The organism is Sphaerotilus uruguayifluvii, assembly GCF_013294065.1.
GTDB classification, from domain to species: Bacteria; Pseudomonadota; Gammaproteobacteria; order Burkholderiales; family Burkholderiaceae_C; genus Sphaerotilus; species Sphaerotilus uruguayifluvii.
This window is the reverse complement of the sequence record NZ_JABSNM010000003.1, coordinates 97,351-154,780: the sequence shown is the minus strand read 5'-3', so window position 1 is coordinate 154,780 and position 57,430 is coordinate 97,351. Positions and strand designations below refer to the sequence as shown.

Here is a 57,430-nt window from a genome sequence, read left to right as displayed (position 1 = left end):
CTTCGTCGGGTTCAGACCCTTCGGGCACACGTCCACGCAGTTCATGATCGTGTGGCAGCGGAACAGGCGGTACGGGTCTTCCAGGTTGTCCAGACGCCCGGCGGTTTCCTGGTCGCGGCTGTCGGCGATGAAGCGGTAGGCCTGCAGCAGGCCGGCCGGGCCGACGAACTTGTCCGGGTTCCACCAGAAGCTCGGGCAGCTGGTCGAGCAGCTCGCGCAGAGGATGCACTCATACAGGCCGTTGAGCTCGTCGCGCTCCTCGGGCGACTGCAGACGCTCCTTCTCGGGCGGCGGCGTGTCGTTGACCAGGTAGGGCTTGATCGAGTGGTACTGCTTGAAGAACTGCGTCATGTCCACGATCAGGTCGCGGATGACCGGCAGGCCCGGCAGGGGCTTCAGGACCACCACGCCCGGCAGGTCGCGCATGTTGGTCAGGCAGGCCAGGCCGTTCTTGCCGTTGATGTTCATCGCGTCCGAGCCGCACACGCCTTCGCGGCAGGAGCGGCGGAACGACAGCGTCGGGTCGACCTTCTTCAGCTTGACCAGGGCGTCGAGCAGCATGCGCTCGTTGCCGTCGAGCTCGACCTCGATGGTCTGCATGTACGGCTTGGCATCCTTGTCGGGGTCGTAGCGGTAGATCTGGAAAGTGCGCTTCTGAGCCATGTTGTTTCTCCTCGGGCGCTTCTTAGAAGGTACGGACCTTCGGCGGCACCGACTCGACGGTCAGCGGCTTCAGGTTGACGGACTTGTACGACAGCGAGTTGGTGGCACTGTCCCACAGGGTGTGCTTCATCCATTCCTTGTCGTTGCGGCCCAGCGGGAATTCCTTGTCGTCGGCACCGCGCTCGTAGTCCTTGACGGTGTGCGCGCCACGGCATTCCTTGCGGGCGGCGGCCGAGGTCATCGTGGCCTGGGCGGCTTCCATCAGGTTGTCGACTTCCAGCGCCTCGATGCGGGCGGTGTTGAAGACCTTCGACTTGTCCTTGAGCGTGATGTTGCGCACGCGCTCGCGGATCGCGTTGATCTTGACCACGCCCTCGTCCATCGTCTTCTGGGTGCGGAACACGCCGGCGTGCTGCTGCATCGCGGAGCGGATGTCGCCGGCGACGTCCTGGGCGTACTCGCCCGAGGTGCTGGCGTCCAGGCGGGCCAGGCGGGCCAGCGAGCGGTCGGCGGCGTCCTTCGGCAGGTCCTTGTGCGACTTCGGCGACTTGGCCAGCGACTCGATGATGTGGTTGCCGGCCGACTTGCCGAACACCAGCAGGTCGAGCAGCGAGTTGGTGCCCAGGCGGTTGGCGCCGTGCACCGACACGCAGGAGCATTCGCCCACCGCGTACAGGCCGTTCACGATGGTGTTGACGTTGTCCTTCGTCGTCACGACCTGGCCGGTGATGCCGGTCGGGATGCCACCCATCTGGTAGTGGATGGTCGGCACCACGGGGATCGGCTCCTTCGTGATGTCGACGTTGGCGAAGTTGTGGCCGATCTCGAACACAGAGGGCAGGCGCTTCAGGATGGTGTCGCCGCCCAGGTGGGTCATGTCGAGCACGACGTAGTCCTTGTTGGGACCGCAGCCGCGACCTTCCTTGATCTCCTGGTCCATGCAGCGCGAGACGAAGTCGCGCGGGGCCAGATCCTTCAGCGTCGGCGCATAGCGCTCCATGAAGCGCTCGCCGTTGACGTTGCGCAGGATCGCGCCTTCGCCGCGGCAGCCTTCGGTCAGCAGCACGCCCGCGCCGGCCACGCCGGTCGGGTGGAACTGCCAGAACTCCATGTCCTGCAGCGGGATGCCGGCGCGCGCGGCCATGCCCAGGCCGTCGCCGGTGTTGATGAAGGCGTTGGTCGATGCAGCGAAGATGCGGCCCGCGCCACCCGTGGCCAGCAGCACGCTCTTGGCCTCGAAGATGAACAGCTCGCCGGTCTCCATCTCGAGCGCGGTCACGCCGACCACGTCGCCTTCGGCGTCGCGGATCAGGTCCAGCGCCATCCATTCGACGAAGAACTGCGTGCGCGACTTGACGTTCTGCTGGTACAGCGTGTGCAGCATCGCGTGGCCGGTGCGGTCGGCGGCGGCGCAGGCGCGCTGGACGGGCTTCTCGCCGTAGTTGGCGGTGTGGCCGCCGAACGGACGCTGGTAGATGGTGCCGTCGGCATTGCGGTCGAACGGCATGCCGAAGTGCTCGAGCTCGTAGACGACCTTCGGCGCTTCACGGCACATGAACTCGATGGCGTCCTGGTCGCCCAGCCAGTCCGAGCCCTTGATGGTGTCGTAGAAGTGGTAGTGCCAGTTGTCTTCCGACATGTTGCCCAGCGAGGCGCCGACGCCACCCTGGGCGGCGACGGTGTGCGAGCGGGTCGGGAAGACCTTGGTCAGGACGGCGACGTTCAGGCCGGCGCGCGCGAGCTGCAGCGAGGCGCGCATGCCCGAGCCGCCTGCACCGACGATGACGACATCGAACTTGCGGCGCGGCAGGGAACCAGAATAGCTGGCGGAAGTAGCGATCGACGCCATCAGAGTCTCCAGAGAACTTGCACTGCCCAGCCGGCGCAGCCGACGAGCCAGACGACCGTGGCCACCTGCAGGGTCAGGCGCAGGCCGACCGACTTGGTGACGTAGTCCATGTAGATGTCGCGCACGCCGACCCAGGCGTGCCATGCGAAGGCGATGATGACGGTGAAGGTCAGCGTCTTCATCCATTGCTGGGCGAAGATGCCCGACCAGGTGTCATAGCCCAGCGGGCCGCCGAACAGCACCTGCACCAGCAGCACGATGGTGAACAGCGCCATCAGCACCGCGGTGACACGCTGCACGAGCCAGTCGCGCAGGCCGTAGTGCGCACCGGTGACGATGCGCTTGGAACCGTAGTTCTTGGACATGGGGGAAACCGTCTCTCGACGTCTCTAAAGGTCAGACAGGCTCAGAACAGGCCGAACAGCTTGGCGCCGAGGGCGACGGTCAGCAGCAGGCTGATCGCGAAGCTGACGACGGCCGAGGACTTGCCCTGCTCCTTGGTGACGCTGTGGGTGGCGTCCATCCACAGGTGGCGCACGCCGGCGCAGAAGTGGTGCAGGTAGGACCAGATCAGGCCCAGCACGACGATCTTGGCCAGCGGGCTGGCCAGCACCGCGGCGAACTCGCCGTAGGAGATCTCCGAGCTCACGCTCTTGTCGAACATCCAGATGATGAACGGCAGCAGCACGAACATGATGATGCCGCTGGCGCGGTGGAGGATCGACAGCTTCGCCGCGATGGGAAGCCGGTACTGGGTCGCGTCGATGAGACGCATCGGGCCTGGCCGCTGTTTGAGGGTGTCTGCCATGAGATGCCTTTGTAATTACGAAGAAACCGCGGAATTTTATTGCAACGCAGCAGGCAAAGCACCGTTGCCGGCACGCTGACCCGTCCTTTTCAGTTCAGCTCGTTGCGATAGTGATGCGTCGAGGTGTTGTAGAAGCCCCTGCGCAGTTCCACGGGCTTGTCACCATACGTGAACGACAGCCGCTCGACGCTGAGCAGGGGGCTTCCCGCGTCAACACCGAGCACGCCTGCCACCTCGCCGTCCGCCGCCACGGCCCGGATCTTCTCCTCCGCCCGGATCATCCTGACGCCGAACTCGGACTCGAACAGGCCGTACAGGGGCCCCTTGTAGTCACCCATGCGCTGCGCCGTCAGCCCCTTGAAGAGGCTGGCCGGCAGCCAGATGTCGTCCAGCACGATCGGGCGCCCGTTCTGCGACAGGGTGCGACGGACCTCCACCGTCATCTCGCCGGCCCGAAGCGCCAGCGCGCGGGCGACGTCGGCCGGCGCGGGAATGCGGCGGCAGTCCAGGAACTGGCGCTGCATCGGCACCGGCTCGCCGCCGCCTTCGGGCTGCAGCCGCAGGAATCGATACTGGATCTTCTGCTCGCTGTGGGTGGCGACGAAGGTGCCCTTGCCCTGGCGGCGAACCAGCAGATTCTCGGCTGCCAGTTCGTCGATAGCCTTACGCACGGTGCCCTGGCTGACGCGAAAGCGCGCGGCCAGCTCGAGTTCGCTGGGGATCGCCTCGCCCGGCTTCCACTCGCCGGCCTGCAGGCCGCGCATGATCAGCGCCTTGATCTGCTGGTAGAGCGGGCTGAAGGAGGGCGCGCCGCCGTCCCCCGCGGAGTCCGGCGGGGCATTCATCGGCATTGATGAAGAGGCGGATTGCGGCATGGCCGGCATTGCAGCACAAGCGAGTGTCGGGTTGCAACGCTGTTCTACAAGATGTCTTATATAAGACATAAGATCGTTGACAGGGTCCGGGTCGACACCTAGACTGCGCGGTGCTTTTCAAGTAGACCCCACCCCCCGGCAGCACTCTCGCCGCACCCCAATTCCAGGAGCCTCGCCCATGAGCAAGTCCCCCGTTCGCGTCGCCGTCACCGGCGCCGCCGGCCAGATCGGTTACTCCCTGCTGTTCCGCATCGCCTCGGGCGAGATGCTGGGCAAGGACCAGCCGGTCATCCTGCAGCTGCTGGACCTGCCGCAGGCCCAGAACGCCTGCAAGGGCGTGATGATGGAACTGGAGGACTGCGCCTTCCCGCTGCTGGCCGGCATGTTCGCCACCGATGATCCGAACGTGGCCTTCAAGGACGCCGACGTCTGCCTGCTGGTGGGCGCACGTCCCCGCTCGAAGGGCATGGAGCGTGCCGACCTGCTGACCGCCAACGGCGCGATCTTCACGGTCCAGGGCAAGGCCATCGCCGAGAACGCCAAGGAAGACGTCAAGGTGCTGGTCGTGGGCAACCCCTGCAACACCAACGCCTACATCGCCGCCGCCGCCGCCAAGAAGGTCGGCCGCACGAACCCGGCCAACTACCACGGCATGCTGCGCCTGGACCACAACCGCGCGCTGAGCCAGCTCGCTGCCAAGACCGGCCGCGACGTCGCCAGCCTGAAGCAGCTGGTCGTGTGGGGCAACCACTCGCCGACCATGTACGCCGACTACCGCTTCTGCACCTCCAACGGTGACAGCGTGAAGGCCCTGGTCAACGACGCCGTCTGGAACAACGACGTCTTCCTGCCGACGGTGGGCAAGCGCGGCGCCGCCATCATCGAGGCCCGCGGCCTGTCGTCGGCCGCCTCGGCCGCCAACGCCGCCATCGACCACGTCCGCGACTGGGTGCTGGGCTCGGACGAGTGGGTCACGATGGGTGTCCCGTCGGACGGCTCCTACGGCATCCCGGAAGGCATCGTCTTCGGCTTCCCGTGCGAGTGCAAGGACGGCGGCTACAAGATCATCCAGGGCCTGGAGATCGACGCCTACAGCCAGGAAAAGATCGCCATCACCCTGAAGGAACTGACCGACGAGGCCGACGCCGTCAAGGGCATGCTCTGACGCGCTGCCAGCGCAGGTGTCCGCCGCGTTCCTGACCGGAGCGCGGCACGGACCAGCCGATCCCGGCCGGTCCACAATGAAAGGCCGGCCGCCACAAGCGCCGGCCTTTTTCCGTTTCTGCCCGGTCTTCCCCTCCGACCTCCACGCCCCGGATTCCGATCATGAGCACGATGTCCACCGCCCCGCACTCCGTCCATCCGCGCGACGCGCTGTTCGATGCCGGCGAGCTGCTGCCGGCCGACCTGCCGGTCTGCGACCACTACGCCGGCGTCGAGGTGCGCATGCGCAAGAGCCTGGAGATGCAGGCCGAGCTCGGCCCCGTCTTCGACATCACGCTCGACGGCGAGGACGGCGCGCCGGTCGGCGGCGAGCTCGAGCACGCGCAGCTGATCGCCGAGATGATCGACTCGGGCGCCAACCGCTTCGACCGCGTCGGCGCGCGGGTGCAGACCGTCGACCATCCGGCCTTCGAGGCGATGGTCGACGCCATCGTCGCCCGTGCCGGCGCGCGCGTGGCCTACATCATGGTGCCCAAGCCGCGCGGCCTGGCCGATGTCGAGCGCGCGGTCGCCGCGATCGACGACGCCATCGCCCGCCACGGCGTCGGGCGGGCGATTCCGGTGCATGCGCTGGTCGAGACGCATGGCGCGCTGCGCGAGGTGCAGGCGCTGGCGGCGCATCCGCGCATCGAGTCGCTGTCCTTCGGCCTGATGGACTTCGTCTCCGACCACCGCGGCGCCATCCCGCAGAGCGGCATGTCGGTCAAGGGCCAGTTCGAGCATCCGCTGGTGATGCGCGCCAAGCTGGAGATTGCCGCCGCCTGCCACTGCTGGGGCAAGGTGCCCTCGCACTGCGTCGTCACCGAGTTCAAGCACCTCTCCGCGCTGGAGGAGGCCGCGACCAAGGCCTGCCGCCAGCTCGGCTACACCCGGATGTGGAGCATCCACCCGGACCAGATCCGCACCATCGTCGACGCCTTCTCGCCCACCAGCGCCGAGGTCGACCAGGCCGCTGAGATCCTGCTGGCCGCGCAGGCCGCCGGCTGGGGGCCGATCCGCCACCGCCACCACGGGCAGGACACGCTGCACGACCGCGCGAGCTACCGCTACTTCTGGCATGTGCTCGAGCGTGCGCACCGCACCGGCCCGCTGCCGGCCGAGATCCAGCGGCATTTCTTCGCGCAGGCCTGAGGACAGGCGCGCGACCTGTCACGATCGGTCGCGTTCCCGTCTGTAAAGCGGGGATCGGCCGGCAGGGGCTTGGGCACAATCGCGGCCTTCGTTCCTGTTTTCCGGAGTCTTCCGATGACCACCTCCGCCACCCGCACCCTGTCCCTGGCGCTGATCGCCGTCGCCTGCGCCCTGTCCGCCGTCCCGGCCTCGGCCGTCACGAAGAAGAAGGCCGCCGCGGCAGCCGAGGCCGCGCCGGCGCCGGCCGTGCTGGCCGACCTGAGCCCGGAGCAGATCGACAGCGCCGGCCGCGTGCTCGTCGGTGCGCAGCAGTGCGAGTTCGGCCAGAAGGTCGACCTGTCGCCGGCCGACAAGCCCGGCTATTTCCACCTGAACTTCAACAAGCGCCAGTACACGATGGCGCCGGAGCCGACCACCACCGGCGCGGTCCGCCTCGAGGACAAGCACACCGGCGTCGTCTGGATCCAGATCGCCAACAAGTCGATGCTGATGAACGCCAAGGCCGGCCAGCGCATGGTCGACGAGTGTGTCCATCCGGACCAGAAGAAGCCGCAGCAGTCGGCCGAAGCCGGCGCTCCGGCCTCGCGCTGATCCGGTCGGCGCGCCGGGATGTGACAGCGGCGGCTCCGGCCGCTGTACCTCGCGTGACACACCCGCCTCTTGGCAAGTCTTATATAAGACATAAAATACCGGACTAACCCCTGCCCAGGGCCGCCCGGCCCGCAAGCCGATCGGGGCACTGCCACACCGCACGGAGCTCTTCATGCTGCAAGCCTATCGTCAACACGTCGCCGAACGCGCCGCCCTCGGCATCCCGCCGCTCGCCCTCGATGCCAAGCAGGTCGCCGAACTGATCGAGCTGATCAAGAACCCGCCGGCTGGCGAGGAAGCGTTCCTGGTCGATCTGCTGACGCACCGCGTGCCGCCGGGCGTGGACGATGCCGCCAAGGTCAAGGCCAGCTTCCTGGCCGCCGTCGCGCACGGCGAGCTGTCGGTGGGCCTGGTCTCGAAGGCCAAGGCGACCGAGCTGCTGGGCACCATGGTCGGTGGCTACAACGTGCACCCGCTGATCGAGCTGCTCGACGACGCGGAAGTCGCCGGCATCGCCGCCGAAGGTCTGAAGAAGACCCTGCTGATGTTCGACTACTTCAACGACGTCGCCGCCAAGGCCAAGGCGGGCAACGCCAAGGCGCAGGAAGTGATGCAGTCGTGGGCCGACGCCGAGTGGTTCACCAGCCGTCCGGAAGTGCCGAAGTCGATCACCGTGACCGTGTTCAAGGTGCCCGGCGAGACCAACACCGACGACCTGTCGCCGGCCCCGGATGCCTGGAGCCGTCCGGACATCCCGATGCACTATCTGGCGATGCTGAAGAACACCCGTCCGGGCGCGGCCTTCGTGCCGGAGCAGGACGGCGTGCGCGGCCCGATGCAGTTCATCGACGACCTGAAGAAGAAGGGCAACCTGGTCGCCTACGTCGGCGACGTGGTCGGCACCGGCTCGTCGCGCAAGTCGGCGACCAACTCGGTCATCTGGGCCACCGGCGAAGACATTCCCTTCGTGCCGAACAAGCGCTTCGGCGGCGTGACCCTGGGCGGCAAGATCGCTCCGATCTTCTTCAACACGCAGGAAGACTCCGGCTCGCTGCCGATCGAAGTCGACGTTTCCAAGCTGGAAATGGGTGACGTCATCGACGTGCTGCCGTACGACGGCAAGATCACCAAGGGTGGCGAGACCGTCGCCGAGTTCTCGCTGAAGAGCGACGTGCTGCTGGACGAAGTGCGCGCCGGCGGCCGCATCAACCTGATCATCGGCCGCTCGCTGACCGCCAAGGCCCGCGAAGCGCTGGGTCTGCCCGCCTCGACGCTGTTCCGTCTGCCCAAGGCTCCGGCCGCCAGCACGGCCGGCTTCACGCTGGCGCAGAAGATGGTCGGCCGCGCCTGCGGCCTGCCGGAAGGCCAGGGCATCCGCCCGGGCACCTACTGCGAGCCGAAGATGACGACCGTGGGTTCGCAGGACACCACCGGCCCGATGACCCGCGACGAGCTGAAGGACCTGGCCTGCCTGGGCTTCTCGGCCGATCTGGTCATGCAGTCCTTCTGCCACACCGCCGCCTATCCGAAGCCGGTGGACGTGAAGATGCACCGCGAGCTGCCCAAGTTCATCGCCAACCGCGGTGGCGTGGCGCTGCGCCCGGGCGACGGCGTGATCCACTCTTGGCTGAACCGCCTGCTGCTGCCCGACACCGTCGGCACCGGCGGCGACTCGCACACCCGCTTCCCGATCGGCATCAGCTTCCCGGCAGGTTCGGGTCTGGTGGCCTTCGGCGCCGCGACCGGCGTGATGCCGCTCGACATGCCGGAATCGGTGCTGGTGCGCTTCAAGGGCGAGATGCAGCCCGGCATCACGCTGCGCGATCTGGTCCACGCGATCCCGCTGTACGCCATCAAGGCCGGTCTGCTGACCGTCGAGAAGAAGGGCAAGAAGAACGTCTTCTCGGGCCGCGTGCTCGAGATCGAAGGTCTGCCGAACCTGAAGGTCGAGCAGGCGTTCGAGCTGTCGGACGCCGCCGCCGAGCGTTCGGCCGCCGCCTGCACGGTGCAGCTGAACCCCGAGCCGATCGCCGAGTACCTGCGCTCGAACATCGTCCTGATGAAGAACATGATCGCCGACGGCTACGCCGACGCGAAGACGCTGGCGCGCCGCATCGAGAAGGTCGAAGCCTGGCTGGCTGATCCGCAGCTGCTCAAGGCCGATGCCGACGCCGAGTACGCCGCCGTCATCGAGATCGATCTGGCCGACATCAAGGAGCCGATCGTCTGCTGCCCGAACGACCCGGACGACGCTAAGTTCATGTCCGAAGTCACCGGCACCCAGATCGACGAAGTCTTCGTCGGTTCGTGCATGACCAACATCGGTCACTTCCGCGCCGCCGGCGAGATCCTGAAGGGCAAGAAGGACATCCCGGTGCGCCTGTGGGTGGCCCCGCCGACCAAGATGGATGCCTCCGAGCTGACCAAGGAAGGCTACTACGCCACCCTGGGCGGCGCCGGCGCCCGCATGGAAATGCCGGGCTGCTCGCTGTGCATGGGCAACCAGGCGCAGATCAAGGAAGGCTCGACCGCCATGTCGACCTCGACCCGCAACTTCCCGAACCGCCTGGGCAAGAACACCAACGTGTTCCTGGGCTCGGCCGAGCTGGCCGCGGTGTGCTCGAAGCTGGGCCGCATCCCGACCGTCGAGGAATACATGGCCGAGATCGGCGTCGTCACCAAGAATGCCGACAAGATCTACAAGTACATGAACTTCGACCAGATCGAGGAATATGTCGAGAACGCCAAGGGCGTGAACGCCTGAATCGGCAGCTAGCCGATTGATCTTGGCGGTGCGAATCGCCTAAACCTGAAAAAAGCCCGCCGGGGGAACCTTGGTGGGCTTTTTTAATGAGTTGTCATCAGCAACCGTGCGGTCATGAATGTGTATGCATTCATGATCAGACTAAATTCCAATGAACCTCAACGACTTCTGCAGTCTGGTGGATAACCTCCCTGCGTCGGAATCAGATGCCACACGAAGCATGGACGAGGAGGTTTATCTGGAAGAAATTAGAGGCTGTTTCACGCCAGTTGAAAGTGATCAGTCCCTGCGCACGGCGGTCGAGTTCCTTGAGGATCTCGGAATCAGGCATCTGTGCGATGGTATAGAGATTGAACGTAGCTGGCGCGTGGCGGCGTGCATCCAGCAGGCGCTTCGCCGGCGTGGTAACTCGCCTACGGCGCAGAGTGATTGGTCTCGCGCAGTCGGCTTGGCGGATAGGCTGGCTGCGTCGCATAAGAGCCACATGCCGATCGACCAGAGCATCTCCACCAATGCCCGAATCTCGACGCTTTCGCATGCGGTCAGGATCTTGCGCGACAAGGGGTACCGAATCGATCTCCCTGCGACGGGCGGTGCAGACATGCCCGATTCCGAGTTGTCGCGCCTTGTTGACGAAATTCATCGGCTTGCAAAGTCACTTGGACAGTCACTTGCCATCTCGGCAGCGGGCGCAATGCGACCACGTTGGAGTGATTTCACTGGTCGGTTCAATCTCGGTCGACCAGGGTATGTTGTGCAGATTGATGCTACTCCGCAACAGCCTCTGGCTTACCTGTACCAGCTGGGGATCCGCTACTTTTCCCTGGAGCCAACTGCGTCCGATCCGCAACGCGCATTGACGGATTTGTTGGCATTGTTGACCAACGCCACGGCAATGCTGGATTTGGTTCCGCGATCGTTTGACCTGATGTTTGCACGCGTAGCCGACGTCGTTCCCATCCTGCGGCAGTCGACTGTCTACGACTCAGTGTTCCTGGTCACACAGGCCAAGGTGTCTCACGTAAAGAGTTTTCTCGATTGGATGATGCGGCATCCGTCGTTCGCGTCGCTCAAGAGCAAATCCGGCACGTCGGCATCACAGGTTCACTCCCTCGCATCGATGCTGCTGCACGCCTGTGCGACAGCCAAGATGATCGATGAATTCACGGTGATTCGTCCTGTCGCCGCTGCCGTTGCGGTCAATGCTGACGTGGTTCCGGCCGTCGCGCTCTTGAGAGACATCTTCTGCCACAAGAATGGGGCCAACCAGAGTCTTACGTTTCCCCCAAAAGACGAGCATGTCGATGCGGCTTTTCGGCCACTTCTTGCTGTCGGGGATGCCTTGGTGATGCAACCGCCGTCGATTGGCGCGCGGGCAGTATTGAATGCGACGATGGATTGGTGTCGTCGAGCATGGCCCAAGGGCGGAAACTTCGATAGTGAAGCACTGGGATCGATGTTCGAGGAGTTCGTTCGCGACAAGCTGTCCGAGAAAGGGGTGACCGTTCTCTGTGGTGACTACGACCAAGCCGGCGACGACGGTGAGTGCGATGCCGTGATTGAGACAAACGAGGCAGTGATCTTCATCGAACTCAAGAGCAAGTTGCTCACGCGCAAGGCGAGGTCGGGTGATGATCTGGCAGCCTTGGTCGATCTTGCCCAAGCAATCGTTCGCCCCCAAGCGCAGGCCATGTCGCGACATGCGGCGCTGGCAAAAAGTGGCGTCCTTCGGTTGAAATCAAAGAGTGGTGAAGCTCCGGTCTTTCTGTCTGGTCGAGAGGTTCTCAAGGTATCGATCACCCGCGGTGATCTGGGTAGTCTTCACGACCGGCTATTCTTGGCGCAATTCCTCAAGGCGGGTTCAGTAGCAAACTTTGAAACCGTCGACCCCCAAAAGCAGGATCAGCTCGAAGAATTGGGGGGATGGTTCAAGAAGCTCAAGGTCGCTGCGCAGTCGGTCGGAGAGGATGACTATCTGAAGTCTCCATTGCCGTACTCACGTTGCTGGAGTCTTTCAGTGTTTCATCTTCTCCTTCTCTTGGAGAACACTGTCGACAACGAGACATTCTCCAGCGAGCTGCAGCGCACGAGGCGGTTAATCACCCCTTTAAGAGATTTCTATGAGGAGTACGCCTACGCACGGCATAACCTGCGACTATAAATTCAGTGCATGGTCAGATATGGATTCTGAATTGATGCCCGGTATGTTGTATTTCGGATTTGAGCCGGCCGTCGAAAACGCAAAGGGCATGAATGCCTGAGACCTGAATTTGGGGCTGGCATGAGTCATGAAGACATCAGCGCAGACCATCTGGCAATGACCTCGCCGCGGCTGCTGCCGCTGGGCGACGCCGCCTGGACGCTCGAGTTCGGCCGCCGCCTCGATCCGGCGCTGGCCGAGCAGGTGGCGCGGCTGGCGGCACGGGTGCGCGCGGCGCAGCTGCCCGGCGTGGTCGATCTGGTGCCGACGCTGCGCTCGCTGACGGTGCATTTCGAGCCCGAGGCGGTCGAGGCCGAGGCGCTGGGCGCGCAACTGCTGGCGCTGGCCGGTGCGCCCGGCGCCGATCTGCCGGCCGGGCGCCACTGGCGGCTGCCGCTGTGTGCCGAGCCGGCCTTCGCGCCCGACCTGGGCGAGCTGGCCGAGCGCCTGGGTCTGCCGCCCGAGGCGGTGATCGACGGCCTGTGCCGTGCGGTGCTGCGGGTCGGGCTGATCGGCTTCATGCCCGGATTTCCCTACCTGATCGGTCTGCCGCAGGCGCTGCACCTGCCGCGCCGCGCCACGCCGCGCACCCGGGTGCCGGCGGGCTCGGTCGCGCTGGCGGCCGGCCTGTGCGGCGTCTATCCCTGGGACAGCCCGGGCGGCTGGTGGCTGGTCGGGCATCTGCCGCTGCCGCTGTTCGAGGCCGATCACCCGCAGGCGCCGGCCTGGCTGGCGGCCGGCGACCGGCTGAGCTGGCAGCCGGTCGAAGCGGCTGCCCATGCGGCGCTGGCGGCCGACTGGGCCGCCGGGCGGCTGCGGCGCGAGGACTTCCTGATGCCGGAGAACGCATGAAACCGGACGCGCACGACGGCCGCCTCGAGGTGGTCCGCGGCGGCGCTGGCTGCACGGTGCAGGACGCCGGCCGCGTCGGGCATCGTCACGAGGGCGTGGCGCTGGCGGGCTGGCTGGACGGCTGGATGGCGGGCGCGGCCAATGCGCTGGTCGGCAACCCGCCGCAGGCGGCCTGCCTGGAATGGCGCGGCCCGGCGCTGCGGCTGCGGGTGGTGCAGGGGCCGGTGCGGGTGGCGGTGGCGGGCGGCGCGGCCGCCTGGGCGCCCGACGCGCAGGCGCAGGTGCAGCCGCTGCCGCCCTGGCAGAGCGTGCTGCTGGAGACGGGCGCGGTGCTGGATCTGGCGGCGCTGTCCGGGGGCTGCGCCTGGATGGCGGTCAGCGGCGGGGTGCAGGTCGCGCCGGTGCTGGGCAGCCGCTCGACCCATCTGCGCACCCGCATGGGCGGGCTGGACGGGCGCATGCTGCAGCCGGGCGATGCTTTCGGCTGCGGCGCGCTGGCGCCGCAGGACCGGCGGCTGTGGTGCGCAGCGGCCGCGCCGGACTGGCTGGAGGCCGGGCCGATCCGTGTGCTGCCCGGTCCGCAGCAGGATCATTTCTCTGCCGGGGCCTGGGCGCGGCTGCTGGCCAGTGCCTGGCAGGTCACGCCGGCGCTTGATCGCATGGGCCTGCGCCTGGCCGGTCCGGCGCTGGCGCATGTCGATGCGGCGGCGGCCGACATCGTCTCCGACGGCGTGGTGCCCGGCGCGATCCAGGTGCCGGCCGACGGCCAGCCGATCGTGCTGCTGGCCGATGCCCAGACCGTCGGCGGCTACCCGAAGATCGCCACCGTCATCCGCGCCGACCTGCCGCGGCTGGCGCAGGCGCGCCCGGGCGAGCGGCTGACCTTCGCCGCGGTCGACGGGGCCGGCGCCCGTGCGGCCCTGGCTCGGCTGCGTGTGCGCTGGCTGGCCTGGTGCGCGGCGCTGCGGCCAGCACGTCCGCCCGGCGGCATCGACGAGCAGGCGCTCTACCGCGACAACCTGATCTCCGGCATGCTGCGCGCCGAGCCCTGAACCTTCTCCTTCCTTGCCCCGACCGACCATGAGCCTGCCTGCCTGCGTGGACCTGAATGCCGACCTCGGCGAGAGCTTCGGCGCCTGGACGATGGGCGACGACGACGCGATGCTGGCGCGGGTCAGCAGCGCCAACATCGCCTGCGGCTTCCACGCGGGCGATCCGCTGGTGATGCGCCGCACGGTGCGCCGGGCGCTGGCCGGCGGCGTCGCGCTGGGCGCGCATCCGTCCTTCCCGGACCTGCAGGGCTTCGGCCGGCGCCGCATGGACCTGGCGCCGGACGAGCTGGAGGCGATGCTGATCTACCAGATCGGCGCGCTGCAGGCGCTGGCCGCGGCCGAGGGCGGCCGGGTGCGCCATGTGAAGCCGCACGGGGCCTTGAGCAATCTGGCCTGCGCGGACGAGGCGCTGGCCGACACGGTGGCCCGCGCGGTGCGCGCGCTCGACCGCGATCTGGTGCTGCTGGCGCCGGCCTGCTCGGCGCTGGCGCGCGCGGGCGAGCGCGCCGGGCTGGCGGTGGCGCACGAGATCTTTGCCGACCGCGCCTACCGGCCCGACGGCCAGCTGGTGCCGCGCCGCCAGCCCGGCGCGATGATCCACGGCGCCGAGGCCTGCCGAGCGCATGTGCTGTCGATGCTCGAGGCCGGCGCGCTCATCGCGATCGACGGCCAGCGGCTGCCGACGCCGATCGACAGCCTCTGCGTGCACGGCGACGGGCCGGACGCGGTGGCCGCGGCCGACGCGATCCGCGCCGGTCTGGCAGCCGCTGGCGTGGCGGTGCGCGCCTTCTAGCGCGCCGTCAACGGTCCGCTGTCGCCACCGCCATCGCCACCGCCACCGTCATCCTCGCGAAGGCGAGGACCCACGCACGCAGCAGCCACAACAGCCACAGCCGCGGCCCATCGTGGGTGCCCGCCTTCGCGGGCATGACGGGAGGTGTCTGGACTCAGCGCGCGCCCTGCAGCCGCAGCGTCTCGCCGTGCTTCAGCACGGTGAAGGCCTCGTCGGCCAGGCCGAGCTGGCGCCGCGCCGCGGCCAGGTCGCGCGGCGCCTGGTCCAGCGGCTCGTCGCACAGGCCCTCGAAGGTGCCCCAGTGCACGCCGACCGAGCGCCGGGCGCCCAGGTCGAGATGGATCTGCGCCGCGTCGGTCGGATTGACGTGCTGCGCGCGCATGAACTCGCGCGGCTCGTAGCAGCCCACCGGAATCAGCGCCAGGTCGAAGCTGCCGCGGTGGGCCAGATGCCGGCGGATGTCGGCGAAATCGCCGCTATAGCCGGTGTCTCCGGTGTAGATCAGCCGGAACTCCGGCGCCAGCACCGCGAATCCGCCCCAGAGCGTGCGCTGCCGGTCGAAGGGCGTGCGGCTGGACCAGTGCCGGGCGGGTGTCAGCATGAACTCGACGCCGCGCTCGACATGCGACTGCCACCAGTCCAGCTCGACCACCCGCAGCCCGGCCAGGTCCAGGTCGTCGAACCAGGCCTTGAGCTTCAGCGGCACGATGAACAGCGGCGCGCCGCCCGGCTGCGCCGCCAGCGCCCGCACCGAGGCCTCGTCGAGGTGGTCGTAGTGGTTGTGCGAGACCAGCACCACGTCGATGTGCGGCAGCTGCGCGGGGGTGAGCGGCAGCGCGCCGAGCCGCTTCGGCCCGGCCCAGGACACCGGCGAGGCACGCTCGGAGAACTGCGGGTCGGTCAGCACCGCCAGGCCGCCGAGCCGCGCCAGCACCGTCGAGTGGCCGATCCAGGTGATGTTGGGCTCGGGCGCCTGCAGGTCGGGCACGACCACCGGAAGCGGCGGCTGCGGGCGCGGCGGATCTTGGCGGCTCAGCTGCCAGCGCCAGACCTCCCACTGCGACTTGTCGATGGTGCTGCCGTCGCGGTTGCGAAATCCCTCGGCGGTGTGATGGGCGGGGGCGCCGGCCGATGGCGGAGCCTTGTCGCCGGAACAGCCCGGCAGCGGCACCAGCAGCAGGGTCAGCAGCGCGGCCGGAAGGCGCCGAAGTCGGGCGGGCAGGGCAGGTCGGGGCATGGATCGAGGTGCGGCGGGGCAGGGCGAGAGGACGCAGGCCGGCCCGTGACCGTCCTACAGGACCAGTATGCCCGCGCCTACGCCCGTCGCGCGGCGCAGGGCCTACCGTGGAGGCCCCGCACGCGGCGAGCCCCATGGCGCCGCCTCAGCCCGTCCGAACCTCGCAGGAGTTGCCCGCCATGTCCTCAGACCGCTCGTCCTCGCTCGATCGTCGACCCACCCGGCCTGCACCGGTCTCGCCTGGCGAGGAGGTGCTGCCGCTGCCGCACGAGCGTGACCAGGGCAGCACGCCCGTCACCGGTCCCGAGCCGCCCGACCGGGCGACGATGAAGCAGGCGCATCAGGATCTGGAGCGCGGTCTGGTCGACACCGACCTGCGTGCCACGCCGGGCCTGGATGCCGAACGTCGCCGCCAGCTGGTGCCCGGCTCGCGCTGAGGCGCCCCCACCGACGTTCATGCCCCGGAGAAGACCGATGAGCGAAAGCCCTCTGTACAACGGCGTCCCCGGCGACGCCTTCGAAGATGATCTGGCCGCGGACCTGCTGGGTCCGAGCGACTCGTCCGACAGCGGCAGCGATCTGCAGGGCGCACAGCCGCTGCTGCCCGACGCCGCCGACGGCGAGCTGCTGGCCGACCGGCTCTGGCCGGAGGTGGAGGCCGCCGGCAGCGATGCGGTGGGCACCGGCGAGCGCGCCACTGCGGACGGCAACGATCCGGTGTCCGGCCAGGACATCCTGCCCGACCGCATCATCGAGCCGGACGACTTCGGCGGCGTCGATCCGCTGGGGCCGCCGCCCGGCGAGCGCGACGACGGCGGGTTCTGACGCCGCCTGCCGCCGGGCTCAGAGCATGCGCGCGATCAGCGCACCTTCGCTCGGGCCGGCCAGCGGCACCCACACCCGCACCGGGCTGCCGGAGGCCACCTCGACCGGCGCGCCCTCCAGGCTGGTCATGCGCTCGAGCTTCACGCGCCGGTTGCCCGACGGGTGGATGACCTCGAGCGTGTCGCCGACCGCGAAGCGGTTCTTGGTCTCGACCTCGGCCCAGCCGTCCTCGCGCACGCTTCTCACCTCGCCGACGAACTGGCTGCGGTGCGCCACCGAGTGGCCGGTGATGTAGTTCTGGTAGTCCTGGCTCGGGCGGCGCTCGAGCAGGCCGCCGGTGTAGCCGCGGTTGGCCAGGCCTTCGAGCTCGAGCAGCAGCTCGGGATTGAAGGGCCGGCCGGCCACCGCGTCGTCGATCGCGCGGCGGTAGACCTGCGCGGTGCGGGCGACGTAGTAGAGGCTCTTGGTGCGGCCCTCGATCTTCAGCGAGTCCACGCCGATCTTCGCCAGCCGGGCCACATGCTCGACCGCACGCAGGTCCTTGCTGTTCATGATGTAGGTGCCGTGCTCGTCTTCCATGATCGGCATCAGCTGGCCCGGTCGCTCCTTTTCCTCGAGCAGGTAGACCCGGTCGGCCAGCGGGTGGCGCGGGCCGCTGCCGCAGGTCGAGGTGAAGGCGCTCTCGGCCTCCTGCTGGGCGGAGGCGAAGTCGAAGTCGCCCTCCAGCCTCATGGGCTGGGCGTCGCCGGCGTCGCTGGCCTGGTCGTCCGCGGCGTGGGTCTTGTAGTCCCAGCGGCAGGCGTTGGTGCAGGTGCCCTGGTTGGGGTCGCGGCGGTTGAAGTAGCCCGAGAGCAGGCAGCGGCCCGAGTAGGCGATGCACAGCGCGCCGTGCACGAAGACTTCCAGCTCCATGTCCGGGCAGTCTTGGCGGATCGATTCGATCTCGTCGAGGCTGAGCTCGCGCGACAGGATGATGCGGCTGATGCCGGCGCGCTGCCAGAACTTCACCGTCGCCGAGTTGGTGGTGTTGGCCTGCACCGAGAGGTGGATCGGCACCTCGGGCCACTTCTCGCGCACCTGCATGATCAGGCCGGGGTCGGCCATGATCAGCGCGTCGGGCTTGAGGTCGATGACCGGCTCGATGTCGCGCAGGTAGGTGCGCACCTTGTCGTTGTGCGCGATCAGGTTGCTGGTGACGAAGAACTTGCGGCCCCGGGCATGCGCCTCGGCGATGCCCTGGCCGATCTGTTCGAGCCGGAACTCGTTGTTGCGCGCTCGCAGGGAGTAGCGCGGCTGGCCGGCATAGACGGCGTCGGCGCCGAAGTCGTAGGCGGCGCGCATCTTGGCGAGCGAGCCGGCGGGGAGCAGCAGTTCGGGGGAGAAGGCGGGTTTCACCCCGCCATTGTCCACGCCGGAGGGTCGTCGCGTCGGCGAAGGCCCTCCTGGCGGACCGGCTGGCCGGCGGATCAGCAGGGCGTGATGCCGTGGCCGCCGCGGCGGCACGGCGGCACGACGATGACCGGCGGCGGCGGCTTCACCCGCGGCGGGCGCGGACCCGGCTGGACGCGGTCGCCGCGGCCGTGGTCGTGATGATCGTCATCCCAGCCGACACGGCGCAGGTCGCGGTGGTCGAAGCGGTTTTCCTGGACCGGCGGGGCCCAGATGGGGCGGCGCACGTCGCTGTGCTCGGCGCGGCTGCCGCCGTCGCGCAGTCCGCCAGGCGCGGCGTCGGCCGAGGGCGCCAGCAGCGCGGCCGCTGCGGCGAAGCCTGCCACCATCCACCAGCGCAGGCCCTGTCCGGGCATCAGCGCATGTCCTGATCCGATTTGCATGATTCCACTCCTGAAGTTGTATCGAAAGGTGCGCCGGACGCAGTGAAACGGCCCGGTGCCGTACCAATGTGCTTCAGGTAATGTGAAAAAATGCTTAACTTAAGTCGAGGTCAGGGAAAACTGCCTTGCATGGGGTTGCATCTTGGCCTGATGCGATGATGGCGGGCCTCAGACCGGGTCGAGGCGGCCATTGCCGGTCGTGCGCCGGCCGGCGTCGCCCGCCGGGGGCGTGTCCACCAGGCGGGCCCAGGTCGGACGCTCGTAGAGAAAGCCCAGGCCGAGCCGGCGGGCGATCTCGGCCATCAGCACCGCGCTGCCGATGCAGCCCACCAGCGCCAGCGTGCCCACCAGGCTGTGCTGGTCGCCGATCGACGAGGCGCGCAGCATCGGCACCAGGACGATCATCGGCAGGTAGAAGCCCAGGTAGACGGTGATCGAGGTGCGGCCGAGGAACTTCAGCGGCGCGGCCCAGCGCTGCTCGCAGACCAGCGCGCTGACGACCACGACCGCGCTGATGCCCAGGAAGCCCAGCACCGTGGTGGCCAGCGTGTTGTCGGTCAGCTGCAGCTTGATCAGCGTGCCGTTGAACAGCGCCCAGACGATCACGCCGACGGTGGCGGCCCGCCGGTGCGCCCGGGCCCAGTCGGCCAGCGCGAAGAAGCGCTCGGCGAAGATGTGGCCGGCATAGAAGAAACCGAAGTACACCCCGAAGCGGTCGACGTGGTAGATGCCGGTCTTCAGCGGGAAGAGCATCAGCAGCAGCGCGGCGGGCAGCACGATCCAGGCCGGCACCCGGCGCAGCAGCCGCGTCGCGACGAAGTAGACCGACAGCATCATCACGAACCACAGCATCTGGAACGGGTCGTACAGATGCCAGGCCAGGCTGCCCAGGCCCTCGCCCAGCGAAGCGGGCGTGTCGTGGCCGAGCAGCCAGGTCGCGGGCACGACGATCAGCGTCCACAGCACGAAGAAGTACAGGTAGTGGACGACCTTGGTGTCGAGGTAGTGGCGCCAGGGCCGGTCGATCACCCGCGACAGGAACAGCCCGGAGATCAGGAAGAAGTCCGGCATCCGGAAGGGCTTCGCGAAGACCGCGAAGTAGCCCATCCAGCCCGCCTGGCCCCGGCTGACGTAGCCCTGCATCTCGCCGACGATCCACATCGTCACCACGGCGACGATGCAGAAGCCCTTGGCGAAGTCGACCCATTCGTAACGGCTGCGCCCCTGCGCCCGATCCAGCCTGCCCATGCGCTTCTCCCGCTGTTGTCTTCCATGAAACCGGAATGCCGGTCTGGTGACCGGCTGAAACATCAGTCTAGGGCGCGGCGAGGGAATCCCCTAGTTCGGGGGAAGTGCGAAAAATTCCTTTGGTCGCACCTCAAGTGCTTGATTCACAAGGGCGTTTAATGCTTTTGTCAGCCCGGCTTCAGACCTGCTTCAGCAAGAGCCTGATTCGTACCTGCCGAGGTGAGCACAAATGCGCGAAATGCGATATGTGGAAAAGCCTCATCGTTTCATTTGCATGCATTTGTTTCACTGGGAACGGCGCGATCCCCCCGATCCTGTGGGTCGGGCCAGACGGTCGAGCCAGACCGCCATGCCCTGTGCATTGAGCTCGATGTCCAGCGCGAGCAGCTCGCGCGCCCGGTCGGCGCTCACCGGACAGCCGGCGGCCAGCGCGGAGTCGACCAGCGTCGAGGCGACCTGCTCCTTCAGCGCGGCCAGCCGGGCCGGCGCGTCGTCGGGCAGGCGCGCCAGCAGGGCCAGGCCGTCGGCCTCGAAGCGATCCAGCGTGGCGAGGAACTGCGCGGCCAGCCGCTCGACGCCGTCGACCCGGCCGAAGTGGGTCGGGTAGAGGCACCGCGGCTGCAGGGCCAGCATGCGCTGCACCGACGCGCGCAGCGCCTCGGGCTCGAACTGCACCGGCGTCGTGCTCGGGAAGATCCAGGCGCCGTCCGCGCCGTCGAACTCGCGGTAGCTGATGCCGAAGGTGTCGCCGGTGAACCAGCCGCGGCTGCGTTCGTCCCAGACGCAGTGGTGGTGGCGCGCATGTCCGGGCGTGTCGATCAGCAGCAGCTCGCGCGAGCCGAGCCGGATGCGCTGGCCGTCATGGCTCTCGACGACGCGCCCGGCCTCGATCGGCTCGATCACGCCGTAGGTCTGGCGCACCACCTCGACGCCGTAGACCGCCCGTGCGCCCTCGACCAGGGCCAGCGGATTGATCAGGTGGCGGGCGCCGCGCGGATGGATCAGCGCGCGGGCGCCGGGCAGATGGCGCATCAGCAGGCCGGCGCCGCCGGCGTGGTCCAGATGCACATGGGTCGGGATGACCCAGTCGACGGCCTCGCGCGGCAGGCCGAGCGCGTCGAGCGCCGCGAGCAGCCGCGGCACCGCGGCGTTGTGGCCGGTGTCGACGAAGGCGGCGCGGCCCTCGTCGACGATCAGGTAGGCAGCATCGAAATGATCGCGCTCGAAGCCGGTGTCGATCGCGAAGATGCCGTGGCCGAGGTCGTGGGTGTGGGGGGCAAGCGTCATGGCGGGGCGTGCGGGCGGGGTGGTGACGATTGAAACAGCATGCCACGCCCGCATCCGGCGGGCTGTCACCCGCGCTAAGCTGGGCGTTTTCGCATCATCCCGTCGTGCCGTGCCCTTCCTGCGTCCGATTCTGCTGTCCCTGCTGATCTCGCTGCCGCTGGCTGCGCTGGCCGCCCCGTCCGGCGATGTGCCGAACGCGGCGGAGGTGGGGGCCGACGGCGGCGTGCGCGACTGGCAGGGCACCTCGTTCCAGAGCGGCGGCGACGGTGCCGAGTCGCGCATGGTGCTCGACCGCCGGCTGCGCCAGTTCAACCTGCGCGTGCTGATGTCCGAGGGGCCGCGCTCGGCCTACGTGTCCGGCGCCTCGCTGCGCATCGTCGGGCCCGACGGGCGCGATCGGCTGAAGGCCGACGATGTCGGGCCGTATGTCGACGTCAAGCTGCCGGCCGGCCGCTACACGATGACGGCGGTCTTCGAGGGCCGCACCCGCGAGGCCGCGGTGCAGGTGCGCGCCGAGGGGCTGGCGCGGGTGCATCTGCACTGGGCCGACGAGCGCGCCGACCGCGACGGCGGCAGCCGGCCCTGATCCGGCGTCAGCGCGGCGCCGGCAGCGCGTCGAGCCGGAGCTCGATGTCGAGCTGGCTGGCGATCTCGCGGCCGCCCCGGCGTGCCGGCAGGAAGCGGGTCGCGGCGAACATGCGCTGCAGCGCCGGCAGCAGCGCCCGGTCGCCGTCGTCGATCTGCAGGGCCTCGAGCCTGTCGAGCTGCCCCGAGGCGTCGATCGTCAGCCGCAGCCGCATCGGCAGGCCGCTGGGCAGCAGCTCGGCCAGAGCCTGATCCTGCTCGAGCAGGCCGAGGTCCGGCGCCGAGACCGGTCGGGCGGCGATGTCGGGGCGTGCCTCGGTGGCGGTGGCGATGTCGGGGGTGTCGGGCGGCGGGCCGGGCCGCCCCCGGGCCGGGTCGGGCCGGGCGGCGGCTGCATGCGCTGGCCGGGCCGCGGTCGGCGGCATCGGCGCCCGGGCGGGCGGCACCAGGCGCACCTGCCAGGGCGCGGGGGCCGGCGGCGCGGTTGCGCGCACCGGCGGGGGCTGCAGCGCCTGCAGCAGCAGCGCGTGGGCGAGCAGCACGCCGGCGCCCAGCAGCAGGATCGGTGCCGGGGGCATCGCCGCCATCGGCTCAGTTGATCGTCGGCACTTCGCGCCAGTTCAGCCGGCGCAGCGTGCCGGCGCGGCCGAAGGTGCCGGGCTGGTTGCTCACGCCGCCGCCGCTGCGCCCGGCCACCAGCCGGACCTTGCCGCCGATGTTCTTGAAGGTGATGTCCGAGGCCAGCCCGTCGCTGGAGGCACTCAGCGCGACCGCGTTGCCGCTGCTGTCGGTGAGCATGCTCCTGCCGTCGGCGAAGCTGACCGCCAGCACCCGGCTGGTGCCCGAGGGCGTGCAGGCATCGCCTCCGGGCTGGTTCAGCGCCACGCCGACCAGACCCTGCGTGACGGTCGGCGCGATGGTCACGCGCTCGGCGACGCCGGTCGAGCCGCTGCCCAGGTCGAAGTACCAGCCCATCGGCTGCGTCGGCGCGCTGCCGATGCCGGAGAGCAGGTCGGTGTTGGCCGCCAGCTTCGCGCGTGTCACCGGAAAGCTCACGCCGCTGGGCAGCGTCGAGTCGGTGTACATCGTGCTCGCGGTGCCGTCGATGATCGCGTAGAGCGTCTGGGTCTGCGTGCTGGTGATGTCGCTGTCGGCGAGCAGCCGGCCGGTGCCGACCAGCAGGTAGCGCTTGCCGGAGTTCGGCTCGATCATCACCCGCACCGGCGTGGTCACCGGCTGGCCGGTGCCCGAGGCGTCGGTCAGCCGGGCGAACTTCAGCGCTGCGGGATAGCTGCCGTTGGCGCGGCTGACGTCGATGCGCCAGAGGTTGCCCTGCAGGTCGCCGGCATAGAGCGCGGTGGCGGTGTAGTCGGTCAGGTCGGGGATGAAGGCGGTGACATGCGCGACATCGTAGGGCGCGGCCAGCGTGCTGCCCGAGAGCGTGATCTTCTCGTAGAGCGCGCCGGTCTTCGGGTTGAGCAGGTGGATCGAGGCGCTGCCGTCGGGCGTGTTGTAGCCGGAGGCGATCACCACGGTCCAGCCGTACTTGGCGGTCTTGACGACGCGCGCGTCGCCGTAGCCGTGGCCCAGCGAGGCGTCGGTGTACTCCCACAGCACCTTGGAGGCGACGACGCTCTCGCTGGTCCAGCTGTCGGGCTGGGTCACGTCGATGGCGTAGTAGCCGCGCCCGCCGCGGCCCAGGCCGCCGATCAGGATCGTGCGCCAGTCCGAGGTGGACGCCGAGGGCGAAGCGCCGCCGACGCGGGCGAAGTCGACGTCGAAGGTCAGCGGCGTGGCGTCGACGTAGGGGCGGTGCTCGTAGGACGGGTTGCCCAGCGCGGCCAGGCCGCGGGTCGACGCGGTGGTGCTGTCGCCGTAGACGAAGCTGGGCACGTAGGCGAACAGCTCGGTGCCGGCGGTGGTGCCGCTCAGGCTGCCGTCGAAGGCATGCAGCATGCCGTCGTTGGCGCCGACGTAGACGACGGTGCGCCGGCTGGAGTAGCTGCGGCGGAAGGCGTTGTAGCCGGGATTGCTCGCGTCGTAGTAGGGCGAGGCCGGAGCGCCGGTCGCGGTGACCTTGGAGTTGACGATGTCGCCCAGCACCGCGTTGCGCGTGCGGTAGACGCCGCCGGCGGACTGCTCGCGCGTGCGGTCGCCGCGCAGGTAGTCGAGAAAGTTCGCCGCCGACTGCGCGGTGGTGTCGACCCCGGGGACCGCGGCGAAGGAGGCGTAGTAGGTGCGGCTCGACAGCGCGGCCGCGCCCAGGCTGGCGCTGCGGAAGGGCAGGGCGGCGCCGGTGGCGGTGCAGCAGGTGACGATCCTGCGGTTCGTCGGCAGCGTCGAGGCCAGCAGCGTGCGCGCGTTCCAGACCTCGCTGGAGGAGGGCGTGCCGTCGCTGGCATAGCTGACCGACAGGCCCAGAAGCGTGCCGGTCCAGTAGCGCGGGTCATAGCTGGCGGCGTAGCTGGCGTTGCCGCTGCTGGCCTCGTTCAGCGAGGTCGAGGCGAAGGCGGTCGAGGTCGAGGCCGAGGCCTCCTGCGCGATCTTCGCGAAGGCCTTGCCCAGGCCGGAGATCATCTGCGCGGCCAGGCCGCCGGTGTAGTAGTTGTCCGGGCGCGGGTTGGAGCCGACGGTGTCGGAGCTGGTGTACCAGGCGTTCTGCGCGATCGTCGAGGTCGAGTTGCTGCTGGCGTAGGGCTGGAAGCTGCCGGCCACCTCGAAGCCGCCGTATTTCGCGGCCAGCCAGTACTGGTTCTTCGCCAGGTAGTACTGGTTCTCGAGCACGTCGACCCAGTAGGTGCTGACCGTCTGCGAGCCGCCCAGGTCGCTGCGCAGGTCGACGGTGTGAGCGTGATAGGCCAGACCGGCCATGAAGTAGCTGTTGTTGCGCCCGGACGAGTAGCTGCCCAGGTTCGCCCAGCCCTCGAGCTGGCCGACCATGTCGGTCGCCTTCTTGACGTCGATCTCGGTGTCGGCGGCGACCTCGGAGGGCAGCGCCGGCTCGGCGCTGGTGCGGATGGTGCTGCCCTGCAGGTTGGCGTCGTTCCAGGTGTTGACGTCGCCGATGCCCAGGATGAAGTTCTTCTGGCAGCTGTAGAGGATCGGGTCGTCCCAGCTGGTGATGACGGGGAAGCCGTCGATCACGTTGTTGAGCGCCGTGGTCGTGGTGATGCCGCTCAGGCTGTTGTACGAGGCCACCGGGCCGAGCTTGCGGTAGTAGCGCAGCCCGGCGTAGTAGAGCTCGCTGACCGGGTCGTAGCCCTTGTAGACGCCGGTGGTCGAGCCGAACCGGTTGAGGTAGTTCATGACGCCGCTGTACTGCAGCGTCGGCGTTAGCCCGGTCTGCGCCTGCGCGAAGGCGATGGTGGCGCTGGTGTCGGCGGTGTCGGGATTGGCCAGCATGATGCCGGTGCTGCTGTCCCACTCGGCCCGGCTGTTGCCGATCGCGCTCGAGCCGGGCACCGGCTGGGTCGGGCCGATGTACTTCATGCGCGCGCGCATCACGCCGCCGTCGCGGTAGTAGCCGTCGTTCAGGTAGCCGAAGGCCGAGTAGCGCAGCTTCGAGGCGTACTGCTGCATCAGGCCCTCGGGCTTGTAGATCGGGCTGGCGGTGGTGCCGTACTTCGTGCAGTTGCTCTCCAGCCCGACCGTGGCGTCGCAGACCTTGGGCTGGATGTAGAGCTTGTAGGCCGTGCGGCTGGCGATCGTGCCGCCCAGGCCGGACTGGCTGACGTAGTCGGCGCCAGCCAGTGCGGCAGAGCAGCTCGAGCTGGTGGCGGCGCTCGACGAGTAAAGCAGCGGCGAGGCGGTCGAGCAGCTGGTGGCCGTGCTCTGCGTGTTGGTGCAGCTGTAGGTGTAGGAGACGCCGCCGTTGGTGGTGTTGCGGGTGCATGACAGGCTGTGCAGCGGCGTGCCGGCGCTGGCGCTGCAGGACGTGCCGGAGGCGCTCATCGAGCACGACAGCGTCGCTGCGTTGGTGCTGCACGAGATGGAGCTGGAGTAGTCGGTCTTCAGCGTGAACGTGCAGCTCAGCGGCGAATCGGTGCTGATCGTCATCGCCACGCCCAGCCCGTTGATCGCGGTGACGACCGCGGCCGAGGTGAAGGGCGTGGCGCCGGCGACGGCGGTGGTGCCCGCGGTGACCTTCTCGGGGAAATAGCCCAGGCCCGGGTGGCGGGTCTTCTGCAGGATGGTCTGGGCGGCGGTGTCGACCTTGCGCGTGCCGCCGGTCAGCGCCCAGCGGAAGGCGTCGAGCGTCTGCGTCGAGGCCCAGTTCAGCCAGTTGCCGCTCCACAGCGGCACCAGCGAGGTCGACACGCAGGTGCGGGTGGTCGTCAGGCTGTAGGGCGCGAAGTGGCTGTCGGCCGGCGTGGTCGAGTTGTAGACGTAGCGGTAGCACTTGCCCGGGTCGAAGTAGCCGACATAGGCGGTCGAGGCGCTGTAGGCGCTGGTGTTGAGGTAGGCCGGCGTGCTGGCGGTCGGGTATTCGACCGACAGCGCCAGCAGCAGGTTGCCCGGCACGCTGGCCGAGGAGAACAGCGGCGCGTCGGCCAGGTCGATGGCCGCGCGGGCCGGCCGCTGTGCCAGCAGCAGCGGCATCAGCAGCACCAGCAGCAGGATACGGAGCAGCTTCATGGGGAGCTTCATCACCGGGTGACGACGGACTGGAAGAAGGCCTGCGTGCCGCGCGGTCCGGTCGCGCGCACGCTGATGCGCATCACCGCCCGCACCTCCGACCTGACCAGGCGGTAGCGGTCGTCGGCGGCCGCTTCGCTCAGGCTGCTGTCGAGCGCGCAGGCGGTGCCGAGCACGTCGCCGGCGGCCAGGCACTGGCGGTCGATGACCCAGCGCACGGTCACGCCGCTGGCGCTGTCGACCAGGTCGGCGCCGCTCATGCCGGCGGCGGTGAAGGCCGCGTCGCTCAGCAGCACCAGCGGAATGCCCTGCGCATTGGTCGCGAGCCGGCTGGCCGAGTAGTTGGCCGAGCCGAGCGAGGCGTTGCGTGCGCTTTCGGTCGACAGCGCGCCGCTGGAGATCAGCGCGACCGCCTGCGCCATGCCGCGGTCGGCCTGGTTGGCCAGGTCGCGGCGGTAGCCGAGGTTGCCGGCCTGCAGCAGGCTGACGTCGAGCGCGCGGATCAGCGACAGCCCGGCCAGCAGCACCACGGTCAGCGCCACCAGCGTGAACAGCAGCACCATGCCGCGCTGCCGGCGCCGGGTCGGGAGGCGGGCCGGGGCGCTCATTTCAGGATCAGCAGGTTGCGCAGCGGCACGGTGGCCTCCAGCGTGCGGTAGCGGTAGAGCCGCTCCGCCTTCGTCAGCGTCAGCGTGCGCTTCAGGCTGCTGCCCAGATCGGAGAACAGCGTCAGCGTCTCGGGCGCGGGCGGGCGCGCCGGATCGGCCGACTCGTCCGGCCGGTTCGCGCGCAGCACCAGGCCGAGCCGGATCGCGACGATGGTGCGCAGCCGCGCGTTGGCTGCGGCCGAGCCGTCCATCAGCGCGCTGATCGCGTAGTCGCCGCTCGGCGCCTGCCAGCCGTCGACGACACGGTCGCCGTCGGTGTCGACGCCGTAGAGCGCCTGCATCACGAACACGCCGTCGGCCAGCGCCTGCAGCGCCGGGCTGGCGGCCTGCAGCAGGTCGTGCACGTACAGCGTGCCGGCGTCTCCGACGCCGATGGCCAGCAGCTGCGGCGCATTGCCGTTGCCGGGGTTGCCCAGCGCGCTGGCGGTGGCCGAGGGCGAGTAGTCGGTGAGCACCGCGCTGTCGATGCCGCCGCTGTAGTAGGTGCCGGCCAGCGGGACCGCGCCGCTGCCGCTGCTGGCGTCGAAGCTCGACGAGACCTGCGTGATCAGGCAGGGCGCGGTGCCGGTGCTCGCCGGCTGCTGGTCGCCGATCAGCAGCACCTCGCCGGCGCTCAGGCCGACGGTGCTGCCGAGCTGCAGCGCCGCGGCCTGCGCGTCGGTCGAGAAGGGCAGCGCGACCTCGCCCTGGCCGCTCTGCCCGCTCATCACCAGCAGCACGTCCGAGGTGCGGCCGCCGGCGGCCGATGGCGTGGTCTGGCCGGCGGCGATGACCGCTGGCGCGAGCCGGAAGACGCCGCTGCTGCCGGTCGTGACTGAGGCGAAGGGCGCCGGCAGCGTGCTGCCCGAGGGCAGCGGCAGGATCTGCGTGCCGCCGCGCGCGGCGTGCAGCCGGCAGCCGAACAGGTAGGAGGCCGAGCGGGCGTAGCCGGAGCCGGCGCTGCGCAGCATGCGGTCGAGCTGGGTCATCGCGTAGGCGCCGACCTGGCCCATGTCGCTGCCGGCCAGGGTCTGGCGCTTGCCGCTCTCGGCCACCGCCAGCACGCCGACGACCGCGATCGCCACGAAGGAGCCCACCAGCAGCGCCACCAGCAGCTCGACCAGCGTCATGCCGGCGGCCGCGAGCCGGCGGCCGTGCCGGGCCCGCAGGGTCGGGCGGGCGGATCGGCGATGCGGCCTCACGGGATCACCACCTTGGTGCGGTAGACGAGATCGCCGTCGCTGCTGGCGCGGGTGGGCGGGCGCCAGCGGATGGTCACGGTGACGACGCCGAGCGTGTCGGGCGTGCCGACGCTGCCGCTGGCGCCGGGCAGGCCGGCGCCGGCGCTGTCGGCGACCCGCGCCTGCCAGGCCGAGACGACCGCCGCGGGCAGGCTGGTCGTGCCGCGCAGCCACATCTCGCTGACGATCTGGTCGGCCAGCAGCGCGGCGCGGTTGCGGTCCTCGGCGTCGACCGCGCGCTGGATCGCGCGGCCCTGCAGCGCCGCCAGCCCGAGCACGCCGAAGGACAGCACCAGCAGCGCGATCAGCGCCTCGATCAGCGTGAAGCCGCGGGGGCGAGGGGGCAGGCGGGAGGGCGTCGTCATCGCGGACTTCCGTCGTTCAGCAGCCGTCGGCCTGGCCGGCGGCGGCCGAGCGCGCCGGATCGCAGGCGCGGATGCGCCCGCCGGCGAAGACCTGCACCTGCAGCGGCCGGTCCGAGCCCGCGGCGCTGAGCGCGTAGACGATCGGCGCGCCGATCGTCGCGGGGGCGGTGCAGCTCGCGCCCAGGCCGGTCGCGCCGTTGCTGACCGGCCGTCCGACGGTGTTGAAGCAGACGATGGCCGGGCCGGTGATGCCGACGCGCTCCTGGCGCGCCGCGGCCGAGCCGAGAATGTAGAAGCTGTCGTCGGCGCTCTCGCCGGCGAGCTGCGGCAAGGCCTGCGCGTACCAGGCCGAGGCATTGGCCGACGGCGTCGCGCCGAGGTCCGGGGTCGCGGCGGTCAGCACCAGCGCGGTCTGGCGGCTGCGCCGCAGCGCCTCCGACTGCGTCAGCCGCAGGTCGTTGCCCAGCCGCTCGGCCGCGCCGCGCACCCGCGCGTTGGCCGCCCAGGTCGCCAGCGGCGGCGTCGCGGCCATCATCACCAGCGCCAGCACGCCCAGCGTGACCAGCAGCTCCACCAGCGTGAAGCCGCGCACGCCGCCGTCGCCGGGTCGCCGGCCGGGCCGCATCAGCAGGACCTCCCGGGCTTGAGCACCCAGCACGAGGCCGGGGTCGTGCCCCAGTCGGCGGGCAGCGCGGTGCTGCGCTCGCGGCCGTGGTGGTCGATGGTGTAGACGAAGCCGGCGGTGACGCCGCTGCCGGTGGCGCTGATGGTGTAGGACGAGATCGTCGGCGCGGCGACGCACTTCACCGTGAAGCTCTCGACCGTCGTCGCGGTGTTGCACGGCCCGCCGACGTAGCTGCCGCCGTTCAGGTAGAACTGCTCCATCGCCGCGCGCGCGTCGGCCAGCGCGCGGGTGGCCGCCACCGCCTGGCTGCGCTGCACATGCTGGCGGTAGCTCGGGTAGGCGAAGGCGGCGATGATGCCGATCACCACGGTCACGATCATCATCTCGACGAGCGTGAAGCCGCGCCCGGCCAGGGGGCCGGGGGCGCGGGAAGTCGGTTCGGATCTCACGGGCGCAACCTTTCGGGCAGGGCATCGGACGCGGGGGCGTCGAACCTGTCTTAGCGGCTGCGCGCGCCGGAACCTGAGCGCGATCAACGGCGAGGTACGCCGGCTTATCGGGGCGGCGCGCCTCCGGAGCGGCCCTTAGCCTGCGCGGCGTGTCCTCCGTGATGTGGTCGTGTCGTCGATGAGTCCGAGCCTTTTCCGTGCGTTTCGCGGCCCGAGCCGGGGTGTGCCGTCCGTGCTGGCCGCGGTGCTGGCCTGCGGCAGCGGGCTGCTGCACGCGCAGCCGGCCGCGGCACCGGCGCCGCGGGTGCTGTCGAGCGGTGCCGCGGTGTCGGTCGCCGGCACGATGGGCGACCGGGTGGTGCTGATCGTCGACGGGCGCACCCGGGTGGCGGCCGCCGGCGAGGTGGTCGACGGCCGGGTGCTGCGCCGCAGCGCCGACCGCGGCTGGGTGCTGGAGGCCGGCAGCGGCCAGCCGGGCCAGCCGCTGGGCGAGCGGCCGGTGCGCGTGGGGGCTGCGGCGCGGCTGCCCGATCCGGGCGCGCGCCTGGTGCTGGAGGCCGGCAGCGACCGGCTCTTCCGCAGCGAGGGCGAGATCAACGGCCGCGCGGTCAGCGGTGTCGTCGACACCGGCGCGAGCGTGATGGTGCTGCCGGCGGCGCTGGCGCGCCGGCTCGGCATCGCCACCGGCGCGGGCAGCGAGGTCGACGTGCAGACCGCGGCCGGTCGGCGCAGCGGCCGCCAGGTCCGGCTCGAGCAGGTCCGGCTCGGGCCGCTGCAGGCCCGAGCGGTCGACGCGGTCATCGTCGAGGTCGATCTGCCCTACGTGCTGTTCGGCAACAGCTTCCTGCAGGACTTCCGGCTGCAGTGGGAGCAGGGGCGGCTGACGCTGTCGACGGCCGTGTCGCCGTCGACGCTGCCGCCCTGAGTGAGCCGCCCCGGGCCGGGCGGCGCCTCGTCAGCTGCCGATGCGCCCGCCGTCGTTCTTCGTGATGACGACGGTGGCCGAGCGCGGACGCGCGGTGCCGCCATCCGGCCAGTGGCTGCCGTACTTCGACGGATCGGCGATCGCGCTGGTGGCGGTCTCCTCGCCGGGATGCTGGATGTTGACGAACAGCGCCTTGCCGTCCGGCGTCTCGCAGATGCCGGTGATCTCGCACTGCGACGGGCCGACCAGGAAGCGCTTGAGCGTCGTGTCGCTGGGCTTGCGGCCCATCCAGGTGCTGACGGCCAGCGAGCTCGTCGTCGAGGTGGTGCCGCTGGTCACGGTCATCGTGTTGTTGACCGTGACCGGGCCGCCGTCGCCACGCGAACCGGCTACCGCCGCGAGCAGCATGCAGTTGGTGGTGTCGGTGTAGGCGCCGTCGTCGGTCTCGATCCAGGCCAGGCCGGTGCTCTTCGCGAAGCGCATGCCGTCCGGGCTCGAGAAGTCCTGGTCGTCCGTCAGGCCGGAGAGGTTGATGTTCGCGCCGGCATCGGCCTCGGCGCCGAACAGGAACACGTCCCACTTGAAGCTCGTGGCCGACGGGTCGCGGTTGTCCTCGGCGACACGGATGATGTGGCCGTTGACGTTGCCCTTCTGCTTGTTGCCGTCCGTGTCGTTGTAGGCGCGCGGGTTGGCGGCGTCGACCAGCGGGTAGCTGCTGCCGGTCAGCACGCGGTTGGTGTTGTTGGTCAGCGTGAAGTAGATGTCGTCGGTGGCCGGGTTGACGGTGCTCCACTCGGGGCGGTCCATCTTCGTGGCGCCCACCGCGTCGGCGGCCAGGCGGGCGTTGACCATCACGTCGGCCTGGTTGGCGAAGGCGTAGGTGGCGTAGTTCTTGATCGCGGCGACCGAGATGTCGAGCAGCAGCCACTGGCCGGTGCCGTCGGCGTTGAACTTGGCGACGTACAGCTTGCCGGCGTTCAGGTACTTGTCCCCGGTGGCCACGCGGTCGGCGGGCACGGCGTCGGCCGCCGACCAGGCGGCGTCCGAGACGAACTTGTAGATGTACTCGCCGCGCGAGTCGTCGCCCATGTAGAAGGCCAGCGGCTTGCCCGCCACCGGGGTCAGGTAGGCGGCGGCCTCGTGGGCGAAGCGGCCCATCGCGGTGCGCTTGCGCGGCGTGGAGGCCGGCGCGTACGGGTCGATCTCGACGATCCAGCCGAAGGTGTTGGTGATGTTGCGGTAGTCGTCCGTGCCGTCGGTCGAGGTGCCGATCAGGCTGGCGTTCCAGCGCGCGTAGAGGTCGGCCGTGCCGCCGGTCTCCCAGCCGTAGCGGCTGGCCGCGCCGGCCGACAGGCCGTAGCGCTTGAGCGAGACGACGCTGCGTGCGGTCGCGCCGCCGCGGGCGGTGTCGTCGGTGGCCGCGCGGGTGAAGTAGCCGATCCAGTTCTCCTCGCAGGTCAGCAGCGTGCCCCACGGGGTCGTGCCGGTGCCGCAGTTGTTCTGCGTGCCGCGGGTGCGCGAGCCATCGATCGAGTACTTCGTCTTCAGCAGCGCGTCGCCGGCGGCCGGGCCGCTCATCAGCATCTCGGTGGCGGCGGTGATGCGGCGGTTGTAGGCGGAGTCCTTGACATAGCTGATCGCACTGCCGCTGCGGCGGACCTCGACGATCGACAGGCCGTGCACCGCCACCTCCTTGTCGACCTCGGCGGCCGGACGCGGGTTGGCGCTCGGGCCGCTGGCGTGCAGGAACAGGTTGTTCTGGTACTCGTGGTTCATGCCCAGCAGGCCGCGCTCGCTGTTCGAGGCGTCCGGGCCGGTGCCGGCCGTGTTCAGGCCGAAGTATTCGATGCCGTCATGGCAGTCGCCCGAGCGCTTGTCGAAGTCGGTGTCCGTGCCGTCGTTCTTCGCGGCGGCCACGGTCGACACCAGCGGGTCGCCGCAGCGGTACAGCACGCTGGCGGTGTAGCCCGCCGGCACGGTGATCGTGTCGGCCAGCGACTTGCCCACGGCGGCGAAGGCCAGCGAGGTGATCGCGCCGCTCGGTGCCGGTGCCGGTGCCGGTGCGGGCGTCTCGTCGTCGCCACCGCCGCAGGCGCTCAGGCCCAGGGATCCCATCAGCGCACCGCCGGCGGTGCCGAGGCTGCGGCGCAGCAGGCCGCGGCGGCCCATGCGGGCGGCCAGCACCGAGGCGAACGGGGTGTTGGCGCTGGTGTTGCAGTCGTCGCTCTCGACGAAGGGGGCGGGCAGGCGGAGATCAACGGGCTTGTTCATGGCGTGGCTTGCTGTCCGGTGAACGAAGGTTTCAGACGGCGCGATCGTGTCGATCCCGTGTGAAAGTGCCGTGACCCGGTGGTGACGGCCGCGTGACAACCGCTGGTCGCCGTCGCCGCGTTCCCTCACCATCCCTCCCCCTGCTTCCGCTGTATCGTGCTCGACATGAAAAAAGCTTCCCGCCCCCTTTCCGTTCTCTTTTCCTCCTGCGTGCTGCTGACGACGCTGCTGTCGGGCTGCGGCGTCGTCGCCGTCGCCGGTTCGGTGGCCGGTGCGGCGATCACGGTGGGCAGCGCGGCGGTGTCGGTCGGCGGCGCGGTCGTCTCGACCGGCGTCAAGGTCACCGGCAAGGCGATCGAGAAGACGATCGACGCGGTCGGCGGCGGCAGCACGCCGGCGGGCGGCGACGGCGTGGTGGTCAAGGGCGCCGAGGGCGCGGCGGACGCTGCGCGCTGACGCGACCCGATCCGCGAGCTCGTGCAGAACCGGTGCGTTCCCGGCCGATCATGCCGGGAACGAGGGGGATGAATCGCGTTTCCTGTCCGCTTCGGTCAAGGCCGCGGCGGCCGCGCTGGCCTACGATCGTGCAATGTTCACGATGACGGAGAGAGCGGGATGTCGGTGCTGACCATGACCCGGGTGGTGCTGGCCGGGGCGACCGGGCTGGCGGTGATCGCGGCCGGGGTCGGCATGCTCGCGACATTGACGGTGTCGGCTCGGACCTCGGTGACCACCGCCGCGGCCGATCCGGCGCTGGGCCGCACGCTGTGGCAGGGCCGCGCGCCGCTGCAGGCGCGGCTGGCCGGCGAGGGCGCCGACCTGGCGCCGGCGCAGGCGCGCTGCGCGGCCTGCCATGCGCTGCCTTCGCCCGAGGGCGGCAGCGCGCTGGGCGACGGCCCGATGCTCGAGTCCTCGCGGCTGGTGCGGCCGATGTCGCGCCGTGGCGGCAAGGTCTCGCGCTATGACGAGGCGGCGTTCTGCCGCCTGCTGCGCTCCGGCCTGGATCCGGCCGCCAACCCGGTGTCGGCGCGCATGCCGCGCTACGAGATCGCGGCGGCCGACTGCGCCTCGCTGTGGCAGGCGGTGCTGGGCGCCGGCGACATCAACCGGCGCTCCTGAGCCGGCGCCTGGCCGGCGTCAGTCGTCGATCGGCGTGAGCTTGGCCACCGACAGCGCCAGCCACTTGGTGCCGTGACGGCCGAAGCTGACCTGGGCGCGCGCGTCGGCGCCGCTGCCCTCCAGCGCCAGCACCACGCCCTCGCCGAACTTGTTGTGGAACACGCGCAGGCCCTTGCGCAGGCCCTGGCCGCTGGGGTCGGGCTCGCGCTTCGGCGGCAGCGGGGCGGGTGCGGGCGCCGGGGCGGCGCTGCGGGCGAAGCCCGATGAGCCGCCGTATCCACCGCCATGGCCGCCGCCGTAGCTGCTGCCCCGGCCGAACCCGCCGCCAAATCCCCCCGAGAAGCCGCCCGAGAAGCCACCCGAGAAGCTGCCTTCCTTCGGCGTCAGCCATTTCAGAGCGCCTTCCGGCAGCTCGGCCAGGAAGCGGCTGCGCGCGTGGTAGCGGGTCTGGCCGTGCAGCATGCGCGTCTGGCTGAAGCTCAGGTGCAGGCGCTGGCGCGCGCGGGTGATGGCCACATACATCAGCCGGCGCTCCTCCTCCAGCCCGTCGGGCTCGGCGGCGGCGTTCTCGTGGGGGAACAGGCTCTCCTCCAGCCCGGTGATGAAGACCGCGTCGAACTCCAGCCCCTTGGCGGCGTGCACCGTCATCATCTGGATCGCGTCTTGGCCGGCCTGGGCCTGGTTGTCGCCGGCCTCCAGCGCCGCGTGGGTCAGGAAGGCGGCCAGCGGCGAGATGATCTCGCCGGTGTCGGCGTCGGGCAGCAGGCCGGCGGTCTCGTCGACCGGCAGCGCCACCACCTCGCGGCCGAAGCCCTCGACCGTCACGAAGGACTCGGCGGCGTTGACCAGTTCCTCCAGGTTCTCGACCCGGTCCTGGCCCTCGCGCTCGGCGCGGTAGAAGTCGAGCAGGCCGGAGGCGGCCAGCATGCGCTCGATGATCTCGCGCAGCGTGCGCCCGCGGGTGTCCTCGCGCAGGCCGGCGACCAGGCGCACGAAGTTCGCCATCTTGGTGCCCGCCGCGCCGCCCAGCGCCCCGACCGACTGGTGCAGGCTGCGCCCGGTGGCGCGCGCGATGTCCTGCAGCTGCTCGACCGAGCGCGCGCCGATGCCGCGCGCGGGGAAGTTCACCACCCGCAGGAAGCTGGTGTCGTCGTCCGGGTTCTCGATCAGGCGCAGGTAGGCCAGCGCGTGCTTGATCTCGGCGCGCTCGAAGAAGCGCAGCCCGCCGTGGACGCGGTAGGGCACGCCGGCGTTGAACAGCGCCGTCTCCAGCACGCGCGACTGCGCGTTGCTGCGGTAGAGGATGGCGATCTCGGCGCGCGCGGTGCCGGCGCGGTGCAGCTGCTCGGCCTGCTCGAGCACCCACTGCGCCTCGGCGAAGTCGCTGGGCGACTCGTGCACCCGCACCGGCTCGCCCGGGCCCGCCTCGGTGCGCAGGTTCTTGCCCAGCCGGCCGGTGTTGTGCTCGATCAGCGCATTGGCCGAATCCAGGATGTTGCCGAAGGAGCGGTAGTTGCGCTCGAGCTTGATCCGGTGGCGCACCCGGTACTCGCGCTCGAAGTCGGCCATGTTGCCCACGCGCGCGCCCCGGAAGGCGTAGATGCTCTGGTCGTCGTCGCCGACGGCGAAGAGGGCGCCGGTGGCCGTCTCGCCCAGCGCGTCGCGCTCGCCGGGCATCGCCGCGAACATCTTCAGCCAGGCGTACTGCAGCCGGTTGGTGTCCTGGAACTCGTCGACGAGGATGTGGCGGAAGCGCGCGCGGTAGTGCGCGCGCAGGTGCGGGTCGTCGCGCAGCAGCTCGAAGCTGCGCAGCATCAGCTCGGCGAAGTCGACCACGCCCTCGCGCTGGCACTGGTCCTCGTAGGCCTGGTATATCTCGGCGAGCTTCTGGGTCTGGGCGTCGCGCACCTCGATGTCCTTCGGGCGCAGGCCGTCCTCCTTGGCGCCGGCGATGAACCAGGCGACCTGCTTGGGCACGAAGCGCTCCTCGTCGAGCTGCATCGCGCGGATCACCCGCTTGACGGCGCTGACCGCATCGCCCGCGTCGAGGATCTGGAAGGTCTGCGGCAGGTTCGCCTGCTTCCAGTGCGCGCGCAGGAAGCGGTTGCACAGGCCGTGGAAGGTGCCGATCCACATGCCGCGCACGTTGAAGGGCAGCATCGCCGACAGGCGCGTGAGCATCTCCTTGGCGGCCTTGTTGGTGAAGGTCACCGCCATCAGGCCGCCGGGCGAGACCTGGCCGGTCTGCAGCAGCCAGGCGATGCGGGTGGTCAGCACGCGCGTCTTGCCGGAGCCCGCGCCGGCCAGGATCAGCGCGGGCTCGGCCGGCAGCGTCACCGCGGCGAGCTGTTCCGGGTTGAGGTTCGCCAGCAGGCGGGATTCGGGCGGCAGCGTGGCCGGGACGGGCGAGGACGACGGAAGCATCGCGGAATTCTACGAGGCGCCCCCAGGCCGTCGGTGCGGTGTGCAGCCCGAGCTGAACGAGGGCGAAGAACGGCTGCGTTCCCGGTCGTGTCGCCCCGGATTCCCGTGTGGCCGCGCGACCCGGCCGGGGGGATGGCGCACGGGCTGCGGACTGAGAGCATCCCTGCCATCGGCTGATCCGTGCGATCGGTCACGAACAACCGCCCGAGCCTTGCGCCCATGAACACCTCCGACCTGCGCCGCCTGCTGCTGTTCACGCTGCTGGGCGGTCTCGTGACCCTGCTGATGATGCTGCTGCACCTCGACCTGCCCGAGGCCGGCCTGCCGGCCCTCGACCAGGACAACCGGATGCTGACCGAGCAGGCCCGCCAGGAGCGGCTGCGTGCCGAAGGACGGGCGCTGTGGCAGGGCGACTGGGCGATGCAGGCGAGCCTGCCGGGCCGCGTGCACGGCCTGGACGGCCAGTCCTCGCGCTGCGTGCGCTGCCATGGCGGCAGCACGCTGCCGCGCGCGCTGCTCGACCGCAGCGGCGGCAGCCAGGCCGGCCTGTGCCGGCTGCTGCGCGAGGGCCGGCGCGCCGACGGCAGCGCGGTGACGGCAGCGATGCCGCGCTATGACGCGGCGGATTCGGACTGCGCCGCCTTATGGTCCCATCTGGTGCCGGGATCCGCGCTGAAACACTGATTTCCATTTTCAGGGAATCAGGAAAACCCTGGGTCATCCGGCCAGGATACTGAAAGCAGATTTTTACGATGCCGCCGCGATACTTTGGTACTGCTCAACCCAATGGGGGTGTCCAAGGCGGCGAAGGTGCACCCGATCCGGAAACTTCGGGAATTCAGGTCTGCATCGCCTTGAATTTTTTGTTGCATCCTGTTTCTTATTGGTGTGCATTCGTCATGGTCGGCCGTGAATTTCTTAGCAGAATAACGGCTTAAGTTTCGGGGAAACGCAATCGACGTGCGGGGCGACGGTAGCCTTGCGACCCAGGGAAAACCAGTGAACAACAGGCTCGCCGGCTGAGACATCCATGATGGATGGCCGCGGCGGCCCGTGTCTGCTCGGGTTTTTCCAGGCCGCCCGGGATGGCGGTGAACGCGAAGCGTCAGTCACGCGATCTGCCGGCCTGGTCGGAATGCCGGGCGTGGCGGATGCCCCGAGTGACCGAGAACAAAGAAAACCAAGGCCGAAGCCATGCTTGCTGCGCTCCTGTCCGTGCTCCTGTCCGGAGTGCGCCGATCCTTTCCGTCGCTCCGGTGCACCGCGCTGGTGCTGGCCGCCGGCCTGCTGTGCGCGCTGCCGGCCCGGGCGGCGGTGCTGTTCAGCTGGGCCGATTCGGTCTGCGAGGGCTCGACCGACGGCTGCCTGACCAACGGCACGCGGCGCTTCCGCAATGTCGTGCCGGCGCCGTATTCCTCGGTGCTGCAGCGCGACGTGCTGATGACGGTGGTGTCGACGAGCAATGGCGCCGCGCCGGCCACGCCGCGCGCCGGCTTCGGCAGCACCGCCTCCTACATCGGCGGCGAGGTGCTGGGCAACAGCACGCCGGGCGCGAAGTCGCAGGTGCGCTTCCGTCTGACCTTCGTCACGCCGGGCACCTCGACGCCGCAGGCCGTGCCCGCGCCGGTCTTCGTGACCAGCCTCGATACCGACGGCGGCTACCTCAGCACGCCGGCGACCGGTTTCCGCGAGCGCATCGAGTTCCACGGCACGACCCAGGCGCCGCAGCCCGGCAGCCAGCTCGAGCAGACCGTCGCGCTCGACGGCGGCCTGGCCTACAGCCCGGTGCTGTGCTCGGGCCCGCTGGCGGGCGGCGGCTGCGATTCCGGCGCCGGCTACTACGTCTTCTATCCCGGGCTGAGCGAGACGACCAACAACGTCGAGGTCTCGGCCAACTACACCTCGTCGCTGTCGACGGTGGACTTCAGCTTCGGCGTCGAGATCTCGTCGAGCGCGGCCGGCGGCTACTGGGAGTCGCGCCAGTACGGCATCCAGGTCGGCGTGCCCGACGGCTGGGTCGACGTCGTGCCGGCCTTCTCGGGGCTGCCGACGGCGATCCGGCCGGGCCAGACCTATGCCGGCCTGACGCTGACCTGCTCCAATCCGGCCGGCACCAGCGCGGCGACCGCGACGACCTGCGTGCCGACGGTCTCGGCCGGCACGGTCGGCGCGGTGAGCTGCTCGCCGGCGACGCCGGCGACGGTGGCCGCGCAGGGCTCGGTCGTCTGCACCTTCAGCTACACCGCGCCCGGCACGCAGGGCGGCACCGACGAGCCGACCACCTTCGTGACCTTCACCGGCACGACCGGCGCGAGCAACGACGGCAACACCGCCAACAACGTCACCACCGCGACCGCGCCGCTGATCGACGCGCGCGACGAGAGCACGACCACGCCCTATGGCACCGCCGCGTCGCTGTCGGTGCTGGCCAACGACACCCACGGCAGCAGCGCGGCGACGCTGTCGAACGTCACGCTGTCGGCGCTGGGGGCGCCGACCTCCGGCGCGAGCTTCGATCCGTCGACCGGCCAGTTCAGCGTGCCGGCGGGCGCCGCGCCGGGCAGCTACAGCGTCAGCTACCAGATCTGCGCCAACCCGGCGCTGACGCCGGCGGTCTGCGACACCGCGATCGCGACCATCGTCGTGACCGCGGCCGATCTCTCGCCGGCCTTCTCGGGCCTGCCGACGCTGTTCGAGGGCGGCCGGACCTATTCCGGCCTGACGCTGACCTGCACCAACGCCGCCGGCAGCGCCACTGCCAGCGCGGCCACCTGCGTGCCCACCGCGTCGGTCGGCACGATCGCGTCGACCGTCTGCACGCCGGCGGTGCCGGCGACGGTGGCCGCGGCGGCGTCCATCGTCTGCACCTTCGACTACACCGCGCCGCCGGCGGGCACGGCCTCGTCGGTGACGCTCACCGGCACGACCGGCGCCAGCAACGACGCGGTCGCGTCCAACAACACCACGACCGCGCAGGTCCCGCTGCGCGAGGCCGACCTCTCGCCGGTGTTCTCCGGCCTGCCGAAGGTGGTCGCGCCGGGCCAGACCTATTCCGGCCTGACGCTGACCTGCACCAACGCCGCCGGTGGCGCCACCGCGCAGGCGCCGCTGTGCGCGCCGAGCGTCTCGACCGGCACGATCTCGGGCCTGTCGTGCAGCCCGGCCGGGGCGGCGACGCTGGCTGCAGGCGCCGCGATCACCTGCACCTTCTCGTACACCGCGCCGGGCACGCAGGGCGGCAGCGACGAGCCGACCACCGCGCTCGTCTTCACCGGCACGACCGGCGCGAGCAACGACAGCGTCGCGTCGAACAACACCACGCAGGCGCCCGCGACCTTGATCGACGCGGTCGACGACGTCGAGGCGCGCCGGGGCGGCCTGGGCGGCCAGACCAGCCGGCTCGACGCCAACGACCAGTTCCCGGACGGCAGCACCTTCACCCGCACCGGCGGCAGCTGCGCCAACGCCTCGGTCTCGACCGCCGGCACCGCGACCTATGACGTGCCGGCCAGCGGCAGCTGCACCGTGACCTACCGGGTCTGCGCGCCGGCGCTCGACGCGGCCTCGTGCGATACCGCGACGCTGACGGTCACGGCCACCGCGACCTCGGCCGACCTGTCGGTGACGATCGGCGGCCTGCCGAGCGCGGCCTCTCCCGGCGCGACCGTCACCGGCACGCTGACCTGCACCAACGCCGGCCCGGACGCGGCGCTGCAGGCCACCTGCACCGGCGGCGCCGGCGTCACGACGTCCGGCTGCAGCGTCGATGGCAGCCCGGTCACGCTGCCGCTGGCCAGCCTGGCCGCGGGCAGCGCGATCCGCTGCGGCATCACGATGACCGCGCCGGCCAGCGGCGTGCTGAACGTGCCGGCAAGCACCGGCGCGAGCAACGACGTCAACGGCGCGAACAACAGCGCGCTGGCGAGCGTGCCGGTGATCGACGCGGTCGACGACGGCACGGTCACCGTGCCGCCGACCGGCTCGACCGTGGTGCTGACCGGCAACGACACGCTGGGCGGCAGCCCGGTGGCCGAGGGCGCGCGCAGCGTCGCGCTGGTCGATGCCGGCGGCCTGGGCGGCGCGTCGATCGACGCCTCGGGCCGGCTGGTCGTGCCGTCGGGCACCGCCGCGGGCCGCTACACCGTGACCTACCGCCTGTGCACGCTGCCGGCCAGCGTGCCGGCGGCCTGCGACACCGCCACCGTCGTCGTCGACATCGCCGGCGAGCCGGACCTGACGGTGTCGAAGTCGCATGCGCCGGCGACCCTCGTCGAGGGCCAGGGCGGCCGTTACACCATCGTCGCGCGCAATGCCTCGACCGGCTCGGCCACCAGCGCGAGCTACACGGTCGTCGACACGCTGCCGGCCGGCATGACGGTCGCGTCGGTGCCGACCGGCGCCGGCTGGGACTGCAGCGCCACCCGCATCGGCGCCGGCGTCGCCAGCTGCACCTCCAGCCAGGTGCTGGCCGCCGGCAGCGAGGCGCCGGCGATCACGCTCGACGTCATCGTCTCGGCCGAGGCCTGCGCGACGCCGGATGCCTCCGGCCTGTGCGGCGGCAGCGCGGCCCCGGTCAACCGGGTGTCGATCAGCGGCGGCGGCGAGGTCTCGAGCCGCCTGCAGTCGAACAACAGCTACCAGGATCCGACGCCGGTGCAGCGTGTCGGTTCGGTCAGCGGCCGGGCCTGGCTCGACGCCGACCATGACCGCGCGCAGGGCAGCGGCGAGCGCGGCGTCGCCGGCCTGCGGGTGGAGGTGATCGACGCCTCCGGCACGCAGGTCGCGACCGCGACGACCGACGCCAGCGGCGACTACCGCGTGCAGGGGCTGACCGCCGGCAGCTACACCATCCGCTTCCGAGACCCGGCCACCGGTTCGTACTACGGCCGGCCGATCTCGAAGGATCCGGCCGGCGGCAACGACCCGAGCGCGGACGCCTCGACCGGCGTCGTCGCCTCCGGCGTGATCAGCGGCGTGGCGGTGTCGGCCGGCACCACCCGCATCAACCAGAGTCTGCCGCTGGACCCGGCGGGCGTCGTCTACGACAGCAGCAGCCGGGCCGCGCTCGGCGGCGTGGCGGTCGAGCTGCTCGACGCCGGCGGCCAGGCGGTGCCGGGCGGCTGCCTGATCGGCGGCACGAACCAGGTCACCACCTCCGGCAGCGGCGCGCTGGCCGGTGCCTACAGCTTCCTGCTGATCAACCCGCCGCCGGCGGGCTGTCCTGGCGCCGCCGCCTACCAGCTGCGTGTCACGCCGACCGCGGGCTACGCCGCCAGCGGCTCGATCCCGGCGCAGGCCGGCACGCTGGTGCCGCCGACCGGCTGCACCAACGGCGCCGCCGGCGGCGTCTGCACCGTGCAGGCGCAGGCCGCGCCGCCGAGCGGCAGCGAGTCGACCGCCTACTACCTCTCGGTCCGCCTCGACCCGGTCAACGGCCCGGACATCATCAACAACCACATTCCGCTCGATCCGTCGGCCGGCACCGGCCTGCTGGTCATCAAGACCGGCGACCGCACGCAGGCGGAGATCGGCGACTCGGTGCGCTACAGCATCACGGTGCGCCGCACCGACAGCGGCGGCGCGACGCTGCCGGCGGTCGAGATCATCGACACGCTGCCGGCGGGCTTCCGCTACATCGCCGGCACCGCGATGGTCGACGGCCGCACGATCGCCGATCCGGGCGGTCTGCCGGGGCCGGTGCTGCGCTTCCAGGTCGGCGCGCTGGCCGCGGGCGGCAGCCACACGCTGAGCTACCGGGTGCGCATCGGCGTCGGCGCACAGCAGGGCACCGGCATCAACCGCGCCCAGGCCACCGGCACGCCGGGCGCGAACTGCTCGGCCGCCAGCGACGGCCTGTGCTCGAACGTCAGCCAGTTCCGCGTCCGGGTGACCGGCGGCGTGTTCGGCGCCGAGGCCTGCGTGGTCGGCCGCGTCTTCGTCGACTGCAACCATGACCATGTGCAGGGGCCCGAGGAGCCGGGCATTCCGGGCGTGCGCTTCTACCTGAGCGACGGCACCTCGCTGATCAGCGATGTCGAGGGCAAGTACAGCGTCTGCGGCCTGGCGCCGCGCACCGCGGTGATGGTGGTCGACGGCTCGACGCTGCCGCGCGGCAGCCGGCTGACCACCAGCTCGAACCGCAATGCCGGCGATGCCGCGAGCCTCTTCCTCGACCTGAAGAACGGCGAACTGCACCGTGCCGACTTCATCGAGGGCAGCTGCTCCAACACCGTGCTCGAGCAGGTCAAGGCCCGGCGCGCCCGCGGCGAGACGCAGTCGCTCGACACCGAGAAGAAGGGCGGCCGGGTGCTGAAGTTCGATGGCCGGCCGGTCACCGCGCCGGCGCAGGCCACCGACAGCGCGCGCCAGCGCGGCACGGCCGCCGGCCAGGGCGAGCCCGGCGCGGTCAAGCCGCGCCAGGCGGCGGGCAGCGCCGGCCCGGCCGGCGCCCGCACCGAGACCACCGAGACGCTGCGCGAGCCGGTCTCGCGCAACCCGGCCTCCTCCGGCGCGACCGTGCCGGCGCTCGAGGAGGGCACGCGATGAGCCGCCTGCCGCTGCCGAAGACCCGCCCCGAGCAGGCGGTCCGACCGAACCGATTCCCGACGATGTCCCTGAACCTGTCGCCGCTGAACGCGGCCGTGCGGCGGGCGCTGCCCGTGCTGGCCGCCGGCCTGGCCCTGGGCGGCGTGGCCCGCGCCCAGGTCGATTCCGATCCGGTGCGCCCGCTCGGCGACGAGCCCGGCCGCTACCGGCCGCTGTTCACGCTGCCCGAGCCGGCCGGCGCACCGCGCATCCTGCTCGACGGTGCCTACGCCGCCAATGCGGAGGTCGGCCGGCTGTCGGTCGAGGTGAGAGGGGCCGGGGCCCCGGCCGACGGCGTCACGCCGGTGCAGGTGACCGTGCAGGTCTTCGACCGCGACGGCCTGCCGATGCGCCGGCCGGTGCTGGTGACGATCGAGCTCAAGGGCGGCGCGCGGCTGCTGCTGCCCGGCGCCTCGACCGAGGAGGGCGGCGCGGGCCGCCGCGACGCCGACCGGGCGGTGCCCGGCACGCAGCTGCGCGTGAACGACGGCGTGGCGAGCTTCAGCCTGATCGCGCCGGCGCAGCCCGGCGATGTCGCGCTGCGCCTGACCGCCGGCGAGGCCGAGGTGGCCGGCACGATCGGCTTCGAGCCGGACGTGCGCGAGATGATCGCCGCCGGCCTGATCGAGGGCGTCATCGGCCGCACCTCGCGGCGCTACGACGGCGCGATCTCGCCGGCGCGCGTCGACGACGGTTTCGAGGCCGAGCTGCGCAGCTGGAGCCGCGGCTTCGACAGCGGCCGCGGCCAGGCCGCGGCCCGCGCGGCGCTGTTCCTGAAGGGCAAGATCCGCGGCGACCGGCTGCTGACGCTGGCCTACGACTCCGACAAGGACACGCGCGCGCGCCTGCTCGGCGACATCCGGCCGGAGGAGTTCTATCCGGTCTACGGCGACGCCAGCGTCAAGGGCTTCGAGGCGCGCAGCTCCTCGCGGCTGTACGTGCGCGTCGACGAGGGCCGCAGCTTCGCGATGTTCGGCGACTTCGCCTCCGGCGAGGGTGTCGTCGCCGCGGCCGGCGGCGGCGTGGTCGCCGGCACCCGGCTGCGCCAGCTCGGCAGCTACCAGCGCGCGATGACCGGCGTGAAGCTGCACCGCGAGAGCGCCGACGGCTTCGTCAACGTCTTCGCCAGCCGCGACACGCTGCGCCATGCCACCGAGGAGATCGCCGCCAACGGCACCAGCGGCCCGTTCGCGGTCAGCGGCACGCAGGCGCTCGAGAACAGCGAGCAGATCCAGCTGATCGTGCGCGACCGCAACAACCTGAACACCGTGCTGTCGGTGACGACGCTGGTGCGGCTGGTCGACTACAGCTTCGAGCCCTTCAGCGGCCGCATCCTGCTGACGCGCCCGATCCCGAGCCAGGACGCCGACGGCAACCCGATCCACCTGCGCGTCAGCTACGAGGTCGACCAGGGCGGCGACGCCTTCTGGCTGGCCGGCGCCGACGGCCAGATCAACCTCGGCGAGCGCGCCAGCCTGGGCGGCGCGATCGTCGAGGACCGCAATCCGCAGGCGCGCTTCCGGCTCGCCAGCGTGCATGCGGGCGTGAAGCTGGGCGCGGCCACCGAGCTGGTCGTCGAGGCGGCGCAGACCGAGGCCTCGCTGAGCGCGGTCGGCACCTCGCTGGTGGGCGCGCCGGTGCTGCCCGACAGCGGCACCGCGACCGGACGCGCTGCGCGCGTCGAGCTCCTGCACCGCGACGAGCAGCTCGAGGCGCGGCTGCGCGCGGCGCGCACCGGCGCGTCCTTCGCCAACACCGCCGCCGGCGTGCAGCCCGGCAGCGAGCAGGTCGGCGCCTCGGCCGCCTGGAAAGCCGGCGAGCGCTGGACGCTGAAGACCGACCTGCGCCGCGACCGCGACACCGACACCGGCGCCCGCGCCGGCGGCGCCACCGTCGGCGCCGACTACCGGCTGAGCCCGGCGCTGACCGTCGGCGTCGGCCTGCGCCGCATCGAGGAGCGCGGCCGCCTGCGCGGCGCGCTCGCCAGCCTGGCGGCCAATCCGTCGGCCGGCAGCTACTACACGCCGGGCGCCGACGGCGGCTTCAGCGGCTCGGGCAGCACCTCGCTGCTGAACGTCAACGGTGCGCTGGCCAGCAGCACCGGCGCCGCGCCGGGCACGGTCGACGATCTCGACACCACGACCGCCTTCGTCGGCGCGACCTGGCGGGCCGGCGATCGCTGGACGCTGCGCGGTCTGGCCGAGGCTTCGGTCGACGGCCAGGACCGCCACCGCGTCGAGCTGGCGGCGAGCTACCAGCTGGCGGAGCGCGCGCGGCTCTATGCCCGCGCCGAGCACCAGGCCGGCCTGTCCTCGCGCTACGCGCTCGACAGCGGCACGAGCCGCGGCCAGGCGATCGCGCTGGGCATCGACGGACGCTACATGGACGGCGGCGAGGTCTTCAGCGAGTACCGCCTGCGCGACGCCAGCGACGGCCGGGCCTCGCAGCTGGCCACCGGCGTGCGCAACGTCTGGCAGCTGAAGGAGGGTCTGGCGATGACGACAGGCCTGGAGCGGCTGCGCATCCTCGACGGCACCGGCCAGAACGCCACCGCCGCCACCGTCGGCGCCGACTGGACCGCCAGCGAGTGGTGGAAGGCCTCGGGCCGGCTGGAATGGCGCCGGCTGGAAGCCGCGAGCAGCAGCACCCCCTCGTCGACCACGGCGGGCACGCTGACGGCCCAGGACAGCTGGCTGACGACGCTGACCGCGGTGCGCCGCCTCGACCGCGACTGGACCGCGCTGGCGCGCAACTACTACCTGGCGACCGACAACCACGGCGCGCGGGCCAACGGCTGGCAGGACCGCTTCCAGGTCGGCCTGGCCTGGCGCCCGGTCGACCACAACCGCATCGACGTGCTGGGCAAGTACGAATACAAGGTCGAGGACAACATCAACGCCACGGACGAGTGGCGCCGGGTGCATGTCGGCGCGGTGCAGGCCAACGTGCATCCCGCGCGGGCCTGGTGGGCCTCGGGGCGGCTGGCGGGCAAGACGGTGGTCGAGCGCTTCCCCTCCACCGATGGCGGCGTTCAGGACAGCTACCGCGCCTGGCTGGTGGGCGGGCGGCTGATCCGCGACCTCACCGAGCGCTGGGACCTGGGACTGCAGCTGAGCCTGATGCGCGGCCACGCGGCCGGGCAGCCGGGCGGGGCCTGGCAGCGTTCGGTCGGCGTCGAGGTGGGCTATCTGGTGCAGTCCAACCTGTGGCTGTCGGCCGGGTACAACGCCAGCGGCTTCAGCGACCGCGATCTCTCGAGCGACTACACCGCACGCGGTGCCTACCTGCGGCTGCGCTTCAAGTTCGACGCCGACCTGTTTGCCGGGGCCGACCCGGTCGTGAACCGCGCGCTGCCGCGCTGACCCATCATGAAGAATCTCCGCGTTTCCCTCTCCACGCTGGCGGCGGCGTCGCTGCTGATGCTCGCGCCCGTGGCCGCCCGCGCCGATGCCGCCACCGACGGCGAGCTCGCCGCCGACCATGCCGCCTACCGCGCGCAGCAGCAGGCCATCGCCGACCTGAACGCCACCGGCCGCCACCCGCTGCGCAGCCATCCGCTGGCCAAGGCGCAGTGCTGGCTCGACGTCAGCTTCCACGAATACACCCGCAACGACCGCTCGGCCTTCCCGGCCGAGGCGCTGCGCGAGTCGCGCCGCATCACCGGCTGGCTGGCCGGTGGCGGCGTGGCCGGCGCCGAGGCCGATCCGTCGCGCCAGACGCCGCTGGTCAACGGCGCGGCGCGGCTGCGCGAGGACCTGTGGACCCGGCTGGGCGCGCTGCGCGAGCACCGCGGCTGGGCCTGCGCGCAGCAGCTCGCCGCCTGCGCCGAGGTCGAGCTGGTGCATGCCGGCAACGAGCACAACCAGCTCGGCTGGCGTCATGCCAAGCCCTACATCCAGATCGCCGAGGACCAGGTCGGCGATGCGGTGCGCGCGGCCGAGCAGTGCCCGGTCGATCCGCCGCCCGCACCGCCGGCTCCGCCTGCGCCGCCGGCCCCGCCGGTGCCCCCGCCGGTGGTCAACGAGCGCATCGTGCTGAGCGCCAGCGTGCTGTTCGGCTTCGACCGCCGCGGCATCGACGACCTGCTGCCGGGCGGCCGCGCCCAGCTCGACCAGCTGGCGGTGCGCCTGGACAAGGTCTATGCGCGCATCGACCGCCTCGAGCTGATCGGCCACACCGACCGGCTCGGCGGCGAGGCCTACAACCGCAAGCTCTCGCAGGACCGCGCCGAGGCGATCCGCGCCTACCTGGCCGGCCGCGGCGTCGCGGTGTCGATGATCGCCACGGGCCGCGGCAGCGAGCAGCCGGTGGTCGAGTGCGGCCAGAAGAGCCCGGCGGCGCTGCGGGCCTGCCTGCAGCCGAACCGCCGCGTCGAGGTGGACATCACCGGCGTGCCACGCTGAGTCCGGATCGCGCGGGCATACTGCGGTGCAGCATGACTTGGCTGCCCGCGCAGCCCGCCCGCGATGTTCTCCCTTCCCTTGCTGCGCCGGCGCGCCCGTGAGCCGCTGCCGCTGAGCCTGGCGCTGCAGGGCGGCGGCGCGCACGGCGCCTACGCCTGGGGCGTGCTCGATGCGCTGCTCGAGAGCGGCCGCTTCTCGCCGCAGGCGATCAGCGGCGCCAGCGCCGGCGCGATGAACGCGCTGGTGCTGGCCGACGGCTGGCTGCGCGGCGGCGCCGACGGGGCGCGCGAGGCGCTCGACGCCTTCTGGGGCCGGCTCGGCGAGCTGCTGCCCACCCACTGGTTCGTCGTCGGCGACGAGCGCCGGCCCAGCCTGCACGGCGGCGTGCGCCTGGCGATGCAGTGGAGCCGCTGGCTGTTCGCGCCGCAGCAGATCAATCCGCTCGACCTGAATCCGCTGCGCGACCTGCTGCTGGAGCGGATCGACTTCGAGCGGCTGCGCCGGGACGAGGCCCCGCGCCTGTTCATCGCCACCACCCGGGCCGACACCGGCCGGCTGCGGCTGTTCGACAACCCCGGCCTGTCGGTGGAGGTGGCGCTGGCCTCGGCCTGCCTGCCGACGCTGCACCGCACCGTCATGATCGACGGACTGCCGCACTGGGACGGCGGCTTCAGCGCCAATCCGCCGCTGTGGCCGCTGGTCGAGCACGGCCCGGTCGGCGCCGACCTGCTGATCGTCATGCTGATGCCGTTGCGCTTCGCCGACATGCCCGACAGCGCCGCCGGCATTCGCGAGCGCTCGCTCGACATCGCCTTCGGCGCCGCCTTCCAGCGCGAGGCGCAGCTGCTGGGCCAGGCCCGGCATGACGCGTGCGCGGGCACCGGCTGGGGCGCCGGCCCGCTGGCCCGCCGCCTGCGCAGCCTGCGGCTGCACCTGATCGACGAGCGGCAGGCGCTGGCGGCGCTGCCGGGCGAGTCGCGGATGATCGCGCACCGGCCTTTCCTGACCCACCTGCGCGATCTCGGCCGACAGCGCGCCTGGCAGTGGCTGGCGCAGCATCACGACGAGATCGGGCGCCGCTCGACGACCGACCTGTCGGCGACCTTCGCGTGAGTCGCCGGTATCATTCGTGAAAAAAGACCGACATCGCGGATCGGTCAGAATCGGCTCCGGTTGAGCAACAGTGCAGGCGGTCCGGGCGATCGCCGGAGAGGTAACGGGCACAAGGGATGGTCGAGGGCGTCCAGGCCGGCAGCGGCAGCTGGCATCAGGTGATCCGCGAAGGCATCGAGGCGAGGGTGGACAACCCGGAGATCGTCGCGCTGTGCCGTCGCTGGACGCAGGGCCGTGACCCGCAGGGCCGGGCGCCGCTGTCCGCCTTCGCCGACGGCCTGTGGCACCGGCTGCATGGCCGGCTGATGCTGCTGCGCCGCGAGCCGCCGCTGCCGGGCGATCCGCTGCCCGACGACTTCGTCTACGGCCACTACGGCAGCGAGATCTGCCGCCACACCGGCGTCGACCGCACCGGCGGGCGCCTGTCCGAGCTCGGTCCGGAGCGTGCGGCGCTGTTCCGCGATCTGCAGCTCGAGGCGCTGGCCAGCAACCAGCCGGTCTACGCGGTGCATGTGGCCGAGCGCAGCCAGCCGGTCTTCACCTGGGAGCGGCTGGTGCTGCCGCTGGCGCCGACCGACGGCGGCGACTGGGTGCTGGTCTACGGCCGGCCGCTGCAGATGCGCCACGAGCTCTACGCCGACGTGGTCGACGCCAGCGGCGACGCGCTGCTGGCGCTGCGCCGCGTCGAGCCCGGCGACGGTGCGAGCGAGGACGACGGCGGCTGGCTGGTGCTGATGGCCAATCCGCGCCTGGCCGAGCTGTTCGAGGTCGAGCGCGAGCAGGTGACCGGCCGGCTGGTGCACCGGGTGCTGCCGGACTGGCGGCTGCTGCACGCCGAGGCCGAATGCCGCCAGGTCATGGTCACCGGGCAGGTCGGCCGGATCACGCGCGTGCTGCCGGCCGCCGACGGGCGGCTGCGCTACCTGCAGGTGCAGATCGCGCCGATGAGCGCAGGCGTGCTGCTGAGCCTGTCCGACGAGACCGACCTGCACGAGGACCGCAACCGGCTGCGCCACCTGGCCACCACCGACGCGCTGACCACGCTGGCGAACCGGCGCATGTTCGACGATCGCCTGCGCGAGGCGGTGGCGCAGGCCCGCCTGCTCGGCGAGCCGCTGGTGCTGGTGATGGGCGACATCGACGCGTTCAAGGCCTACAACGACCACTACGGCCACGCCGCCGGCGACGACTGCCTGCGTCAGTTCGCGCTGCTGCTGAAGTCGGTCTTCACCCGCCAGGACGACCTGGTCGCCCGCTACGGCGGCGAGGAGTTCGCGGTGCTGCTGCACGGCACCGGCCTGGAGGGCGCCACCGCGCTGGTCGAGCGCATGATCGAGCTGCTGCACCAGCGCCGGCTGCCGCATGCGGCCTCGCCGGTGGCCGCGCATGTGACGGCCAGCTTCGGCGTGGCCGCCTTCGATCCGGCTCGCGACCATGACGAGCTCGGCCTGCTGCGCCGCGCCGACAGCGCGCTCTACCAGGCCAAGCAGACCGGGCGCGACCGGGTCTGCACGGTTTCGGCTCCGACCTGACCGGGCCCGGACCGAGTCCGACGCGATCGCGTCGGATCTGCCGGATCTGCCGGATCGGGCGGCTGCAGAGGGAATTGGCGGACGATCGCTCGCCTTTCCCGGCATTTCTGGCAACGGGGGCGTCGATACGATCGCCCGAGCCGTTCCCAGGAGTCCCCCCATGCATGCCCTGCGCCTTCTTCCCGCCTCCCTTGTCCTTGCCTTCGGTCTGAGCGCCTGCGGAGGCAGCGGTGACAGCACCAGCAGCCCGACCACGCCGACCACGCCTGCGGCCTCGGCCTCCAGCGGCGTGCTGGTCGATGACCTGGTCGTCGGCGCGACGGTGTTCTGCGACGACAACGGCAACGGCGCGCTCGACGGCGGCGAGCTCAGCGCCGTCACCGACAGCCTCGGCGCCTACGCGTTCTCCGCCGCCTGCAGCGGCCGGCTCGCCTCGGTCGCCGGCACGGGCTACGACCTGACGACGCTGAAGGCGCCGCCGGGGCAGTTCATCGCCGCTGCCGGCAGCATGGTGGTCTCGCCGTTCACGACGATGAAGGTCGTCAGCGGCCTGTCCGATGCCGAGTTCCAGACGGTGCTGGAGCGGCTGGGCCTGTCGGGCGTCGATGTCGCGACCTTCGATCCGACCAAGGACAGCGCCCGCGCGACGACGGCCGCGGCCATCGCCAAGATCCTCGTCGACATCGCCGAGCTGAGCGCCGACACCGGCGGCAATCCGGCTGCGGCCTTCCGTGGCGCCGTCGCCGCGGTGGCCGAACAGGTGCGTGGCAGCGGCGCGTCGGTCTTCGCCAGCGACAGCGGCCTGCAGGCGCTGGTGCAGGCCGCGGCGCTGGGCGGCCTGCGCGAGGGCAACAAGGGCCGTGACACGCTCGACGAGACCGCGCTGGCCAATGCCGCCCAGCTGGCGGCGCAGGGTCTGGCCGCGATCGCGCAGCAGACCCGGTCGGCGGCCTCGCTGAGCGCTGCGCGTGACCTGATCAGCAGCAACGCGGTGCGCACGCTGATCTCCCAGGTCGACCTGAAGGACAGCACCCAGGTCTCTGTCGCGCGCACCCGGCTGGCCGACACCAGCGCGCTGACGGCCGCGCAGTATGTCTTCGTCACCGGTGATCAGGTGCAGATCGCCCCGGTCTCCGGCCAGCTGACGACCGCGACGCTGGCGCAGTTCCAGTCCGGCCTGACGCTGTCGGGCCAGACGCTGGCGACGCTGGACTACGTCAAGCTGCCGATCGACGCCACCCGGCTGGCGATCCCGAAGAAGGGCGCCGGCCTGACGCTGGGCATCGAGATCGAGAACACCACCACCGGCGGCATCCTGCAGGCCCGGCTGTCCGGCGTGACGCTGCTGCGCGACGAGACCGATCGGGTGCGCGCGCAGATCGAGAGCGATGCCGGGCTGCACCTCTACATGAAGACCGGCGCGGGCATCGAGATCGGCACCGGCGCGACGCCGTTCGCGGACCTGAGCTCGAACATCCTGTGCTCGTGCTCGGATGGCGTCGGCATCGACCTGCAGAAGCTCGCCGCCGGCCTGCGCAAGCGCTTCCCCGACAACACCACGCTGATCGACCGCGTGCTGACCGAGACCGGCACCTTCCGGGTGCGCATGGTCGGCACGGGCGCCGACCTGCGCCAGGCCGACGGCACCCGCCTGGGCGTCTCGCGCATCACGGTGCGCACGCCGGGCAGCACCGTCACCGCCGCCGAAGTCGGCGGCGTGTCGATCCAGGGCCGCGTGACCTTCTGATCCGCGATGTCCGCCCGTCTGCGGCCGGCGCTGCTGCCGGCGACCCTGGCGCTGGCCGCCGCGCCGGTGCTGGCGCTGCCGCTCGACACGCTGCCGCTGATCGACGAGCCGCCGGCGGCCGGCGTGCGCTGGCAGGTCGAGCTCGGGCATGACTTCACCCGTGCGCTCGGCCGCCTGGCGGGCAGCGAGCGCGAGGCCGCCGACCAGGACCGTCTGGCGCTGAGCGGCCAGGCCGGGCCGTGGCGGCTCGGACTCGGACTGGGCGGCATGACGCTGCATGACGGCGGCGACCTGCACCGGCTGCGCGGCTGGGAAGGCTCGCTGCGCTGGCAGTCGACGCCTGACGAGGCGGACGCGGCCTCGCCCGAGGCCGCACCGCTGCGCTGGGCCGTCCAGGCCAGCGCCTGGGGCCATCGGGCCGACCGGCTGTCGCAGACGACCCGCGGCAGCCTGAAGGTCAGCGGCCTGAACGCGCAGCTCACGCGCTTCGACGTCGAGCGTCCGCGCGACCGCCAGTGGCAGCTCGACCTGCTGGGCCAGGGCGGCACGCCGTGGCCGGGCGTGGCGGTCACCGCGGTGGCCGGCCTGGGCCGCAGCACGGTGTCCAACAGCGGCCTGGGCGGCGCGGCCACGATCGGCGGCTGCTCGCACGAGCTCGAATTCGGCACCACCCGCCTGATCGCCCGCCCGGGGCCCGACTGCGCCTATCCGCTGATCATCAGCGTGCCCGCGTCGCTGCTGAAGACCGATCCGCGGCGCGAGACGAACTACGACGCACGCTTCGCCCATCTCGGCGTGGCGCTGCATGGCCGCCAGGGGCCGTGGCAGCTCTCCGCTGGCGCCGACCTGCAGCGCTGGCGCCGTCCCGGCATCGACGACGGCCCGGGCGCGACCCGCACGCCGGTGGGACGTGTCGTCACGCTGGCGGCGCGCCTGTCGCGCGACCTCGGCCCGGACACGCGCGTCTCGCTGCAGCTGCGCCATGCCGACCACCGGCTGGTCGGCGAGGTGCCGATGCTCTACGGCGTGCGCACCGCCTCGCGCTTCTCGAGCAGCCAGACCCAGGTCGAGCTGGCGCTGGCCCGGCGCTTCTGACCGGCTCCGTCCCTTCGGGCTACAATCGCGGTCTCTCGGGCACCCCGGGAGCGGCTCTCCCCGTAGTTCAATGGATAGAACGGGCGCCTCCTAAGCGCCAGATACAGGTTCGATTCCTGTCGGGGGGACCAGAGCCCCATTCGCAGTTGCCCGCATTCGTTCAAAAAGCCCTAGAAAATCAACGATCTAGGGCTTTTTGTTTGTCCGCTTGGCTTCGCCCTTGTCCGCTTGAAGCCGGGAAACGGAAGGGGCAACATCGGGGGCAACCTGTTGCCCCTGTCTGAGAGTTGCCCCCCCATGTCTGCCCTGACTGACCTTGCAATCCGCAAAGCTGCCCCCGGAGATCGCCCCCGAAAGGTGGCCGATGGTGGCGGGCTATACCTGGAGATCCGACCGAACGGGGCGAAGTGGTGGCGCCTGAAGTACCGGCACGGGGGCAAGGAAAAGCGGATCAGCCTCGGCGTGTACCCTGAGGTGTCGCTGGCGATGGCACGGGCACGACGAGAGGAAGCGCGGGCGCTACTGGCTCAGGGGATCGACCCGAGCGAAGCACGCAAGGAAGAGAAGGCCGAGCAGCAGCAGCGGCAGGAGCTGGCCGCCCTGGAGGCTGCGGGCAAGCCTCTGCCGGGATCGTTCGCTGCCGTGGCGCTGGAATGGCTGGCGCTGGTCCATGAACCGAAGGTCAGCACCACATATGCCCGACGGTCCCGCCTGCAGTTGGAACGCGACCTGTTCCCGTGGCTGGGGCGAATGACCTTTCCCGAGATCACTGCCCCCGTGCTGCTGCAGGTGCTGCGCAGGGTGGAGGCACGCGGGGCAGGCTACTCGGCGCTGAGGGTCAAGCAGACCTTCGGCTTGGTCTGTCGGTATGCCGTGGCCACGGGGCACGCCGAGCGTGATCCGTCAGCCGATCTGCGTGGCGCCCTGGTGGCGCCTGTTTCCACGCATTACGCGGCGATCACCGACCCTGTGAAGGTGGGCGAGCTGCTGCGGGCAATCGACGGCTATGACGGCATGCCGTGGGTGGTGGTGGCCTTGAAGGTCGCGGCCCTGACCTTCCAGCGCCCGGGGAACGTGCGGCGGATGCGCTGGGAAGACTTGGACCTGTCGGCGGGAATGTGGGCGATCCCGTCTGCTGAGATGAAGCGCACCAAGCAGCAGAAGGCGAGGGGGGCGGATCACCTGGTCCCGTTGGCGCGTCAGGCTGTGGAGCTGCTGCAGGAGCTGCGGCCCCTGACAGGTGAGGGGGTCTACTGCTTCCCGAGCCTGCGCACCGGGAGTTTGCCGATCAGCGAGAACACCTTGAACAGTGCACTTCGACGGCTGGGCTATGGCTCGGACGAGATGACGGCACACGGGTTCCGGGCGCTGGCCCGGACGATCATCGTGGAGAACCTGCCGGGCATTGATCCGCAGTGGATAGAGGCGCAGTTGGCGCACGCCAAGAGCGGGCCGCTTGGGTCGGCCTATGACCGGGCGCAGTACCTCAAGCAGCGCCGGCAGATGATGCAGGCATGGGCCGACTACCTGGACACGCTGCGGCGAGGTGCCGAGGTGATCCCGTTCCGGGCCGCCTGATCGGGCCGCCCTTCCTCCTGGTGCTGGCCTGGCTGTCGTGCGCCGACGGTCCGACCTGCAGCCCCTTGTGCATGCCACCAGCCCGGCCCCGTGCCGGGCTTCGTCCATCTGGACAGGACAGCGGGGGCAGTGCTGGGCGTGTCGTGTGGGCTGGGTCTGGGCAGGTCGGCCGGCCTGTGGGCGTGTGCTGCTGGCCGCCGGGGAAGGCGGCGGCGGGATTGTCTGCGCGCGGCATCTGGCCGGGCTGAAGGGGTGCGCCAAGAGGAAAAGCAGGCGAATTTCCCCCGCGAACTGCACTCGGCATCGGGAACAACATCCCGGGGCAGTGGTTGCGACGGGATGATTTCCCAATGGAATCAATGACATAGGCCGCCCTTGACGGGCAGGAAGCGCACCGGGAACAGATCGGGAACAAAGGGGGGAGGCAGCGGGAACAGATCGGGAACAGGTGGGAACAGGAAGGAGAGAGGACAGGACACCTTCCTTCTTCTCTTCTGTCGCATCGGTGGCCGACCGAGTCGCACCAGTCGCCACCCGGGGGGAGGCCGGGTCCTCCTGGCCGCCTCCACCGCGGGTAATTCGGCCCCCGGTCATCCGCTGTTCATGGACCTTTTCCTAAGGGGGTGATACTGATAACGGGCAGTTCTCTGGATCGGTCCGGCCTCGCCTCCTGGCGCACTTCTGCGGGTGCTGGCGAACAGTGCGCGAGCAGGTGGCCTTACGCCCCTCCCCGGCCGCGGGCACGTCGAGGCGCTGGCGCTGCTGGCCGGGCCGGTGCCGGGCTGGTCGAGGTCGAGGGCCTGCCTCCTGGTGCTGTGGTGGCCGGCGCCCAGCGCCAGCAGCGGACCGCAGGGGCGCTGATCGTGCCCGGTGGTGCGCTGGCCGCGGCTGCACCACGGAGCCGGCAGGCCCGGCCGTGGGCACGTCGAGGCGCTCGCCTGCTGCCGGCCGGCGCCGATCGAGCCGGGTTGCGTCAGCCTGGCTGCGGCAGCACCACGGGGCCGGCAGGCCCGGCCGCGAGCACGTCGAGGCGCTGGCGCTGCTGGCCGGCCGGCGCCGAGCTGGTCGAGGTCGAGGGCCTGCCTCCTGGTGCTGGTGGCCGGGCGGTGCGCCGGGTGCGTCAGCCTAGCTGCGGTGGCGCCACGGGACCGGCAGGCCCGGCCGGTCAAGAGCGCACAGCATCGTGACCTGTTCGCGGGCTTGATGCGAACTAACGCGCACGCATGCGAACTTCTGTGCTAGTCTGAAAAAAGGTGCTGGAAACACCTAAGACAACGCGGATGCCGCCCCGAAGTGCGGCTTTGTCATGCCCGGATACTTCGCGTTTCGGGCTGGCGGATGCGCACGTTCGCAAGGCGTGCGGCACGACGTTGTCCGTGTTTCCAACATCCGCCAGTCCACCCGCTACCCCGTGGAAAGGGTCGCGTGTGGGTTCCTCAAGCTCACAACGGAGCCGAGAGCATGACCACGACCCCGGCCGATCACATCGGCACGGCGGCTGCGCACATCTGCGCCAGTGCCGCCCGCTTCATCCCCTTCTGCCTGCCTGCCCGTGAGCAGGTCCGCGCCTTCGCCCTGAGCGTGGCCCGCCAGCGTGCGGCGGCCCGTGCTGCCCTGTGCCGCGCCGAGCTGCGCGCCAAGGCTGCCGAGCTGGTCGCATCCGACCGCCTGGCCGTCTGCGGGAGGGCCTGAGCATGCACCCCGACAAGATCACCAGCCCTGTGCCGGCTGGCGCTGCGGCATGCGCCGATGACACCGCACCGGCCGGCACGCTGGCTGCGCTGGCGCTGCTGTTCTCCGACCTGGAGCGAGACGCCGACGCGCTGCGCGAGCTGGTGCGCGACACGCTCGAACCTACCGCCTTGACGTGCGTTCTGTCCGATGCGCTGGCGCTGCTGTCCTGGCGCTGCGACTTCGGGCGCAAGCTGGCCGGCGACACGGGGGTGACGACTGCCACTGAGGAAGAACGGTTCATCCGCTCCGAGGTGCTGCGCCACGGGGGTGCAGCATGAGCGCGACGCGCGCCCTTGGCCCGTGGCGCTGGGACCGGCGCGACATCCGGGCCGCCACCAGCGCCAGCGCGCCCGCCTGACTCGCATCCGGCCCCTGGCCTTCAACCGCATCACCCGGCCCCGACCTGTCGAGGGCTACGCCGCGGCATGGCTGCGCCGCGTCAAAAGGAACCGACATGAATCATTCACGTACCGAATCGGCCCGCATGGCGGGACCGGCTTTTGCCCCTGTCCGCCTGGTCGAGCCTGGCGGCGTGCGATCGCTGCCGGCTGGTCCGGTTCTCGACGCGCTGGGCAAGATCCGCGATCTGATCGCAGGCGCCGGCCTCCTGGTGCAGATGATCGAGCGCGACGAGATCGAGCGGGAGACGGAAGACGGCATGCCCCTGTTCTCCGCCACCGACCGCGGCACCCTGATTCGCCTGGCTGCGTCGGCCGCATGCGCTGCGGCAGGCATCGCCGATGACCTGGGGGAGTGGGCCGCCGATCACCACAAGACGCCCCGCCCCGCGGCGCCGATCGCGGCATGAACCGCACCGAGCAGCCCGGCCACGTCGAGACGCTGGGGGGGTGCTCTCCTTTCGCGTGACATGAGCACCCCCCAAAAAGAACACTTAGAGCGTCGCATGTGTCACCGCAAGACGTTCACCCCGCGGCGCCGATCGCGGCATGAGCCGCACCGAGCAGCCCGGCCACGTCGAGACGCTGGGGGGGGGGTGCTCATTCTGTCGCGTGACATGAGCACCCCCCCGAAAGAACACTTAGAGCGTCGCATGTGTCACCGCAAGACGTTCACCCCGCGGCGCCGATCGCGGCATGAGCCGCACCGAGCAGCCCGGCCACGTCGA

Annotated in this window: 45 protein-coding genes and 1 tRNA gene (1 of these 46 cut by a window edge); 27 read left to right on the top strand and 19 right to left on the bottom strand. The window is 70.8% G+C overall.

The genetic code is table 11. The features are described from left to right. The 5 genes from HNQ01_RS04740 to HNQ01_RS04720 form a co-directional block, all read right to left on the bottom strand. Positions 1–663, bottom strand: partial view of a succinate dehydrogenase iron-sulfur subunit gene (locus HNQ01_RS04740; protein ID WP_149504016.1) — the 5' portion only. The gene continues 45 nt to the left of window position 1, outside the view; only the first 663 of its 708 coding nucleotides appear in the window; the start codon lies at positions 661–663; its stop codon lies off the left edge, out of view. Between the two features lie 22 nt (positions 664–685). Continuing rightward, entirely contained in the window at positions 686–2,512 is a 1,827-nt protein-coding gene (sdhA, locus tag HNQ01_RS04735) for a succinate dehydrogenase flavoprotein subunit (RefSeq protein ID WP_173804218.1), read from the bottom strand. After that, the gene (gene sdhD / locus HNQ01_RS04730; RefSeq protein WP_173804217.1) at positions 2,512–2,877 is read right to left on the bottom strand and encodes a succinate dehydrogenase, hydrophobic membrane anchor protein; all 366 of its coding nucleotides are present in this window, start codon (positions 2,875–2,877) and stop codon (positions 2,512–2,514) included. The genes sdhA and sdhD overlap by 1 nt, the downstream gene beginning before the upstream one ends. 41 nt (positions 2,878–2,918) lie before the next feature. Then, on the bottom strand, positions 2,919–3,320 hold the full coding sequence (gene sdhC / locus HNQ01_RS04725; protein WP_173804216.1) for a succinate dehydrogenase, cytochrome b556 subunit: 402 nt from the start codon (positions 3,318–3,320) through the stop codon (positions 2,919–2,921). Positions 3,321–3,409: 89 nt separating this feature from the next. After that, complete coding sequence (locus HNQ01_RS04720) at positions 3,410–4,171, bottom strand: GntR family transcriptional regulator (protein WP_434801484.1); 762 nt, start codon at positions 4,169–4,171, stop codon at positions 3,410–3,412. A gap of 202 nt (positions 4,172–4,373) precedes the next feature. Between HNQ01_RS04720 and HNQ01_RS04715 the strand changes: the two genes are divergently transcribed. The 8 genes from HNQ01_RS04715 to HNQ01_RS04680 all read left to right on the top strand — a co-directional run bounded on the left by HNQ01_RS04715 (position 4,374) and on the right by HNQ01_RS04680 (position 14,802). Then, complete coding sequence (locus HNQ01_RS04715; RefSeq protein ID WP_149504013.1) at positions 4,374–5,360, top strand: malate dehydrogenase; 987 nt, start codon at positions 4,374–4,376, stop codon at positions 5,358–5,360. Between the two features lie 170 nt (positions 5,361–5,530). Beyond that, positions 5,531–6,550 carry an HpcH/HpaI aldolase/citrate lyase family protein gene (locus HNQ01_RS04710; protein WP_173804376.1) on the top strand — a complete coding sequence of 340 codons (1,020 nt, stop codon included), beginning with the start codon at positions 5,531–5,533 and terminating at the stop codon, positions 6,548–6,550. A gap of 114 nt (positions 6,551–6,664) precedes the next feature. Continuing rightward, complete coding sequence (locus HNQ01_RS04705) at positions 6,665–7,141, top strand: hypothetical protein (protein WP_173804214.1); 477 nt, start codon at positions 6,665–6,667, stop codon at positions 7,139–7,141. Positions 7,142–7,313: 172 nt separating this feature from the next. Continuing rightward, complete coding sequence (gene acnB / locus HNQ01_RS04700) at positions 7,314–9,905, top strand: bifunctional aconitate hydratase 2/2-methylisocitrate dehydratase (protein WP_173804213.1); 2,592 nt, start codon at positions 7,314–7,316, stop codon at positions 9,903–9,905. Between the two features lie 151 nt (positions 9,906–10,056). Then, positions 10,057–12,066 (top strand): hypothetical protein, encoded by a 2,010-nt coding sequence (locus HNQ01_RS04695; protein WP_173804212.1) that lies wholly within the window; start codon positions 10,057–10,059, stop codon positions 12,064–12,066. A 156-nt stretch (positions 12,067–12,222) separates the two neighbouring features. Continuing rightward, entirely contained in the window at positions 12,223–12,957 is a 735-nt protein-coding gene (locus tag HNQ01_RS04690) for a 5-oxoprolinase subunit B family protein (protein ID WP_217427403.1), read from the top strand. Further along, complete coding sequence (locus tag HNQ01_RS04685) at positions 12,954–14,009, top strand: 5-oxoprolinase subunit C family protein (RefSeq protein WP_173804210.1); 1,056 nt, start codon at positions 12,954–12,956, stop codon at positions 14,007–14,009. Before HNQ01_RS04690 ends, HNQ01_RS04685 begins: the two co-directional genes overlap by 4 nt. A 28-nt stretch (positions 14,010–14,037) precedes the next feature. Further along, a complete protein-coding gene (locus tag HNQ01_RS04680) occupies positions 14,038–14,802 on the top strand; it encodes a LamB/YcsF family protein (protein ID WP_173804209.1) in 765 nt (254 codons plus the stop codon). A 154-nt stretch (positions 14,803–14,956) separates the two neighbouring features. On the opposite strand, the gene HNQ01_RS04675 is transcribed toward HNQ01_RS04680, so the two are convergent. Next, the gene (locus tag HNQ01_RS04675) at positions 14,957–16,039 is read right to left on the bottom strand and encodes an MBL fold metallo-hydrolase (RefSeq protein ID WP_173804208.1); all 1,083 of its coding nucleotides are present in this window, start codon (positions 16,037–16,039) and stop codon (positions 14,957–14,959) included. A gap of 179 nt (positions 16,040–16,218) precedes the next feature. Between HNQ01_RS04675 and HNQ01_RS04670 the strand changes: the two genes are divergently transcribed. Continuing rightward, a complete protein-coding gene (locus HNQ01_RS04670) occupies positions 16,219–16,476 on the top strand; it encodes a hypothetical protein (protein WP_149504007.1) in 258 nt (85 codons plus the stop codon). Positions 16,477–16,513: 37 nt separating this feature from the next. After that, positions 16,514–16,864 carry a chemotaxis protein gene (locus HNQ01_RS04665; protein ID WP_149504006.1) on the top strand — a complete coding sequence of 117 codons (351 nt, stop codon included), beginning with the start codon at positions 16,514–16,516 and terminating at the stop codon, positions 16,862–16,864. A gap of 18 nt (positions 16,865–16,882) precedes the next feature. On the opposite strand, the gene trhP is transcribed toward HNQ01_RS04665, so the two are convergent. From trhP to HNQ01_RS04645, 4 genes are all read right to left on the bottom strand, one after another. Next, positions 16,883–18,259 carry a prephenate-dependent tRNA uridine(34) hydroxylase TrhP gene (trhP, locus tag HNQ01_RS04660; protein WP_353621634.1) on the bottom strand — a complete coding sequence of 459 codons (1,377 nt, stop codon included), beginning with the start codon at positions 18,257–18,259 and terminating at the stop codon, positions 16,883–16,885. A gap of 71 nt (positions 18,260–18,330) precedes the next feature. After that, entirely contained in the window at positions 18,331–18,696 is a 366-nt protein-coding gene (locus tag HNQ01_RS04655; protein WP_173804207.1) for a hypothetical protein, read from the bottom strand. Between the two features lie 168 nt (positions 18,697–18,864). Continuing rightward, positions 18,865–19,944 (bottom strand): acyltransferase family protein, encoded by a 1,080-nt coding sequence (locus HNQ01_RS04650; protein WP_173804206.1) that lies wholly within the window; start codon positions 19,942–19,944, stop codon positions 18,865–18,867. Positions 19,945–20,229: 285 nt separating this feature from the next. Beyond that, positions 20,230–21,231, bottom strand: coding sequence for an MBL fold metallo-hydrolase (locus HNQ01_RS04645; protein ID WP_173804205.1), 1,002 nt, complete (start codon positions 21,229–21,231; stop codon positions 20,230–20,232). 109 nt (positions 21,232–21,340) lie between these two features. Between HNQ01_RS04645 and HNQ01_RS04640 the strand changes: the two genes are divergently transcribed. After that, a complete protein-coding gene (locus tag HNQ01_RS04640) occupies positions 21,341–21,817 on the top strand; it encodes a hypothetical protein (protein ID WP_173804204.1) in 477 nt (158 codons plus the stop codon). Positions 21,818–21,824: 7 nt separating this feature from the next. Here the strand turns inward: HNQ01_RS04640 and HNQ01_RS04635 are convergent, their stop codons facing one another. The 7 genes from HNQ01_RS04635 to HNQ01_RS04605 are packed head-to-tail and all read right to left on the bottom strand — an operon-like array spanning position 21,825 to position 29,778. Beyond that, positions 21,825–22,403 carry a hypothetical protein gene (locus tag HNQ01_RS04635; RefSeq protein WP_173804203.1) on the bottom strand — a complete coding sequence of 193 codons (579 nt, stop codon included), beginning with the start codon at positions 22,401–22,403 and terminating at the stop codon, positions 21,825–21,827. A gap of 4 nt (positions 22,404–22,407) precedes the next feature. Next, complete coding sequence (locus HNQ01_RS04630; protein WP_173804202.1) at positions 22,408–26,451, bottom strand: pilus assembly protein; 4,044 nt, start codon at positions 26,449–26,451, stop codon at positions 22,408–22,410. An 11-nt stretch (positions 26,452–26,462) separates the two neighbouring features. Continuing rightward, the gene (locus tag HNQ01_RS04625) at positions 26,463–27,059 is read right to left on the bottom strand and encodes a pilus assembly PilX family protein (protein WP_173804201.1); all 597 of its coding nucleotides are present in this window, start codon (positions 27,057–27,059) and stop codon (positions 26,463–26,465) included. Then, a complete protein-coding gene (locus HNQ01_RS22550) occupies positions 27,056–28,300 on the bottom strand; it encodes a PilW family protein (RefSeq protein ID WP_173804200.1) in 1,245 nt (414 codons plus the stop codon). Before HNQ01_RS22550 ends, HNQ01_RS04625 begins: the two co-directional genes overlap by 4 nt. Next, complete coding sequence (pilV, locus tag HNQ01_RS04615) at positions 28,297–28,704, bottom strand: type IV pilus modification protein PilV (RefSeq protein ID WP_173804199.1); 408 nt, start codon at positions 28,702–28,704, stop codon at positions 28,297–28,299. Before pilV ends, HNQ01_RS22550 begins: the two co-directional genes overlap by 4 nt. Before the next feature lie 16 nt (positions 28,705–28,720). Next, positions 28,721–29,329, bottom strand: a complete 609-nt coding sequence (locus HNQ01_RS04610; protein ID WP_173804198.1) for a pilus assembly FimT family protein — start codon at positions 29,327–29,329, stop codon at positions 28,721–28,723. Further along, positions 29,329–29,778, bottom strand: a complete 450-nt coding sequence (locus HNQ01_RS04605; protein ID WP_173804197.1) for a type IV pilin protein — start codon at positions 29,776–29,778, stop codon at positions 29,329–29,331. The genes HNQ01_RS04610 and HNQ01_RS04605 overlap by 1 nt, the downstream gene beginning before the upstream one ends. A gap of 223 nt (positions 29,779–30,001) precedes the next feature. On the opposite strand from HNQ01_RS04605, the gene HNQ01_RS04600 reads away from it, so the two are divergent. After that, the gene (locus tag HNQ01_RS04600; protein ID WP_173804196.1) at positions 30,002–30,703 is read left to right on the top strand and encodes a retropepsin-like aspartic protease family protein; all 702 of its coding nucleotides are present in this window, start codon (positions 30,002–30,004) and stop codon (positions 30,701–30,703) included. Positions 30,704–30,733: 30 nt separating this feature from the next. On the opposite strand, the gene HNQ01_RS04595 is transcribed toward HNQ01_RS04600, so the two are convergent. Further along, positions 30,734–32,974: a PhoX family protein gene (locus HNQ01_RS04595; RefSeq protein WP_173804195.1), complete on the bottom strand. Its 2,241-nt coding sequence runs from the start codon at positions 32,972–32,974 to the stop codon at positions 30,734–30,736. A 165-nt stretch (positions 32,975–33,139) separates the two neighbouring features. On the opposite strand from HNQ01_RS04595, the gene HNQ01_RS04590 reads away from it, so the two are divergent. Then, the gene (locus HNQ01_RS04590; RefSeq protein ID WP_173804194.1) at positions 33,140–33,430 is read left to right on the top strand and encodes a hypothetical protein; all 291 of its coding nucleotides are present in this window, start codon (positions 33,140–33,142) and stop codon (positions 33,428–33,430) included. A 159-nt stretch (positions 33,431–33,589) separates the two neighbouring features. Continuing rightward, positions 33,590–34,093, top strand: coding sequence for a hypothetical protein (locus tag HNQ01_RS04585; RefSeq protein ID WP_173804193.1), 504 nt, complete (start codon positions 33,590–33,592; stop codon positions 34,091–34,093). 18 nt (positions 34,094–34,111) lie between these two features. Here HNQ01_RS04585 and HNQ01_RS04580 read toward each other — a convergent pair whose 3' ends face one another. Continuing rightward, entirely contained in the window at positions 34,112–36,517 is a 2,406-nt protein-coding gene (locus HNQ01_RS04580) for a UvrD-helicase domain-containing protein (RefSeq protein ID WP_173804192.1), read from the bottom strand. Between the two features lie 219 nt (positions 36,518–36,736). Between HNQ01_RS04580 and HNQ01_RS04575 the strand changes: the two genes are divergently transcribed. The 13 genes from HNQ01_RS04575 (at position 36,737) to HNQ01_RS04515 (ending at position 57,112) form a co-directional block, all read left to right on the top strand. Then, positions 36,737–37,201: a hypothetical protein gene (locus tag HNQ01_RS04575; RefSeq protein ID WP_173804191.1), complete on the top strand. Its 465-nt coding sequence runs from the start codon at positions 36,737–36,739 to the stop codon at positions 37,199–37,201. A 531-nt stretch (positions 37,202–37,732) separates the two neighbouring features. Beyond that, complete coding sequence (locus tag HNQ01_RS04570; RefSeq protein ID WP_217427402.1) at positions 37,733–43,063, top strand: SdrD B-like domain-containing protein; 5,331 nt, start codon at positions 37,733–37,735, stop codon at positions 43,061–43,063. Then, positions 43,060–46,464 (top strand): hypothetical protein, encoded by a 3,405-nt coding sequence (locus HNQ01_RS04565; RefSeq protein ID WP_173804189.1) that lies wholly within the window; start codon positions 43,060–43,062, stop codon positions 46,462–46,464. The genes HNQ01_RS04570 and HNQ01_RS04565 overlap by 4 nt, the downstream gene beginning before the upstream one ends. 6 nt (positions 46,465–46,470) lie before the next feature. Then, a complete protein-coding gene (locus HNQ01_RS04560; protein WP_173804188.1) occupies positions 46,471–47,505 on the top strand; it encodes an OmpA family protein in 1,035 nt (344 codons plus the stop codon). Between the two features lie 63 nt (positions 47,506–47,568). Then, positions 47,569–48,618 carry a patatin-like phospholipase family protein gene (locus HNQ01_RS04555; protein WP_173804187.1) on the top strand — a complete coding sequence of 350 codons (1,050 nt, stop codon included), beginning with the start codon at positions 47,569–47,571 and terminating at the stop codon, positions 48,616–48,618. Between the two features lie 116 nt (positions 48,619–48,734). Next, positions 48,735–50,150 (top strand): GGDEF domain-containing protein, encoded by a 1,416-nt coding sequence (locus tag HNQ01_RS04550; RefSeq protein ID WP_173804186.1) that lies wholly within the window; start codon positions 48,735–48,737, stop codon positions 50,148–50,150. A gap of 160 nt (positions 50,151–50,310) precedes the next feature. After that, positions 50,311–51,897, top strand: a complete 1,587-nt coding sequence (locus HNQ01_RS04545; RefSeq protein ID WP_173804185.1) for a hypothetical protein — start codon at positions 50,311–50,313, stop codon at positions 51,895–51,897. Between the two features lie 6 nt (positions 51,898–51,903). After that, positions 51,904–52,992, top strand: a complete 1,089-nt coding sequence (locus HNQ01_RS04540) for a hypothetical protein (RefSeq protein ID WP_173804184.1) — start codon at positions 51,904–51,906, stop codon at positions 52,990–52,992. Positions 52,993–53,048: 56 nt separating this feature from the next. Then, positions 53,049–53,123 (top strand) — tRNA-Arg (locus tag HNQ01_RS04535). Positions 53,124–53,289: 166 nt separating this feature from the next. After that, entirely contained in the window at positions 53,290–54,570 is a 1,281-nt protein-coding gene (locus HNQ01_RS04530; RefSeq protein WP_173804183.1) for a tyrosine-type recombinase/integrase, read from the top strand. 1,461 nt (positions 54,571–56,031) lie between these two features. After that, positions 56,032–56,262, top strand: a complete 231-nt coding sequence (locus HNQ01_RS04525) for a hypothetical protein (RefSeq protein ID WP_173804182.1) — start codon at positions 56,032–56,034, stop codon at positions 56,260–56,262. A gap of 2 nt (positions 56,263–56,264) precedes the next feature. After that, complete coding sequence (locus HNQ01_RS04520; RefSeq protein ID WP_173804181.1) at positions 56,265–56,582, top strand: hypothetical protein; 318 nt, start codon at positions 56,265–56,267, stop codon at positions 56,580–56,582. Positions 56,583–56,758: 176 nt separating this feature from the next. Beyond that, positions 56,759–57,112, top strand: coding sequence for a hypothetical protein (locus HNQ01_RS04515; protein ID WP_173804180.1), 354 nt, complete (start codon positions 56,759–56,761; stop codon positions 57,110–57,112). Positions 57,113–57,430 lie beyond the last annotated feature (318 nt).

What these genes read in the sequence shown, in the direction of transcription:
- HNQ01_RS04610 (WP_173804198.1), bottom strand. Translation starts at nt 29,329, where the DNA reads ATGCGGCCCGGCCGGCGACCCGGCGACGGCGGCGTGCGCGGCTTCACG.
- HNQ01_RS04705 (WP_173804214.1), top strand. Translation starts at nt 6,665, where the DNA reads ATGACCACCTCCGCCACCCGCACCCTGTCCCTGGCGCTGATCGCCGTC.
- HNQ01_RS04520 (WP_173804181.1), top strand. Translation starts at nt 56,265, where the DNA reads ATGCACCCCGACAAGATCACCAGCCCTGTGCCGGCTGGCGCTGCGGCA.
- HNQ01_RS04645 (WP_173804205.1), bottom strand. Translation starts at nt 21,231, where the DNA reads ATGACGCTTGCCCCCCACACCCACGACCTCGGCCACGGCATCTTCGCG.
- HNQ01_RS04675 (WP_173804208.1), bottom strand. Translation starts at nt 16,039, where the DNA reads ATGCCCCGACCTGCCCTGCCCGCCCGACTTCGGCGCCTTCCGGCCGCG.
- HNQ01_RS04695 (WP_173804212.1), top strand. Translation starts at nt 10,057, where the DNA reads ATGAACCTCAACGACTTCTGCAGTCTGGTGGATAACCTCCCTGCGTCG.
- pilV (WP_173804199.1), bottom strand. Translation starts at nt 28,704, where the DNA reads ATGACGACGCCCTCCCGCCTGCCCCCTCGCCCCCGCGGCTTCACGCTG.
- HNQ01_RS04555 (WP_173804187.1), top strand. Translation starts at nt 47,569, where the DNA reads ATGTTCTCCCTTCCCTTGCTGCGCCGGCGCGCCCGTGAGCCGCTGCCG.
- HNQ01_RS04540 (WP_173804184.1), top strand. Translation starts at nt 51,904, where the DNA reads ATGTCCGCCCGTCTGCGGCCGGCGCTGCTGCCGGCGACCCTGGCGCTG.
- HNQ01_RS04580 (WP_173804192.1), bottom strand. Translation starts at nt 36,517, where the DNA reads ATGCTTCCGTCGTCCTCGCCCGTCCCGGCCACGCTGCCGCCCGAATCC.
- HNQ01_RS04565 (WP_173804189.1), top strand. Translation starts at nt 43,060, where the DNA reads ATGAGCCGCCTGCCGCTGCCGAAGACCCGCCCCGAGCAGGCGGTCCGA.
- HNQ01_RS04515 (WP_173804180.1), top strand. Translation starts at nt 56,759, where the DNA reads ATGAATCATTCACGTACCGAATCGGCCCGCATGGCGGGACCGGCTTTT.
- HNQ01_RS04530 (WP_173804183.1), top strand. Translation starts at nt 53,290, where the DNA reads ATGTCTGCCCTGACTGACCTTGCAATCCGCAAAGCTGCCCCCGGAGAT.
- HNQ01_RS04630 (WP_173804202.1), bottom strand. Translation starts at nt 26,451, where the DNA reads ATGAAGCTGCTCCGTATCCTGCTGCTGGTGCTGCTGATGCCGCTGCTG.
- HNQ01_RS04710 (WP_173804376.1), top strand. Translation starts at nt 5,531, where the DNA reads ATGTCCACCGCCCCGCACTCCGTCCATCCGCGCGACGCGCTGTTCGAT.
- HNQ01_RS04560 (WP_173804188.1), top strand. Translation starts at nt 46,471, where the DNA reads ATGAAGAATCTCCGCGTTTCCCTCTCCACGCTGGCGGCGGCGTCGCTG.
- sdhA (WP_173804218.1), bottom strand. Translation starts at nt 2,512, where the DNA reads ATGGCGTCGATCGCTACTTCCGCCAGCTATTCTGGTTCCCTGCCGCGC.
- HNQ01_RS04720 (WP_434801484.1), bottom strand. Translation starts at nt 4,171, where the DNA reads ATGCCGATGAATGCCCCGCCGGACTCCGCGGGGGACGGCGGCGCGCCC.
- HNQ01_RS04545 (WP_173804185.1), top strand. Translation starts at nt 50,311, where the DNA reads ATGCATGCCCTGCGCCTTCTTCCCGCCTCCCTTGTCCTTGCCTTCGGT.
- HNQ01_RS04670 (WP_149504007.1), top strand. Translation starts at nt 16,219, where the DNA reads ATGTCCTCAGACCGCTCGTCCTCGCTCGATCGTCGACCCACCCGGCCT.
- HNQ01_RS04685 (WP_173804210.1), top strand. Translation starts at nt 12,954, where the DNA reads ATGAAACCGGACGCGCACGACGGCCGCCTCGAGGTGGTCCGCGGCGGC.
- HNQ01_RS04590 (WP_173804194.1), top strand. Translation starts at nt 33,140, where the DNA reads ATGAAAAAAGCTTCCCGCCCCCTTTCCGTTCTCTTTTCCTCCTGCGTG.
- HNQ01_RS04525 (WP_173804182.1), top strand. Translation starts at nt 56,032, where the DNA reads ATGACCACGACCCCGGCCGATCACATCGGCACGGCGGCTGCGCACATC.
- HNQ01_RS04665 (WP_149504006.1), top strand. Translation starts at nt 16,514, where the DNA reads ATGAGCGAAAGCCCTCTGTACAACGGCGTCCCCGGCGACGCCTTCGAA.
- HNQ01_RS04635 (WP_173804203.1), bottom strand. Translation starts at nt 22,403, where the DNA reads ATGGCGGCGATGCCCCCGGCACCGATCCTGCTGCTGGGCGCCGGCGTG.
- HNQ01_RS04680 (WP_173804209.1), top strand. Translation starts at nt 14,038, where the DNA reads ATGAGCCTGCCTGCCTGCGTGGACCTGAATGCCGACCTCGGCGAGAGC.
- HNQ01_RS04650 (WP_173804206.1), bottom strand. Translation starts at nt 19,944, where the DNA reads ATGGGCAGGCTGGATCGGGCGCAGGGGCGCAGCCGTTACGAATGGGTC.
- acnB (WP_173804213.1), top strand. Translation starts at nt 7,314, where the DNA reads ATGCTGCAAGCCTATCGTCAACACGTCGCCGAACGCGCCGCCCTCGGC.
- HNQ01_RS04625 (WP_173804201.1), bottom strand. Translation starts at nt 27,059, where the DNA reads ATGAGCGCCCCGGCCCGCCTCCCGACCCGGCGCCGGCAGCGCGGCATG.
- HNQ01_RS04575 (WP_173804191.1), top strand. Translation starts at nt 36,737, where the DNA reads ATGAACACCTCCGACCTGCGCCGCCTGCTGCTGTTCACGCTGCTGGGC.
- HNQ01_RS04715 (WP_149504013.1), top strand. Translation starts at nt 4,374, where the DNA reads ATGAGCAAGTCCCCCGTTCGCGTCGCCGTCACCGGCGCCGCCGGCCAG.
- HNQ01_RS04690 (WP_217427403.1), top strand. Translation starts at nt 12,223, where the DNA reads ATGACCTCGCCGCGGCTGCTGCCGCTGGGCGACGCCGCCTGGACGCTC.
- sdhC (WP_173804216.1), bottom strand. Translation starts at nt 3,320, where the DNA reads ATGGCAGACACCCTCAAACAGCGGCCAGGCCCGATGCGTCTCATCGAC.
- sdhD (WP_173804217.1), bottom strand. Translation starts at nt 2,877, where the DNA reads ATGTCCAAGAACTACGGTTCCAAGCGCATCGTCACCGGTGCGCACTAC.
- HNQ01_RS04655 (WP_173804207.1), bottom strand. Translation starts at nt 18,696, where the DNA reads ATGCAAATCGGATCAGGACATGCGCTGATGCCCGGACAGGGCCTGCGC.
- HNQ01_RS04595 (WP_173804195.1), bottom strand. Translation starts at nt 32,974, where the DNA reads ATGAACAAGCCCGTTGATCTCCGCCTGCCCGCCCCCTTCGTCGAGAGC.
- HNQ01_RS04585 (WP_173804193.1), top strand. Translation starts at nt 33,590, where the DNA reads ATGTCGGTGCTGACCATGACCCGGGTGGTGCTGGCCGGGGCGACCGGG.
- HNQ01_RS04550 (WP_173804186.1), top strand. Translation starts at nt 48,735, where the DNA reads ATGGTCGAGGGCGTCCAGGCCGGCAGCGGCAGCTGGCATCAGGTGATC.